Genomic DNA, 43,306 nt, shown 5'->3' with positions numbered 1-43,306 from the left:
AGAAAACTGTCACCCATGCTATCGGTCCATTCTGTTACCTATCTATCCGGTTCGGACAGCCGGACATTTCTCCCCGTTTAGTGACGGGGAGAAAGGGGCTGTCGCAACCTCGGCGCTCGTCCTGCACCGTTGAAAATTGACGAAAGCATCGGTGGTAGCGTCTTTCTCCCCGTCTCTATACGGGGAGAAATGTCCGGCAGGACAATGAGGGGCGGCGCTGCCTCGACCAAGCTCATCACTGCCCCGCCGGGATCAGCCTGAAATCCGGCAGCTCCCGGAGCCCAAGCTCCGGCCCGGCCGGCGAATAAACGACGAACAGCTGCATCGGCTGATCACCAGTGTTGAGTGTCGAGTGGAACCGGCTTTCCGGCACATAGATGGTGCAGCCGGGACCGACTTTCTCGACCACCGGATTGCCCTTCTCGTCCTCGACCATCTGTTCGCCATGGCCGGAGATGACGAAGATGATTTCCTCGGCGCCCGGATGGTTGTGGCGGGTATGGCCCTTGCCCGAGGGCAGGTCGACGACGCCGCCGGAAAAGCGGATCGCGCCATTCACTTCAGGTGCCACCGTCAAAGATAGTTTTCCCCAGTCGAAGCCGAAGGCGCTGACGTCCTTCGGGTAGACAAACACCTTGCTCTTGTCGGCCATCTCTCATCCCTTCGTTTTCTTGGCGGTCTTCTCACCGCCGAGCGTCACCGCCTTGAAATCCGCCGTCTGCCTGGCGATCGCGGCTTCCGCGGGCAGCCGTTCCATCGAGCTCGCGCCATAGAAGCCGTGCAGGCCCTTGGCATGGGAGAGGATGTAGCGCGCATCGTCGGGCATCGAGATCGGGCCGCCATGGCAAAGCAGGATGACGTCCTTGCGCACCGAGCGCGCCGCCTCGGCGATGGCGTCGATGGCAACGACGCAGTCGTCGAGCGACTTGGCCGACGTGGCGCCGATCGAGCCGCCGGTCGTCACGCCCATATGGGCGACGACGATATCGGCTCCGGCTTTGGTCATGGCGCGCGCTTCTTCGGGGTTGAAGACATAGGGCGTGGTCAAGAGGTCGAGCTTGTGCGCCTCGGCGATCATGTCGACCTCGAGGCCGAAGCCCATGCCGGTCTCCTCGAAGCTCTGCCGCATCTGGCCGTCGAACAGGCCGATGGTCGGAAAATTCTGCACGCCGGAAAAGCCCATCGTCTTAAGTTCCGCCAGCAGCAGCGGCATGATGACGAAGGGATCGGTGCCGTTGACGCCGGCCAGCACGGGGGTGTGTCTGACCACCGGCAAGACCTCATAGGCCATCTCCTTGACGATCTCGTTGGCATTGCCATAGGCGAGCAGGCCGGCTGCCGAGCCGCGCCCGGCCATGCGGTAGCGGCCGGAATTGTAGATGATGATGAGGTCGATGCCACCGGCTTCCTCGGCCTTGGCCGACAGGCCGGTGCCGGCGCCGCCGCCGACGATCGGCACGCGCTTGTCGATCATTCCCCGGAATTTCTTCAATATGTCCTTGCGCGGTATGGCTGGCATGTCTGGGTCTCACTGACTGGCGATATCGAGGAAGGCCGCGACCGCGGCCATGGCGAATTCCGGATCGTTGATGTGCAGTGGCAGGCGGGTGATGCGGCGTTTGCCATTCGGCTTGATGGTGTGCTCGATGGCATCGAACAGGACGGCGTCGGCTTCCGGATCGAAGAAAGCGCCGCCTTCGATGTCGAGTGCGGAAACGCCTTTTTCCGGGATCAGGAAATGCACCGGACCTTCGCACTGGGCGAGCCTGGTGCCGATCCATTCGCCGATCGCGCGGCATTCCTGCGTGCTCGTGCGCATCAGCGTGACGTTCGGGTTGTGCTCATAGAACAGCCGGCCGCGATAGCGCTCCGGAATGGTCGATGGCGCCCAGAAGTTGACCATGTCGAGTGCGCCGACCGAGCCGACGTAGGGCAGCTTGGTGCGGGCAATGGCACCGAAACGATCCTGCGTCGCCGGCAACACGCCGCCGCATAGGAGGTCGCAGACCTCAGTCGTGGTGATGTCGAGGATGCCAGAGAGCAGGCCGCTGTCGGCCAATTTCTCCATGCTGCGGCCGCCGGTGCCGGTGGCATGGAAGACCATGCAGTCGTAGATGTCGCGCAATTGATCGGCAATTGCGGTCACGCAAGGCGTGGTGACGCCGAACATGGTGAGGCCGATCGACGCTTTGCCGTCCGCTGCCGGCGCCGGATTGCCTGCCATGCCCGCTATCGCCTGGGCGGCGTTGTGCAGGACGACACGAGACAGCCGGTTGAGGCCGGCCATGTCCGTCACCGATGGCATCATGATGATGTCGGATACATCGACATAGGGAGCGGTGTCGCCGGAGGCCAGCGTCGAGACCATGATCTTGGGCAGGCCGAGCGGCAGCGCACGCATGCCCGCGGTGATGATCGAAGTGCCGCCGCCGCCGCCAATGCCGACCACACCGGCAATGTCATTTCGCGATTGGATGAAACGGGTAAAGGCGACGCCCATGGCGGCGACCGCCGCGCCACGGTCATTGCCGCCGAGTACGGCGGTGCTGCCGCCGGGATGATGCGCGGCGACATCCTTGGCAGCAATGTCGGGAGATATTGTCGCCTCGCGCGTTCCGACATCGACACGGCAAACGATGGCGCCTGTCGCGGCGATGGCATCGGCCAGGAAGCCGAGTTCCTCGCCCTTCGTGTCAGCCGTACCCACCACATAGACGCGCTCCATCAAGGGTCCCCAATACTGGCGGCTGCAATACGTGTGTCTCATGGCCAGGCCTAGCGGAGGGCCATTGCAATTTTTTGAGACGCGCGTATCGTATTGGTATGGATGTCTCGCGTCAACAACCCGCAACGAATGAAGACACCGGTGAGAGAGCCGAGCGCGGACCCCGCGCGCGTACGAAACGGCTGATGCTGGAGACGGCGACAAGGCTGATGCAGGCGGGGTCGACGCCTTCGGTCAGCGAGGTGGCGGAAGCGGCGCAAGTGTCCCGCGCCACCGCCTATCGCTATTTCCCGAGCCAGGCAGCCTTGGTGCAGGCGGTCGTCGACGAGGGGCTCGGGCCGATCCTCACCTGGAAATCCACCGCCGCCGATGCCGAGCGCAGGGTCGCAGAACTGTTCGATACGGCCATGCCGCGCATCGAGGCCTTCGAGGCGACATTCAAGGCAGCGTTGAAGCTGTCGCTCGATCAATGGGCGCGACGCCAGGCGGGTACGCTTGGCGGCGAGCCTGCCTTCACGCGCGGCCATCGCGTCGAATTGCTGAAGGAGGCGCTCGCGCCGCTCAAGGGCCGCTTGGCGCCGCGCGACTTCAAGCGGCTGGCGCAGGCGCTGTCGCTGATCTTCGGCGTCGAGGTGCTGATCGTGCTCAAGGATATATGGGGGCTGGACAGCCGCCGGATGATGTCGGTCGCGCAATGGGCGGCTAGTGCACTGGTGCGCGCGGCGGTGGCGGAGTCGACCGTCGATACGGCTGGGATGACGCTGGCGACGAGATAGAAATAGCGCTTATCTGGTTCTACCAGATCTGCTTACCGACGACTGATAACGCCCATGATGCAAAAGTCTGCACGAGCTCAAGACGTATCAATGAGTAGGAAAATATAGAGAAAACAGTTGGATAAATCTGGAATTCGATGGCTTTGGCTGGCATCATTGCTCAAGAAAGGGCTTGACGGGCATTCATAATTGGTACTACCAGATTGGAAAGAAAAGCGGATCGGAAATGGAGGGCTGAGATACGTTTTCCGGCAGGGCGAGGAGGCTCGGAACCGGAAAAGGTTCGATTACGGGAGGAACTACCAGGGCCGGCTCCGTCGCCGCCTCGCATGACAGGGTAGAACGCGCACAAGGGAGGAAATCATTATGCGCAAGTTAGTGACCAGCGTGCTCGCTGGTATCGGCCTGACGCTTGCCTACGGAACGTCCGTCCACGCGCAGGACAAGGAACTCACCATCTTCTGGGCGGAATGGGATCCGGCGAACTATCTGCAGGAACTCGTCAACGACTATACGGCCGAGACCGGCGTAAAGGTCACGGTACAGACCACGCCGTGGCCTGACTTCCAGACCAAGGCCTTTACCGAATTCAACGCGCATGGCGATGCCTACGACCTGGTGGTCGGCGACTCGCAATGGCTCGGCGCCGGTTCGACGCAGGGCCACTATGTCGACCTCACCGACTTCTTCAATAAGCACAAGCTCAAGGACGTGATGGCGCCCGCGACCATCAAATACTATGCCGAATACCCTGGCGGATCCGGCAAGTACTGGGCGATTCCGCTGGAAGGCGATGCGATCGGCTGGTCCTATCGCAAGGACTGGTTCGAGGACCCGAAGGAGAAGGAAGCCTTCAAGGCGAAATACGGTTACGACCTCGATATTCCGAAGACCTATGCGCAACTGCGCGACATGGCCGAGTTCTTCTATCGTCCCGACCAGAAACGCTACGGCGTCGCCATCTATACCGACAATTCCTATGACGCGATGGCGATGGGCGTCGAAAGCGCCATCTTCAGCTATGGCGGCGATCTCGGCGACTACGCAACCTACAAGGTCGACGGCATCACCAATTCCAAAGAGGCTGCCGCCGGCCTCGACATGTACAAGGAACTCTACAAGTTCACGCCTCCCGGCTGGGGCAAGACTTTCTTCGTGGAAGACAACCAGGCGATCACCGGCGGCCTCGCCGCGATGAGCATGAACTTCTTTGCCTTCTTCCCGCCGCTGGTGAACAAGGCCACCAACCCCTATGCCGACGTCACCGGCTTCTTCGCCAACCCTGCCGGCCCGGACGGCAAGCGCTTCGCCGCTCTCGGCGGCCAGGGTGTTTCGGTTATCTCGTATTCGAAGAACAAGGACGAGGCGATGAAGTTCCTTGAATGGTTCATCAAGGACGAGACCCAGAAGAAGTGGGCCGAGCTCGGCGGCTACACCTGCAGCCAGGCCGTGCTGAAGTCGGAAGCCTTCCAGAATGCCACCCCCTACAACAAGGCGTTCTACGACACAATGTTCATGGTCAAGGACTTCTGGGCGACGCCTGAATACGCCGAAGTGCTCGATCAGCTGAATCAGAACATCTATCCGTTCGTGGTTGGCGGCAAGGGCACCGCCCAGGAGGCGCTCGACAAGACCACCGCCGACTGGAAGGCGACGTTCACCAAGTACAACCGCTACAAGTAAGCATCACAGTCAGAATGCCGGAGGAGGGTTTCCCCTCCGGCATTCCTGTTTTCAGGAGACAACCGTTGGCTTCAGTAGCCCTCACCAATCTTGACCCTGCGTCCAGGGCCGCTGCCCGCGGCTGGTCCGATCTGACCATCCGCAACCTGTTCATCATCCCGACACTGGTCTTTCTGATCGTCTTCAACATCTTTCCGCTGATCTATTCGCTCGGCTATTCCTTCACCAACTTCGCCGCGAACCGCAGCGAGCCCTGGCAGTTCGTCGGCTTGCAGAATTATCGCGAGCTGCTCAGCGACGACCATATCTGGTCGAACTTCGTCATCACGGCGAAATACGTGATCGTTTCGGTGGCCGGACAGATGATCGTCGGCTTCGGCCTTGCGCTTCTGCTCAACCGCAGCTTTCCGATGAAGGGCCTGATCACCACGCTCTTGCTGTTGCCGATGATGATGTCGGCGGCGGTCGTCGGCCTGTTCTGGCAGCTGCTCTACAGCCCGTCCTGGGGTCCGATCAACTATGTCTTCGGCCTGGGCGACTTCGCCTGGCTCTCCAATCCCGACAGCGCGCTCTACGCGGTCGCGATCACCGACATCTGGATGTGGTCCCCCTTCGTCATGCTGCTGTCGCTCGCCGGCCTTTCGGCCGTGCCGCAGCACCTCTACGAGGCCGCCGCGATCGACCGCGCCAGTTGGTGGTACACTTTCACCCGCATCACCTTGCCGCTGGTCTCGCCGATCCTTTTGATCGCGCTGATCTTCCGCACCATGGAAGCCTTCAAGACCTTCGACATCGCCTACACGATGACGACCCAGCCGACAGCCGAGCTGATTGCGATCCGGCTCTACAAGCAGGCCTTCCAGCAATGGGACACAGGCAAGTCCTGCGCGCTGGCCTACATCGTGCTGATCATGGTGCTGGCCATCACCAACCTCTACGTGAAGTACCTCAACAAGGTGAAGGAGCGCTGACATGGCCGCCGTCCGCACTTCTTCCGAGATCGCTTTCAACCGCATCGCCATCGCCGCGGTGCTGATCGCCACGCTGATGTTCCTGGCGCCGATCTACTGGATCGCCTCGACGGCGTTCAAGCCGAAGGAGTTGGCCGTCAGCGTGCCGCCTACCGTGCTGTTCGAGCCTGAGGTGACGCCGTTCATCAGGCTCTTCACCAAGCGCGTGCAGATGCAGAAAGCCGTTGACCCGCAAGTCTACGAGGCCGCGCCCTGGTGGGAAAAGCGCATCTATGATGGCGGCGAGAGGGTGCTGAAGGTCGGCAAGGACGTACAGCTTTCGCAATATCCCGACCGGTTCATGAACAGCCTGATCGTGGCGGTCATCAGTACCGTGCTTGCGGTGGGCATGGGAACCTTCACCGCCTACGGCTTCTCGCGCTTCAAGATCGCCGGCGAGGCGGACCTGCTCTTCTTTATTCTGTCGACACGCATGCTGCCGCCGGTGGTGGTCGCCATCCCTATGTTCCTGATGTACCGGGTGGTCGGCCTCAACGACTCGCATATCGGCCTGATCATCCTCTACGTTGCCTTCAACCTGTCCTTCTCGGTCTGGCTGATGAAGGGCTTCATGGACGAGATCCCGAAGGAGTATGAGGAGGCGGCGCTGGTAGACGGCTACACCCGCATGCAGGCCTTCTTCAAGATCGTGCTGCCGGAAGCGGCAACCGGCATCGCCGCCACCGCCGTGTTCTGCTTCATCACCGCTTGGAACGAATACGCTTTCGCGCTGATCATGACCAATCGCCGCGCGCAGACGGCGCCGCCCTTCATCCCATCGCAGATCGGCTCCGGCCTGCCGGACTGGACCACGATCGCGGCGGGCACTTTCCTGTTCCTGCTGCCGGTCGCGATCTTCACCTTCCTGCTGCGCAACCATCTGCTTCGCGGCGTGACGTTCGGAGCGATCCGCAAATGAGTTTTCGCGCCATCAACGAGAAGTACCTGTTGCCGGCATCGCAGATCCTCATGGTTCTGGGCATCGTTGCGCTCTGCCAGCCATGGAGCCTCAACCTGCATTCCTACGGCGTGACGATCATTCTGGCCGGACTGATCGGCTTCAACATCACATCGAAGATTGCGCCGGAGCGCGGCGAGGAAACTGGCGCCGCGACGTATGAGGGAGCCCGGCAGTGACGCAGATCGAACTTCGTGGCATCGAGAAATTCTTCGGTGCCGTCCAGGTCATCCACAACTTGAACCTCGCCATCGCCGACAACGAGTTTATCGTGCTGCTCGGCCAGTCTGGCTGCGGCAAGACCACGACGCTGCGCGCGATAGCGGGGCTGGAGACGATCGATCAGGGCGACATTCTGATCGACGGCAAGGCGGTGCAGCACCTCAAGGCCGCCGACCGCGACATCGCCATGGTGTTCCAGTCCTTCTCGCTCTACCCGCACATGACAGTGTTCGAGAACATCGCCTTTCCGCTGCGCGCCACGCGCATGAGCAGCGGCGAGGTCGACAAGTCTGTGCGCGAGGTCGCCCGGGTCCTGCGCATCACCGACCTGCTCGACAAGAGGCCGTCTGCGCTCTCCGGCGGCGACATGCAGCGCGTTGCGATCGGCCGAGCGCTGGTGCGGCGCCCGAAGGCAATGCTGATGGACGAGCCGATCGGCGCGCTGGACGCCAAGCTGCGCGAAGAGATGCGCGCCGAGATCAAGCGCCTGCACGTCAAACAGGGGTCGACCACGATCTACGTCACCCACGACCAGATCGAGGCAATGAGCCTGGCCGACCGGATCGTCATCATGCATGAGGGTTTCATCCAGCAAGTCGGTACGCCGGACGATGTCTATTCGCACCCGGCGAACCTGTTCGTGGCGCAATTCGTCGGCAGCCCGGTGATGAACATCGCCGAGGCCAGCGTCACCGAACATGCCAGTGCCGCCGCCGTCACGGTCGGCGGCGCGCCGGCGGGCTTTGAGTTCCCGCGCCAGCTCCTGTCCAAGCTCAACGGGCATTCCAACGGTGGCTTGACGCTCGGCATCCGCCCGGAGGGCGTGCTCGTCCGGCACGATGCAGCGCCAGGCTACATGCCGGTCGAGGCGAACATCATCGAGCCGCTGGGATCGTTCGACGTCGTCGACCTCAAGGTCGGCTCCGAGATGCTGCGCGCGCGCACCAAGGCCGGCTACGTTTCGGGTCCCGGCGAGAAGGTCCATGTCCGCATCGATCCGGAGCAGGCGCATTTCTTCGACACGGCAAGCGGCAAGTCGCTGGGGGTGAGGCTGTAATGGCCCATATCGAACTGAAGAACATCACCAAGAAGTTTGGCAGCCACACCGCGCTGATCGACCTCGACCTCGACATCGCCGATGGCGAGTTCTTCGTGCTGCTCGGCGAGACTGGCGCCGGCAAGACGACGACACTGAGGCTGATCGCCGGTCTCGAAAAGCCGACGGAAGGCCAAGTGTTCATCAACGGCACCGATGTCGCCGACTGGGGCGCGGCCGAGCGCGACGTGGCGCTGGTGCTGCAGCAATACTCGCTCTACCCGCGCTACACGGTGCGCGAGAATCTCGAATTTCCGCTGAAGCCGAAGATCCGCAGGCTGCCGGACGCCGAGATCAAGGACCGCGTCGACCGCGCCGCCCGCACGCTGCGGATCGAGCACCTGCTCGACCGCAAGACCGACCGGCTGTCCGGCGGCGAGATGCAGCGCGTCTCCATCGGCCGCGCCATCGTGCGCAAGCCGCGCGTGTTCCTGATGGACGAGCCGCTGTCGGCGCTCGACGCCAAATTGCGCGAGGCGCTGCGTACCGAGTTGAAGAACCTGCAGATACAGCTCGGCGCCACCTTCCTGTTCGTCACCCACGACCAGATCGAGGCGATGTCGATGGGCGACAAGGTCGGCGTGCTCAACCACGGCCGCATCATCCAGACCGGCACGCCGCACGAGATCTACAACAATCCGCGCGACACCTATGTAGCGAGCTTCGTCGGCTCGCCGCCGATGAACCTCATCGACGGCAGGCTGGTGAACGGCCGCGCGGTGATGGCGCCATTGAATTTCGAACTGCCCTTTGCGGGGGCGGCCAAGACTTTTGCGGGGGCAGGGGCGCGTGCGACGACTGACGGTCGCCCGCTGGTCTTCGGCATCCGTCCGGAGGACGTCTATCTGGAGAGCGGCGCACCGGTCGAGGCGCGCGTCCATGATGTCGAGAACCATGGCGTGGAGAAGATCCTGACGCTCCGCGTCGGCGACACCTTGTTGCGCGCCACGGTGCCGGCCAGGACCGATGTCGCGATCGAGCAACCGGTGCGCTTTGCCTGGAACCCCGACAAGGTGGTGCTGTTCGACAAGGGCAGTGGTGTCAGCTTGCGCCACGCGTCATAGGGCGCGGCTATTTCGGCAGGTAGGTCTCGTATGGCGTGTCGTTGATCAACAGGATCACGCACTCCGTCTGCGAGAGGCAGGCGTCGTCATGCATCTCATTGGCCTTCTGGGTCCAGTAGGATCCAGGTGGCAGTTCGACCTTGGTCGCCTCACCGCCTTCCATCTGCCAATGCGCCCAAAGACCCTGGATGACCACGGCGCGATAGTCGGCGGTGTGCGCGTGAACAGGAGCGCGCCAGTTGCCCGGAACTTTCAGCAATGTTCCGGCAGGGCCCTTGGACCTTTCGCCCCACAGTGGTCCGAGGCGCTGCGGCTGGTCAGGAGCCTCGGCGACGTAAGGGATCTTGCCTGCCGGTAGATAGCTGTCCTCGAGGACAAAGGCGCGTCCGGGAACGACCGACAGGGCGGCAAGCGCGAGCGGTGCGAAATGATTGGCCATGGGATTTCCTCCACGGCCAGACTATCCGCCGGAAGCCGGCCGGCAATGACGCTGCGTCCAAAAGACTTGGCAATTCCTCCAGCCGAGAAGGAGGAGCGATTTGGCTGCCTGACGTCAGGACGGCTCGTCGCCGGCACCAATGTGGCGCAGATGGCTCGGCGCCACACCCATCACCCGCTTGAAGGCGCGGCTGAAGGATGCTTCCGAATCATAGCCCAGTTTCGCCGCCGCCACCGATACCCTCATGCCATCCCGGGCCAACCATTGCCTAGCCTGGTGCATGCGCACGCGCAGCACATACTTGGCGGGCGTCTCTCCGACCACCGTGGCGAAGCGCTGGGCAAAGGCGGAGCGCGAGGCTCCCATCATCCGCGCCAGTGCCTCGACGCTCCAATCGCGATCCGGCTGCAGGTGGATGGTTGCCAGTACCTTGCCGACGTCGGGATTGCGGACAGCGGCGATCCAGCCGGTGGCATCGCCGCAGCCGTTCTCCACCCAGGAGCGGATGATCGTGGCGGCGAGCACATCGGCAAGGCGGGCAAGAATCCCGCCGGAGCCGACCCGGTCCATCGTCACCTCGCCGGCCATCGCGTCGAGCAGATGCTGGATACCCGGCGCGTTCGCCATCAGCTTATGCGCCTGCATCAGGTTGGGCATCATGTCGAGCAGCGGGTGCGAACCATCGAGATTGAAATGCATGCTGCCGCAAAACAGCAAGGTCTTGGGGCCGCCACACTCGTTGGAGACGTCGTAGATATTCTCGCACACCGGTTCGATCGTGTAGCGGCCGATCGGCACCGGGGGCACGCCGGGCGCGCTGGCCAGGACATGCTCGTCGCCGCGCGGGATCAGAAGCGCGTCACCCACGGAGAGTTCGATCCACTCCTTGGCCGGCGAGAACAGCCAGCAACCCTGCTGGCCGATGAAATGAAACCGCGCCGCCTTCTGTGCGGGGAAGGAAACGGCCCAGGGCTCGCCCAGCACGCAGCGGCCATAGTCGACGCCGTCGAGCCGTAGCCCGCGCAGCATGTCGGTCAGCGGATCGCCAGAAGTCGGCAGCGCCATTTTGGACGAATTGTAATTCATTCTGGTGTTTCTAGCATGGAAACTCCAGATCGTCACTCCCATGTTGCATTGCAGCCAAATGCTGCGCTGCAAACAAACCGGCGACTGGCCGCATAGCCAAGCCATGACGGCAAGGCATGTAACGGGTGGAGCCCGGGCCGGTCATCTTCTATGTGGCGCTGCAAACATCGGAGACTGACCATGGCCGAACCCGCGACAGGCGTCGCCGACGCTGCCCTATTGAATCCCGCAGATCGGGAAGAGCAAACCGAACCGGCATGGGGCGCCGTGGTCTCGCTCGCCCTTGGCGTTTTCGGTCTTGTCACCGCCGAATTCCTGCCCGCCAGCCTTTTGACGCCGATGGCGCACGACCTGGGCGTAAGCGAAGGCGTGGCCGGCCAGGCGGTGACGGCAACCGCCATCGTCGGCGCCATCGCCGCTCCCACCATGGCCATCATCACTAAACGCATGGACCGCAGGCTGGTGATGTGGATGCTGACGATGTTCCTCATCCTGTCCAACCTTCTGGCCACCTTTGCCTCGTCGCTGCCCATGCTTCTGCTTGCCCGAGTCGTGCTTGGCGTGGCCCTTGGCGGCTTCTGGGCGATGTCGGCGGCCATGGCGCTGCGGCTGGTGCCGATGCGGCTGATGCCGCGCGCCATGTCGATCATCCTGACAGGCGTATCGCTTGCCACCGTCACCGCGGCTCCGGTCGGCGCCTATGTGGGCGACGTCTGGGGCTGGCGCACGGCATTCATGATCGCGACCATCGTCGCGGCGCTGGCGCTGTTGGTGCAACTGGCCACCATTCCGAAACTGCCGCCGGTGGGCGTCGCGAGCTTCCGCACCTTGCTGGAAGTGCTGGAGCGGCCGTCGATCAGGGTTGCCTTGGTGGTCGTGCTGCTGGTCGCGTCCGGGCACTTTGCCGGCTTCACCTATGTCCGTCCCTTCCTCGAAAAGGTGCCGGTGCTCGACATCGAGACGATCTCTCTGGTGCTGCTGGCCTACGGCATAGGTGGGTTCTTCGGCAATCTTGCCGGTGGCTTCATGGCTGAGCGCAACCTCAAGGCCGCGGTGGCGCTGGCGCCGTTGCTGATTGCTTTGGCGGCCGCCTCGATGCTGATCCTTGGCGCTTCGCCCATGATCGCCGCCGCCGCCGTCGCGGCCTGGGGCTTTGCCTTCGGCGCGGTGCCGGTCGGGCTGCAGAGCTGGCTGGTGCGGGCAGCGCCCGACCAGGCTGAAAGCGCCGGCGGACTGATGGTGGCGACCTTCCAGGTCGCGATTGCCATGGGCGCTGTCTTTGGCGGTCTGCTGGTCGACCATGCCGGCGTCGCCAGCGCCTTCGCCTATTGCGGCATCGCCACGCTGCTGGCTGCCGTCGTGGTGCTCCTGCGCGGCCCGAAGCAGGCCGAATAGCCTCTCCCAACAATCGTCCCTGGCAACGGCCCGAGAACCCTTACGGTTTTCGGGCTGTTTCCGTTGTGATGGCGGCAACGAAGCGGTTGAGACTGGCCTCGACATAGACAGCCACTTCGATCGTCGGATCGAAGCTCCACCATAGCAACGAACCTTGCCAATGCGACGCCATCAGCAGGCCGAGGTCCTGTGGCGGGTCGTCGATTTCAGCGAAGCAGGCCGAAAGAGCGGCGCAAAGGACTGCCTTCCAGGCAGCGCCACGTGCCCTGAGCACGGGATCGCGCAGATCCTCGCGCAAGACGAGCAGGCCTTCGGCATAGGTTTCGATGCCGCCATAGCCCTGCGATAGCGCAACCAGCAATTCGATGGCGCCGGCCGGGGTTCTTGGAACGGCGGCAGCCACAGTCCCGGTCTTGTCGTCAAGACCGTCCCAGGCATGCAGCAAGGTGCGCTGCTTCAACTGCGCCTTGTTTTTGAAGCGCTGCACCAGGGTTGCGCCCGAAAGGCCGCAGGCTTTTGCCAGACGTTCGAAGGTAAGCGCCTCCGGGCCGTGCTCGTAGATCAATCGCAATGCGGCTTCCAGCACCTGCTCGTCGGACCGGGTTTTGGGACGGGTCATCTTGACATCCTGACATAACCGAATGATCATTTATATATGATGCGAGCGGCGAGGGCCAGCTCGGACTTGATCGATGATGCGGTTTTGGGAGAGTTCAATGACGTTGCAAGGGAAGGTTGCTCTGGTTGCCGGCGGCACGCGGGGCGCCGGGCGCGGCATAGCGGTCGAACTCGGTGCCGCCGGTGCCACAGTCTATGTCACCGGGCGGAGCACGCGCGGCCATCCATCCGAGTATGCCCGGCCTGAGACAATCGAGCAGACGGCGGAATTGGTCACCGCGAACGGCGGCAGGGGCATTGCCGTGCGGGTCGATCATCTCATCGCCGATGACGTAAGCAGGCTGGTCGGGCGCATCCGGACCGAACAGGGTCGGCTCGACATACTGGTCAATGACATCTGGGGCGGTGAAAAGCTGTTCGAATGGGACAAGCCGGTCTGGGAGCACAATTTGGAGAACGGTCTGCGCATGCTGCGCCTGGCCATCGACACGCATTTGATCACCGCGCACCATGCCTTGCCGTTGATGATCGAACGGTCGGGCGGGCTGCTTGTTGAAATCACCGACGGCACCGCCGAATACAATGCCGGGCATTATCGGCTTTCGCCTTTCTACGACCTTGCCAAGGTGGCGGTGAATCGAATGGCCTGGGCTCACGCCCAGGACCTTGCGAAACACGGAGCCACGTCGGTCTCGCTGACGCCGGGCTGGATGCGTTCGGAAATGATGCTGGAGATTTATGGCGTCGCCGAAGAAAACTGGCGCGACGCCACGGTAAAAGTGCCGCATTTCGTCATTTCCGAAACGCCACGCTTCGTCGGCCGCGCCGTTGCCGCTTTGGCGTCGGATCCGGATCGGTCGCGCTGGAACGGGCAGTCGCTGTCCAGCGGTGGTCTGGCGCAGATCTACGGTTTCACGGATTTGGATGGTTCGCGGCCCGATGCCTGGCGCTATGTTCCGGAGGTTCAGGATGCCGGCAAACCAGCCGATGCAACAGGCTACCGGTAGAGCAGAACTGATTCAGGCCGAACGCCCGTCGAAGTCGAAGATCGACAAGGTGGACGGGTCGAGATCGGTGACGCAATTGACGTTGATGTAGGCGCTGCGTTCGCCGCTTTCGCTGATGTCTTCAGCAAAGGCATGGATGCCGCAGGTCCGGCAGAAGCGGTGCGCTATTTTCGTCTCGCCGAATGTGTAGCGGCCAAGGTCATCGCCCCAGGCGACGAGGGTAAGCCTGTCATGTGGCACGGCCCATAGCAGCGCTCCCTTGCGGGCGCAGATCGAGCAATTGCAGCGCACGACGCCCTCAAGCTCGCCCTCCACCTCGAACGCAACCTTGCCGCAGTGGCAACTGCCCTTGTACAGCATCAGTATCTTCCTATCGCTGGCAGGTGCAAAGGCACGCTGGCCGGGTTATCCCTTCGGCAGGCTTAGCGGCTGCTTGCCCTAAGGACGCTCTATCCTGGCGGAGTCCGACATCGACATGCAATCAGTCCGCGACCATCTCGAAATCATCCTGTCACGTCTTGCCAATCGTGCGGCCAACGAGAAGGTCTTCACGAAGCTGTATGCCGAAGCGGCTCGGGCCGCGGCCGACGCCAGCGACGCCCGTATACGAGCCGGAGTGACGCTCGGCCCGCTCGACGGCACCATCGTCTCTATCAAGGATCTGTTCGGTGTCGCTGGCGAGCCGACCACGGCTGGTTCGCTGATGCGCAAGACCGCCGCGCCGGCTCAGCGCGACGCCGCCATCGTCGGCCGGTTGCGCCAGGCCGGCGCGGTGATCATCGGCAAGACCAACATGACCGAATTCGCCTTCACCGCGATCGGCGACAACATGCACTACGGCACGCCCGGCAATGCCGTCGATGCCAGCCGCATTCCAGGCGGGTCGTCGTCCGGCGCCGGCGTGTCTGTGGGCGAGGGGACGAGCGAAATCTCGATCGGCTCGGACACCGGCGGGTCGATCCGCATTCCAGCGGCGCTCAATGGCGTCTTCGGCTTCAAGCCGACGGCGCGGCGCGTGCCGCTCTCCGGCGCCTTTCCGCTTTCGGCAACGTTGGACTCAGTCGGGCCGCTCGCCCGAACCGTCTCGCAATGCGCCGCCGCCGACGCTGTGATGGCCGGCGAGGTGCCGAACGAATTGGCGGCCATTGCACTCGCCGGGCTTCGCATCGGCATTCCGCGCGGCGTTCTCTTCGGCGACACGGAAGGCGAGATTGCCGCGGCCTTCGAGCATTGTCTCGGCAAGATAGGGTCGACTGGCGCACGCATTACGGATCTGTCGATCGACGACATGATCGCGGATTTGCGCGCGGCCACCAAGCGCGGTTCGATCGCGGCGATGGAAGGCGCCGAAGTGCATGCCGACTGGCTAGCAACGGGCGCACCGGTGCCGGTCGACCCGCATGTCAGCGGGCCATTGTCGCGGGCGGCGCTGCTGCCGACGCCGGTCTATATCAGGGCGCTCCGCCGCCGTGCCGCGCTGGCCGCCGCCATGGATGAGCGGCTGGCGTCGATCGATGTGCTGGCTTTACCGACCGCGCCGGTGACGGCGCCGACCATCGCTTCCCTGGCTGAGGATGCCGAACTGCGTGATCGTATCGAAGGCCTGCTTTTGCGCAACACGCAGGTCGCCAACCAGTTCGACCTCTGCGCGATCTCGCTGCCGATGCCAGGAACATCGCTGCCAATGGGATTGATGCTGGTGGCGCGCAATGGCCATGATAGGCATCTGTTGCGGATTGCCGCCGAAGTGGAGAGGCTGCTGGGCGGTTGATCGGTAGCGAGCCGTAGATGATGGATCAGTGCGATGAACAGTGCTTGCGTTCGCCATCGGGGCGAAACCGCGATTGCTATATCTCGGGCGCAAACCGCCGCCGGTAATGATCGACCACTTCCGGATTGCGCAGATTGACCGGTAGTTTGCCCGCCAGCACCAGCAGGGCTTCGCCCGCCGCGCCGACGCCCATGCGCATCATCGATTCCTCGGTGATCCCCGCCATATGCGGGGTGATGATGACATTGTCGAAGCCGAAATAGGGATGATTTGGCGGCAGCGGCTGCGTCGAGAAAACGTCGAGCGCGGCCCCCCCGATGCGGCGCTCCCGCAAGGCGTCGGTCAGCGCATCGTCATCGACGACCGGTCCGCGCGACACGTTGATCAGCAATGCGTTGGGCTTCATGCGGGCGATGCGTTCGCGGCTGATCAGGCCGCGCGTCTCCGGCGTCAGCGGGCAGCTGAGCACGACGATGTCGCTCTGCTCGACCAGCGCGTCGATCGAAAGGAAGCCGACTTTTTCCGGCGCCGGCTGCATGCTGCGCGTCGTTGCCACCACTTTCAGGTCGAAGCCGTGCGCGGCGATATGGCCGACGGCCTGTCCGACGGCGCCAAGGCCGACAATGCCGATGGTCTTACCGGCGAGTTCGATGTTGGAGTTCGCATGCTCGCGTCCGGCCAGCCAGCCCTTGGCGCGCAGGTCGCGGTCGACACGGCGGAACTGCCGCAGCAGTGCAAGCGCGGTGAGCATGACATATTCGGCGACCGAACGGGCGTTGACCGCCGGCACGTTGGCCACGAGCACGCCGGCTGCCGCGGCCGCTTCCATCGGGATCATGTCGAGCCCGGCGCCATGGCGGATCGCGGCCCTCAGCTTCCAGGCGCCCTCGAACAATGCCGGCGGCAGTGGCGCGCGCACGATGACGATATCGGCGTCCTTGGCCTCCCTGGTCAAGGTGGCGGCATCGAGCGCGGAGGCGATGACGAGCTGACCAGCGCCCGCCAGCCTGGCCGAGGCGCGCGGGTGCAGCGGATGCGTCGACAGGATCTTTGGCACGGTCTGGGTCACGGTCAGGCCTTTTCGAGCGCCGCGCCCGCGGGCAAAGCCGCCATGCCACCTTCGATCAGGCCTTTCCAGTAGCTTTCCGCGCCTTGCAGATGGGCGCTCATCAGCGCCTGGGCGAGATTGCCGTCGCGGCGCAGCAGCGCCTCGTAGATCTGCACATGCTCGGCATGCGAACGCACGCTGCGTTCGGGATCGTTGAAATAGATCGGCAGGCGCTGCTCGCCCATCAGGTAGTAGACGCTGCAGATGTTGTGGAAGACGCTGTTCTTGGTAGCGCGCACGATTTCGAGGTGGAATTCGCGGTCCTCCTTGGCAAGGCCTTCGCCTGCGGCGATGCGTTCCTCGGAGGCCTTGAGGATCTCGCGCAGGCGCTCGAAATTCTCTTCGGTGGCGCGCGAACAGGCAAGCTCGGCGGCCTTGATCTCATGGATCTTGCGCAACTCGACCGTCTCATAGATCTGCAGGGGATCGAGCGGCAGGCCGGCGCGCGCGAACAGCGCCAGCGCCTCGACGCTCGCCTGTTTGGTGTCGATGTAGATGCCGGATTTGGCGCGGCGCTCGACGATGCGCATGGCTTCGAGGATGGCGAGCGCTTCGCGGATCTGGCCGCGGCTGACGCCGAAATGCTCAGCCAATTCGCGTTCGGAAGGCGTGCGGCCGCTCTCCTTGTCCGAGTGGGAGAACAGATAGGCGGCGAGTTCCGCGAGAAGGTTCTTTTCTTTCATAATCAATTGCGTTGCGCGTGCGCCTCCAGGAATCGCTCAGAAATGGTGAATCCCAATCCGGGCTTTTCCGGGATCGCTATCATACCGTCCTTGGCTTCGACAGTCTCTTCGACCAGATCGTGGATCATCGGGTTGGCGCCGAGCGAATATTCGACCGTGAAACTCGACGGCGAGGCGGCGCAGACATGCAACCCGGCGAAGAAGCATGGCGCGCCGGCCCAAAGATGCGGCGCGAAGCGCAAATTGAAGGCGCTGGCGATGGTGCCGATCTTCATCGCCTCGCTGATGCCGCCGCAGAAGGCCGGGTCCGGCTGGAAGATGTCGGCGGCCTTGAGCACGGCGAGATCGCGGAAGGCATAGCGCGTCGCCTCGCTTTCGCCGGTGGCGATCGGAACCGCGCCGGTGGCTCGCACCTCTGCCATGCCCGGCTTGTCGTCGGCGATCACAGGCTCCTCGAACCAAGCGAGATCGAGATCGCCGACCAGATGGATGAAGCGCTTGGCCTCGGCCACCGTATAGGTGCCGTGGGCATCGACCATCAACTCGACGTCGGGGCCGAGCGCCTGGCGCGCGGCGCGCACGCGGGCGGCGGAGATGTGTGCCGCTCCATCCATGGCGCCGACCCGCATCTTCAGCGCCTTGAAGCCGCCCTTGGCGGCGTAGGATTTCAATTGCTCGCCGATGGCATCGGCCGACGCCCAGCCGCCGGAGGCATAGGCCTGCATGCGATCGGCCTTGCGGCCGCCGAGCAACCGCCAGACCGGCTGTCCCAGCGACTTGCCCAGGATGTCCCAGAGCGCGATGTCGACGGCACTGATGGCGGCGACGCTCATGCCGCGCCTCGCCAATTGCGGCATGGCGTGGCCGGCATGAGCGGCGGTCTCATGGCGTACGCCGTTGTAGAGCATCTCCCAGATGACGCCGATGTCGGCCGGATCTCGGCCGATCAACTGCGGCCCGACCTCGTGGTTCAGCATGTGGACGAGGGCGCCGTAGCTGCCGGCACTGCCGGCTGCGTTCTTGCCTTCTCCCCAGCCGACCAGCCCGTCATCGGTTTCGATGCGCAGGATGGCGGCGTCGAAGGTCGTCACCTGGCCGAAGTCGCTGCGGTGCTGCTTCGCGGCTTCGATCGGGACGCGGACCCACCAGGCCTGGACTGTCTTGATGCGCATATTCTTCCCCAGCCCTGCCGCCGGCCAGGGCGGAAGGGCAAATTCCCAGAGGCAATCGACTACTTGATCAGCGGCAGCAGCGTTTCGGCGGTAATGCGCATCTGATCGGTGTAGAATTTTTCGGTGAGCACGCTGGAGCCATGATCCTGGATGAACTTCAGCTGCTCAGGCGAGATATCGACCGGGTGGCGCTCGACCATTTCGGGATAGGGTGCTGCCGGTGTGCGATCGACGGGGGCGACGAACTCATTGGTCAGCGCGCCGTCATAGCCGACTTCCTTCAGGGTCCCGACGATCCTTGGCCAGTCGATCTGGCCGAGGCCGGCCGCAAAGCGGTTGTTGTCGGCGACATGGAAGTCGAACAGGCGCTTTCCGACCTGCCGGATGGCGTCATGGACGTTAAATTCCTCCATGTGGATATGATACGCGTCAAGGCAGACGCCGCATTCGGGGCTGACCGCATCAGCCAGCGCCAGCGCCTGGGCGCCGCGGTTGAACAGGTAGGTTTCGAAGCGGTTGAGCGGTTCGACGGCAATCTTGACGCCGACCTTCTTGGCGTGGGTGAAACATTCCCGGGTCGCGTCGACCACCCACTTCCACTCCTCTTCCTCGGTGCCGTCCGGCACCACCTTGCCGACGGTTGCCGGAACCAGCGTGATGATCTCGCCGTCGAGTTCGCTGACCATCGTCAGCACGTCCTTGACGTATTGCACGGAGCGCTCGCGCTGGCCCTGGTTCCTGGCGGCGAGGTTGCGTTCACCCAGCATCAAGGTCACCGCGCCCCAGCAGCGGATGCCATGCTCCTTCAGCAGCGCCCGCGTCTCCTTGGTCTTGTACTGCGCGGGCTCGCCGGAAATCTCGATCGACTCATAGCCGAATTTCTTGATGCGCTTGAGCGTCGTCTCGAGGGGTTCCGCGCGCATCCAGTTGTGCGTCGAGAGATGCATGGCCTGTCCTTCCCAGATTCGTCCGTATGGTTTGCCTGCGACATGCATCGCCGAACGACGACGCAAGGGCTCCTCCCCAAGGCATCCCCAGCCTTTTTCTGCGAACTGGTTCGACCAATTGGGCCTGAAAAGAGGTCTACAGCAAATTCTCCGAGACGGCAACAACTGTGGCGGCGCAACTCCCATGGTGGATTAGTTTGTTGATTACATTGCGATATGTGCCGTTATTTTGCGTGTTCGGAGAGCCTTTTCGGCGCATTCCGAGACTTGACCAAATTGCCTTATTTGGTCATACCAGAATGGCAGTGTCGGCAGAGTGTCCGACGCGAAAAGACCAAAGTGACTGGCCCTGCTCCCCTCAGGCGCTATGCTTGGTCGTGACAAAACGAGGAGGATGCCGATGCCGACGACAATGAAGGGCCCTGGACTGTTTCTGGCGCAGTTCGCGGGCGATGCAGCACCGTTCAATTCGCTGGCGTCGATCACCAAATGGGCCGCCGGTCTCGGCTACAAGGGCGTGCAGATCCCGACCTGGGACGCGCGCCTGTTCGACCTCGAGAAGGCGGCGTCTTCCAAGGCCTATTGCGATGAGGTGAAGGGCATCTGCACCGATGCGGGCGTCGAGATCACCGAATTGTCGACGCATCTGCAGGGGCAATTGGTGGCGGTGCATCCGGCCTATGACGCGCAGATGGATGGGTTCGCGCCGCCATCAGTACACAACAACCCGAAGGCGCGGCAGGAATGGGCCGTCGAACAGATGAAGTTCGGTGCCAAGGCGTCGCGGAATCTCGGGCTGAATGCCTCGGTGTCGTTCACCGGCTCGCTGGCTTTCCCTTACCTCTATCCCTTCCCGCAGCGGCCCGCCGGTCTGATCGAGGAAGCCTTCGGCGAACTCGGCAAACGCTGGAAGCCGATCCTCGACGGCTATGAGGACAATGGTGTCGATGTCGGCTACGAAATCCATCCTTCGGAGGACGTGTTCGACGGGGCGACCTTCGAGATGTTCCTCGACGCTGTTGGCGGCCACAAGCGCTGCAACATCAACTACGACCCTTCGCACTTCCTGCTGCAGCAGCTCGACTATCTCGAATTCATCGACATCTATCACGAGCGTATCAAGGCCTTCCACGTCAAGGACGCCGAGTTCAATCCAACCGGACGGCAGGGCGTGTACTCCGGGTACCAGAGCTGGACGAACCGCGCGGGTCGTTTTCGTTCGCTCGGTGATGGGCAAGTGGATTTCGGCGGGATCTTCTCCAAGCTGACGCAGTACAATTACGATTCCTGGGCGGTGCTGGAATGGGAATGCTGCCTGAAGCATCCTGAGGACGGTGCGGCCGAAGGGGCGCCCTTCATCCAGCACCACATCATCCGGGTGACGGAGAAGGCATTCGACGATTTCGCCGCCGGCACCACGGACAAGAAGCTGCTGCGCGCCATGATGGGAATTTGACACGGCTTTCGCTACCCCTCGGGGGAGGGGTATCTCATACGAGGGAGAAAAACATGGTTGGCGCATCGAAGTCGGAAACGGGAGGCGGCCCGATCCGCTACGGCATGGTCGGCGGCGGGCAGGGCGCCTTCATCGGCGCGGTGCACCGGATCGCGGCACGCATGGACAATGATTTCGTGCTGGTCGCGGGCGCCCTGTCGTCCGACCCGGCGCGCGCGAAAGCCTCCGCCGCCGAACTCGGGCTCGATCCCTCACGCAGCTATGCGTCCTACGCCGAAATGGCCAAGGCCGAGGCGAAGCGCCCGGATGGCATCGAGGCGGTGGCTATCGTCACCCCCAACAACGTGCATGTGCCGGCGGCCAAGGCTTTCCTGGAGGCAGGCATCCACGTCATCTGCGACAAGCCGCTGGCGACGACGCTGGCCGAAGCCAAGAAGCTCGCGGCGATAGTCGAGAAGACCGGCAAGGTGTTCGTACTCACCCACAATTACACGGCCTACCCGATGGTGCGGCAGGCCCGCGAAATGGTGGCCAAGGGCGTCCTCGGCGACATCCGCATCGTGCAGTCGGAGTATCCGCAGGACTGGCTGACCGAGGACCTCGCCGCCACCGGCCAGAAGCAGGCTTCATGGCGGGGCGACCCCAAGCAGGCGGGTGCCGGCGGTGCGCTCGGGGATATCGGCACCCATGCTTACAACCTCGCCCGCTTCGTCTGCGGGCTCGAACTCGACTCCCTGTCGGCCGATCTCGATGCCTTCGTGCCGGGCAGGCTGCTCGACGACAACGTCAATGTCATGCTGCGTTTCAAGCCGACGGGAAAAACGCATCCGGCCAAGGGCATGATCTGGGCAAGCCAGGTGGCGCCCGGTCATGAGAACGGCCTGAAGCTGCGCATCTACGGTTCGAAGGGCGGGCTGGAATGGGTGCAGGCCGATCCCAACTATCTCTGGTACACGCCGTTCGGCCAGCCGAAACAATTGATCACCCGCAACGGCGCCGGTGCGCTGCCGGTGGCAGGCCGTGTCAGCCGCGTTCCCTCAGGCCATCCCGAGGGCTATCTCGAAGGTTTCGCCAACATCTATCAAGAAGCAGCACGCGCCATCCGCGCGGCACGCAAGAAGGGCGGCAAGCCGGCAAAGGATGTCGTCTTCCCGACCATCCAGGACGGCGTCGAAGGCATGGCTTTCATCGAAGCCTGTGTGAAGTCTTCGAAGAAGAATGGGGCGTGGACCAAGCTATAAGGGGCGCCTAGCCAGCGGGAATGGGAGGGGTCGATGAAAATCGGCATGTGCATGTTCTTGTGGACGACGGCGGTGTCGAAGAAGCACGAGCCATTGCTTCGCGACATCAAGGCAACCGGCTTTGACGGTGTCGAAATCCCGATCTTCGCCGGCACGCCGGACGACTACAGGAAATTGGGTGAATTGCTCGACCGTATCGGGCTGCAGCGGACCGCCGTGTCAGCGATGGGGGATCCGGCGATGAACCTGATCGCGGCCGATGCGGCAACGCGCAAGGCTGGCGTCGACTACATGAAATGGGCCATCGATTGCGCCGATGCGCTTGGCGCCAGTACGCTGAGCGGACCGCTGCATTCGACGCTTGGCGCCTTTTCCGGAACCGGGCCGACAGCGGCCGAAAAGAAGCGCTCGATCGCCTCGCAGCGCGCCATCGGCGATCATGCCGGCAAGCGCAACGTCACCATCGGGCTCGAGGCGCTGAACCGCTTCGAATGCTATCTCCTCAACACCATGGCCGACCTGTCGGAGCATATCGACGCCATCGACCGGCCGCACATCAAGGCGATGTACGACACGTTCCACGCCAATATCGAGGAAGCCGACCCGATCGGCGCCTATACGAAGCACCGCAGGAATGTCGTGCATATCCACATATCGGAGAACGATCGCGGCGTGCCGGGGCGCGGCAACATTCCGTGGAAAGAGACTTTCGCGGCGATCCGCAAGAGCGGCTATGACGACTGGCTGACGATCGAGGCGTTCGGCCGCTCGCTCAAGGATTTGGCCGCGGCGACCAAGGTGTGGCGCGATTTTTCCGAGACGCCGGAAGCGGTGTACCGGGAGGGGTATAGGCATATCAAGAACGGGTGGAAGAAGGCCGCGTAGGAAGCCGATCACGTTGCGGCGGCGATCCTTCGCGCCCCCCTCTGTCCTGCCGGACATCTCCCCCACGAGGGGGAGATTGGCAGCTTCGCGGCCGTCGCTTTCTTGCAACGCTGGTGATTGGCGAAAGCACGGATGACATCCGATCTCCCCCCTCGTGGGGGAGATGCCCGGTAGGGCGGAGGGGGGCGCTGTCCCGCCGGCCTCTCGTCCGTTTCTATATTACAAAGCTATCCCTGCTTGGCCTGCAGCCTGTTGTAGTCGTGGATTGTGCGGCTCAGCCTGCGGCGCAGGAAGTTGGATATGTTGTCGAAGATGAAGACGACGAGCAGGATCAGCAGCACCATGTAGAAGACATTGGCCCAGTTGGAGTTGGTGCGCATCGCTTCCCACAGTTTCAGGCCGATGCCGCCGGCGCCGACGGCGCCGATGATCGTGGCGCCGCGGGTGTTGGATTCCCACTGGTAGAGCGTCTGGCTGATGAAGACCGGGATCACCTCAGGCATAACGCCGTAGCGCTGCACGAGGAGCCCGTTGGCGCCGGTCGAAAGCACCCCTTCGCGCGGTTTGTCGTCGATGTTCTCCAGACCTTCCGAATAGACTTTGCCGAGGGTGCCGATCTCGGTGAAGAAGATCGCGGCGCTGCCAGCCAGCGGGCCAGGGCCGAAGGCACGGGTGAAGAACAGCGCCCAGATCAGCATATCGACCGAGCGCATGAAGTCGAAGACGCGCTTGAGCACCTGGCCGAGCACGCCGCTCGGCGTGATGTTACGCGCCGCGAAGAATGCCAGCGGGAAGGCGACGATACCACCGAGCAGCGTGCCCAGGAAAGCCATGACGATGGTCTGCAAGAGCTTCGTCCAGACGTCGCCGTGCTGCCATTGGGCGTTGTTCCAGATGTTGTCGCCGGCCAGCGCGAGGTTCGAGGTGCCGGGCTTCAGTTCAGGCCCCGATACGATCAACGAGATCACTTCCCCCGCCGATTTGCCGAAGAAGGGCGAGCGTGTGTCGAAGACGAAGTTCGCCCAGCCGAGAAAGCGCTTGCGCACCTTGACGCGATCGACGGTGACGCGAACCTCGCCGACAAAGCCCATCTTGGCGACGATCTCATCGTCATGAACCGTCATCCAGTCGGGCACCGGGCCCGAGACTACAGGCTTGCCGCTGGTCAGGGCCACCGGCACTGTCTGTCCATGAGCGACAATCGTCGCATAGGTCTTGTCGAAGGTGATGGATTTGGCCTGGCCGTCGATCCGCACGGTGAAGGAACCGTCGGCATTCTTGATCACCCAATCCGGATTTGGATTGTCGCCCAGCGCCGAGAAACGCGGGTATTTGGGCGTAATCTCCGGCTGGTCGAGTCGGAATTCCGGTTGCAGATCGTAGCTGATCCACTGCGTCAGGAAGAGTGGCAGGCGCTCCCAGTGCGACTCGCGCAGCACTTGCGGCAGGCTGAAGAACCACAAGGCATAGACCAGGTAGAGGAGAGTGCCAATGAACAGGAGCAGCGGACCGAAGCGCTTGTAGGCCGGGCGCTGGAACACCTGCGGGTGGCGCGCCTCGATCGACAGAATCTCCTCGGCGGTCATGGTCGCCATGATTTACGCCCCCATCATAAAGGCTTGTTCGCCGACCAGCTTGCGGCGAAGCCAGGCGGAAAACTGGTCGATGATGAAGATGGTGGTGAACAGCAGCAGCACCAGCGCCAGCGTCTTGGCGCCGAAGCCGCGGGAGATGGAGAGCTTGAGTTCTTCGCCGATGCCGCCGCCGCCGACGGCGCCAATGATGGTCGAGGCCCGCACGTTGATCTCCACCCGCAGAAGCGTATAGGACACGAAATTGGGCAACACCTGCGGCAGGTCGGCGAAGCGCACCCGCTCGAACCAGTTGGCGCCGACCGCCGTCAGGCCTTCCTCGGCACGCATGTCGATGTTCTCGTTGATCTCGTAGAACAGCTTGCCGAGCGCGCCGATCGAATGCAGGCCGATGGCGATGATGGCAGCGATCGGACCTGTCGAGACGATGGCCGCGAAGAGGCCGGCGATGACGATCTCGGGAAAGGCGCGCAGCAATTCCATGAAACGCTTGACCACCAGCCGCAGAGCCGGATGGGGCGTCAGGTTGCGCGCCGCGATGAAGGAAAAAGGCACCGCGAGGATGAAGCCGATGAAGGTCGAGACCAGCGCCACGTTCACCGTGGTCAGCATCAGCTCGAAATATTCGGGGACGTAGAAACCGCCCCACACATAGACGCGGCCAAGCGGGAAGTTGAATTCCTGGGTGCCGGTATCATGCGGCGAGGCGATGTCGAACAGCGCCCGCCAGACGTCATTCCAGTCCTTCGGGACCAGCCAACTCAGGAAATCCAGTATGTGCGGCAGCCGGTCGAAGAAATGCCCGGCATTGGCTTCGTCGGCGAACCACATGCTGGAGAGCATCGCGGCAAGCAGCAGTCCGACGCCGAGCACGGTATAGAACCGGCGCAGCGACGTCTGGCGTCGCCATGCATCGGCCGTCTGGTGGGTGGCGCCGGAGGGGGTTGTCACGGAAAGGGTCATGATCGGAGATGCAAAAAGGGGCGGTACTTCGAAGTACCGCCCCTTTGCAATTTCGCCGTTAGCCGCCGATGGCTGCCTTACGGGCTTCGACGATGACCTTGTAGAAGTCCGGCTTCACCGGAACGTAGCCGGTGAAGTCGCCGCCTTCGACGCCTTCGAAGCAAGCCTTGTCCTTCTTGGGCAGATCGGTGAAGAAGGCGGCCAGCTTGGCGGTCATGTCGTCGCCTATCGCGGTGCGCACGACGAGCGGGCCGTTCGGGATCAGGCCCGAGCGCCAGACTTCGACGAAGTCGTTGGGGTCGACGGCGCCCTTGGCGACTTCCTTGTGGAAGGTGCCGGAGGTGTAGCCGTTCTTGAAGTCGCCGGTGCCCGAGGAATCGTCGACCGCGACGTCGACCTTGCCATCACGCACGGCCAGAACGTTGTTTTCGTGGCCGCCGTTGAACTGGGTCGAAGCGAAGAAGGCCTCGTTCGAGGCGCCGGTGGTCTTCGGAATCTGGGTCAGCGGGATCAGGTAGCCGGAGGTCGAATCCGGATCGGCATAGCCGAGCTTCTTGCCCTTGGCCGACTTGATGTCGGTGATCCCGGAGGTCTTCAGCGCCAGGCCGATAGAATAATAGCCGGTGGCGCCGTCGGTCTGCTTGGTGGTGAGGATCGGGGTAACCGCCTTCGGATCCTTGAGATAGACGCTGGCATAGCCGGAAGCGCCGAGTTCGGCGAAGTCGAGCGTGCCGCCGAGCAGGCCCTGGATGACGCCGTCATAGTCGGCGGCGGGGAACAGCGAAACTTTCTCGAAGCCGAACTCGGTCTTCAGATGATCGGCCAGGCACTGGTAGTTGCGCAGCCGGTCGGTTTCGTTTTCGCCACCGAGAATGCCGACGCGAAATTCCTTCATGTCGGCGGCGTGGGCCATACTGGTGGCCATGGCGAGCACCGAAACGGCACCGAAAACCATCTTCCTGAACATTGATATCTCTCCTGTAAGTTCCGGCCCCGCGCCGGCAGCGTTCTTGATCTTGACAAGTGCCCTTGACGCGGGCGGACGATCCAGGCTGCTCGCTATGCCCGTAATGGGCTCAGTATCCCGGAAATGCGGGTTCGAGCGGTCCGGCGGATGCGGCGATCTTCTGCTTGAAGGCTACGCTGGTGGAGGTGATGACCTCCGATATCTCGCCGCCATTGCTGTCGGCGCCGTAGACAAGACGCACGGCGTCGCGGTCGAGCTCTTCGGGCGGCCCGTCGAAGACGACCTTGCCGGCGGCCATGCCGATGACGCGGTTGCAATAGGTACGAGCGGTATCGAGCGTATGCAGGTTGGTGACGACGGTGATGCCTTCGCGCAGATTGATGTCCTGCAGCGAATCCATCACCACCTTGGCGTTGAGCGGGTCGAGCGAGGCGATCGGCTCGTCGGCGAGGATCACCCTGGGCTGCTGCATCATGGCGCGGGCGATGGCGACGCGCTGCTGCTGGCCGCCAGACAAGGTGCCGGCCGGCTGAAGTGCCGTACGGGCGATGTCGAGCCGCTCGAGCGCGGCGACCGCCTCTGCGCACTCGGCGCGCGAGAACATGCCGAGAAGGTTGGACAGGGTCGAGCGGTGGTTCAGTTTGCCGAGCAGCACGTTGGTCAGTACGTCGAGGCGCGGCACCAGGTTGAACTGCTGGAAGATCATGGCGCAATCGCGCTGCCAGCGCCGCAAGGGCGAGCCGCGCAACTGGGAAACCTCCGCCCCGTCAAAAAAAATCGACCCCTGGCTGGGGTCGACAAGACGGTTGATCATGCGAAGAAGCGTCGATTTGCCGGCGCCCGAACGACCGATGACGCCAACCATCTGCCCCTGCGGGATCGAGATGTTGATGTCACTGACGGCGGTGTTCTTGCCAAATCGTCGGCTGACGCCGCGGATTTCGAGCGTGGCAGAGCTTGCTGACATGGGCTGGTTCCAGTCCGGTCCATATTGATCGTCAGGCTCTCGCCTAACGCAGCCACATGAACCTGCCGTGTCGCCGGCATGTCAGTTTTGTTACGCTCCACAGATACGACGGTCGGCGTCCTGCTGGCGATCAGCCAAGCACCAGCAATTCCTCGAAATGTTTCATGTCGCGGAATGCGCAGAAGGCGGGGGCCTTGATCTCGATCACCGGAGCCTGCCGCGCGAAAAGCGCCAGGCAATCGTCGAACAGCGCCTGCCATGCGGCAGCGCTGTCGTCGGCGAGACGCTGGATCTGGTAGGCGAAGGTGATGTGAAAGAGGTAATTGTCGTGGTCGGGGTGCCGGTAGCCGAACGGCACAGTCAGAGCATCGCGCCATGCACGCATGATGCGCATGTCCTCGTCGGTCGCGCCGGCAACGGTGAGGCCGGTCGGCAGAACTTCGACCACCTTGATGTTGAACGGGCCGGCGCCCTGGAAACCCTTCAGGCGTTCCAGATAGAGGCGGGTCATGGCGTCGATGCTGGTGTCGAGCGGCACGTCCCGTGGCCAGTAAGGCAAGCGGCGGCGATATTCGATGACGCCCTGGAACAGCGTCATGTGCAGGCTGGAGACGGGTGTAAAGGCGAGGCGGTCGACGTCCGACATTGCCAGCATCTTCTCGCGCACGGCCAGCACCACCGCTTCGGAGGGCGAGCCGCCGACCAGATGGCTGACGACGGTGTTGCCGGGCTCGAGGAGAAAGTTGCCCGATCCATCGTAGCGCGTGCCAAGATGCGCCGGCGGCGTCGGATTGGAGCCGGCAAAGAATCCGGTGAGCGAGGGTCTGACGGTGTCGAGCATGGCGATCTCCTTGGGAGATGGCGTCCTGTCCGAATCGTATGTCAGGGATATGAACAGGCTCGCCCTATGACGATGATCTGATGCTCTACCCTTCGTATTTCTCCAGGAACGCCTCGGCGGACAGTTCGCGGAAATCGTCGAGCGAGGCACGTAGCCTCGCATGGTCCCAGTCCCACCAGGCCAGCGCCTGGTAGCGCTCGGCGATGCGACGGTCGAAGCGCTCGCGGATCGGCTTGGCCGGCACGCCGGCGACGATGGTGTAAGGGGCGACATCCCTGGAGACCACCGCACCGGCGCCGACTGCCGCACCATCGCCGACGGTGACGCCGGGCAGGACGGTCGAGCCGTGGCCGAGCCAGGTGTCGTGGCCGATGATGACACGCTTGGCGCGACGCTCAGCGAAGAATTCGCTCTCATGCTCGGCGTCGTCCCAATAGTCCGAGGCGCGATAGGTGAAGTGGTGCAGCGTCGGCCGCCAGGTCGGGTGGTTGGTGGCGTTGAGGCGGACGCTTGCCGCGATGTTGGCGAACTTGCCGATCGTCGCGCACCAGACGGCGCAGTCCTGCATCATGTAGGAATAGTCGCCGAGTTCGCTTTCCGAGACCCGGCTGCGGTCGGCGATCTCGGTCCAGCGGCCGAGCGTCGAGCTGTGTACCTCCGCCGTCGGGTGGACCAGCGGCGTTTCCGACAATTTCCTGGTCATGCGGCGAGCTTTCCCGGGGCGAAGGCAGTGACGTCGATGACGCGGTCGGCCACTGCTTCCCGCACATCGTGGTCGTGGAAGATACCGAGCAAGGCGGCGCCTGCCGCCTTCTTGGCTGCGATGAGTTCGATCACCACGTCGCGGTTGGTCGCGTCGAGCGATGCGGTCGGCTCGTCGAGCAGCAGGATCGGATGTTCGGTGATGAAACCGCGCGCGATGTTGACGCGCTGCTGCTCGCCGCCGGAGAAGGTTGCCGGCGGCAGTGCCCATAGTTTTTCCGGCAGGTTGAGTTGCGACAGCAAGGTACGAGCTTTCTCCCGCCCGGTCTCGCGATCCTCGCCGCGTTCGACCAGCGGTTCGGCGACGACATCGAGAGCCGAGACGCGCGGCACGGTGCGCAGGAACTGACTGACATAGCCGATCGTTTGCCGGCGAACGGAAAGCACGGTGCGCGGGCTGGCATGGGCAAGGTCGATCAGTCCGTCCTCGTGCATGACGATGATCTGGCCCTCGTCGACGGCGTAGTTGCCATAGAGCATCTTCAGGATCGAGCTCTTGCCGGCACCGGACGGACCACCGAGCACGGTGCATTCACCCGCCTTGATCGAGAAGGAAACGCCAGCGACGACAGGCAGTTTGATGCCGTCACGCAGATGCATGGTGAAGCTTTTCGCGACGTCGGAGACAACGAGAGGGGTCGGCATCAGAAGGTTCTCCAACCGTCAATCGTCGGCGGGACAGCGCCCCCCTCTGCCTTGCCAGGCATCTCCCCCTCAAGGGGGGAGATCGGCTGTCGCATTCGTCGTCGCCAATCCTCTGCGTTGTAGAATAGGCGGGACATGGAAACTGCCAATCTCCCCCCTTGAGGGGGAGATGTCCGGCAGGACAGAGGGGGGTGTTCAAGCGCCATCGTCAAACCTGCAAAATCGAAGAAACCAGCAATTGCGTGTAGGGCGCGCGCGGGTCGTCGAGCACGCGGTCGGTGAGGCCGCTTTCGACGACGCGGCCGTCCTTCATCACCATCATGCGCTGCGACAGAAGCCGCGCCACGGCGAGGTCGTGGGTGACGACTATGGCCGCAAGGCCAAGATCGGTGACCAGACCGCGCAAGAGATCAAGCAGGCGCGCCTGCACCGAGACATCGAGGCCGCCGGTCGGCTCGTCCATGAACACCAGCCGTGGCCCGGTGACGAGATTGCGGGCGATCTGCAGGCGCTGGCGCATGCCGCCGGAAAAGGCACGGGGTTCGTCGTCGATGCGGTCTTCCTCGACCTCGACGCGAGACAGCCAGTCGACAGCCGTGGCGCGGATCTTGCCGTAATGGCGGTCGCCGACCGCCATCAGACGCTCGCCGACATTGGCGCCGGCCGACACCGTCATGCGCAGGCCATCGGCGGGGTTCTGATGGACAAAGCCCCAGTCGGTGCGCATTAGGAAGCGGCGCTCGGCCTCGCTCATGCGGTAGAGCTCGCGGAACTGACCGTCGCGCATGCGGTAGCTGGCGGTGCCGGAGGAGGGCAGCAGCCGCGTCGACAGGCAGTTGAGCAGCGTCGTCTTGCCGGAGCCGGATTCGCCCACGACCGCCAGAACCTCGCCCGGCCACAGGTCGAAGGAGACGTTGTCGCAGCCGACCCGCGAGCCATAGAATTTGGAGAGCGCGAAGACGCGCAGCAGCGGTTCGTCGGTCATTGTGCCGGCTCCAAATTTTCCGCGGCGAGATCGGTTTCCGGGGCAAGGTGGCCGCGATGGCCTTCTTCACGCCGCTTCTCGCAGTAATCGGTGTCGGAGCAGACGAACATGTGGCCGCCATGGTCGTCGAGGATGACCTCGTCGAGATAGACATTCTCGGCCGCGCACAGCGCGCAGGGCTGGTCGAAAGTCTGCACTTCGAACGGATGATCCTCGAAGTCGAGGCTGACGACATCGGTGAAGGGCGGCACGGCATAGATGCGCTTTTCGCGGCCGGCGCCGAACAGCTGCAAAGCCGGCGAGCGGTGCATCTTGGGGTTGTCGAATTTCGGCGTCGGCGAAGGGTCCATCACATAGCGGCCCTCGACCTTGACCGGATAGGCATAGGTGGTGGCGATGCGGCCGTGCTTGGCGATGTCCTCGTAGAGCTTCACATGCATGAGACCGTATTCCTCCAGCGCATGCATTTTCCGCGTCTCGGTCTCGCGCGGCTCGAGGAAGCGCAGCGGTTCGGGAATCGGCACCTGGTAGACCAGCACCTGGCCAGCCGTCAGCGGCTGTTCAGGGATGCGGTGGCGGGTCTGGATGATGGTGGCAGTGGCGGTATCGGTTGTTACCGCGACATTGGCGACCTTCTTGAAGAAGGCGCGGATCGAGACCGCATTGGTAGTGTCGTCGGCGCCCTGGTCGATGACCTTCAGCACGTCATCGGGGCCGATGATCGAGGCGGTGACCTGGACGCCGCCGGTGCCCCAGCCATAAGGCATCGGCATTTCGCGCGAGGCGAACGGCACCTGGTAGCCGGGGATGGCGATGCCCTTGAGGATCGCGCGACGGATCATCCGCTTGGTCTGCTCGTCGAGATAGGCGAAGTTGTAGGTGGCGATGTCGGCCATGGCGATCACATCCGCTTTGTGCTATTGAATTGACGTCCAGGACGCGGGAAGCAGGGGCGAATTCAGATGACCCAAACCGGTTGGATGCATCTCGGAATTCTGCTGCTGGTGTTTGTCGGCGCGGTTGCCTTTGTCCTTCGACGCATGGTTCTGCCCGCACCGAAAGAAGGCGCGCAAGGTGAGACTGTTGCCGGTAGCAAAGGGTTCAACGAGGCACATAGTGGCCACTACAGTGCTGGTCATAGTGGCGGTGCCGATAGTGGGCATGGCGGCAGCTAGGATCATTCCGCCGCCTCCCTTTTCTCTTCGACCTTCGCTGGATTTTCGCGGGCCTCATACTCGGCGCGCATGCGGCGCACGAGGTCGAGCTCGGCCTGGAAGTCGACATAGTGCGGCAGCTTCAAATGCTCGACGAAGCCGGTCGCCTGGACATTGTCGGAGTGCGAGATGACGAACTCCTCGTCCTGCGCGGCGGCGACGATGTCCTCGCCGAGTTCCGAGGCGCGCAGGGCGCGGTCGCAGAGCGCCATGGCCATCGCCTTACGTTCGCTCTGGCCGAAGACGAGGCCGTAGCCGCGGGTGAATTGCGGCGGCGCCTTGGCCGAGCCCTTGAACTGGTTGACCATCTGGCATTCGGTGACCCGCACCGTGCCGAGCGGCACGGCGAAAGGCAGTTCGGGCACGTCGAGTTCCAGCTCAACCTCGCCGATGCGGATCTCGCCGACGAAGGGATGGTTGCGGGCATAGCCGCGCTGCGTGGAATAGCCGAGCGCCAACAGAAAACCCTCGTCACCGCGCGACAGCGCCTGCAGGCGGATGTCGCGCGCCATCGGGAATTCCAGCGGCTCACGGGTGATGTCGCCGGGAATGTGGTCCTGCGGCATGTCGCCATCGGGCTCGATCAGGCCTTCGCGAGCAAGGATGGCCGAGACACGCGGCATGGGCTCGGCCTCGCCGGCGCGCTGCAACGGTTCGGCGACATCGGCGCCGGCGGCAAGCTCCGGGTCGAGCAGGCGGTGGGTGTAGTCGAAAGTCGGACCAAGCAGCTGGCCGCCAGGCAGGTCCTTGTAGGTCGCCGAGACGCGCCGTTCGACCAGCATCGCGCTGGTGTCGATCGGGCTGGTGTAACCGAAGCGCGGCAGGGTGGTGCGGTAGGCGCGCACCAGGAAGATCGCCTCGATCATGTCGCCGCGGGCCTGGACGATAGCTAGCGCGGCGAGTTCACGGTCATAGAGCGAGCCTTCGCTCATCACCCTGTCGACGCCGAGCGCCAGTTGTTCGACAATCTGGTCAAGGCGCAGCGCCGGCACCGAGCGGTCGCCGCGCCGGCGGTCGGCAAGCAGGCTGTGAGCGTTGGCAATTGCGGCTTCGCCACCTTTGACCGCGACATACATCTTCAAGCCTCCATCGTCTTGATGCGCGTCGTGCGCGGCAGGCAGGTTATGCCGTCCGATGTGGCGAGGATGATGTCGACGCCACGAGGAAAGCGCTTGTTGTTTTGCTTCCACTGCTCGACGAAATGGCGCGGCATCTGGGCCGGTGCGATCGTGGCGCTGGTTTCGATGCCGGGGCCTTCCAGCAACAGCGGGGCCCCTGAAGCGAGGTCGCCGACCTGCAGGATCAGCGTCGTCGATCGGTCGGGATAGTCCTGCGTGCCCTGCGAAAAGCCATCGATCGCCATCATCTCGGCGGGCATGGCAATAAACGCGAAATGCGCGTCGGCTGATGTGTTGGCCAGCGGTGCGCCCGTGTGGAAACCAAGCCAGGAGCTGATCGCCACGGAGGCATGCAGTGCCGGGTCGAGCCAGAGCGGCGTGTCGTTGTCGCACAGCGCCAGGGCAATGGCGCCTGATGTTGCCGAAAGCGGCGCCGGCGGGCGGGCCAGGGCCGGTAATGGCTGGACACTGCCCGGCCGCGCCATGGCATCCATGAGGGCCCGAAACACGGCCTGGGCGTTGAAGACCGGATCGGCGAAACCGCCTTCGATCGATTGCGCAGCGATATCCATCAATCTTCTCCGCGAACCATGGTGAAGAAATCCACCTTCGTTGCCGCCGTCTCGGCGCGGCGTTTTTCGTGGGCAGCGGTCAGAGCCGAGCGCAGGGGCGCAATGAGCCCGGTCTCGACCTCGGTGCGGCGGGTAGGGTCCTGCCAGAGCGCGTCGGCGATGGCTGCAAGCTTCGCCTTCTGCTTGTCGCGGCCAAGCGCGTAGCAATGGCCTACTTGCCCGGATGGCAGCCGGACCGTGGCACGAGTGATGGTCGCTTCGCCGACATTGAAGGGCGCGCCGCCGCCGCCGATGCGGCCGCGCAGCGTGACCAGGCCGGTCTCGGGGCCGCGCAGCAATTCGGCTTTCGAAGGCAGGCCGGCCTCGTTCCAGAGCCGCACGATGTCATCGCCGCTCGATTGCGCCAGCGTCGCCATGGCGGCTTTGCGCTCGGCCTGATCGCGGGCTTCCTGTCCTCGCATCGCCAACTTTCCTCTTCGCTAAATTTGTCTATTGATATAGACAACTATACAAATTATACATATTACCTAACGCGAGTCCATGACGGGTGCGTGACAGGATTGGCCGGGGGGCAAAAACATGATCGGGCAGCAGGTGGCCGACAGCATCGAGCGGCGCAGCGGTGTTTCACTGTGGCGCCAGATCGCCGACAGGATCCTGCAATCGATTGCCAGCGGCGACTTCGCCGAGAATGCCGCGCTGCCGCCCGAGGTCGCGCTGGCCGAGCGCTACGGCGTCAACCGTCACACCGTACGCAGCGCCATATCGGCGCTCGTGCAGGAGGGCGTATTGCGGGCCGAGCAGGGACGCGGCACCTTCGTCTTGTCGCGCAAGCGGCTGTCCTATCCGATCGGCGCGCGGACACGCTTTTCGACTGGCCTGCAGGGGCAGACGTCGGAACGGCACATCGTACTGCTCTCCTCATCGAACGAGCCCGCCAGCCAGCGCGTTGCCGAAGGGCTCGGTTTGGCCCGGGGTGCCGGGGTAATCAGGTTGGAAACGCGCGGCGAGGCCGACGGACGACCGGTGTCGCGCGCCGCCGCCTGGTTCGAGGGGAGGCGCTTTGCCGGCATCGACAAGGCGATGGCGCAGACCGGTTCGATCACCGCGTCGCTCGCCCGTTTCGGTATCGACGATTATCTCAGGCAGTCGACGGTGCTGTCGGCGCGCCACGCGGACGCCGCCGATCTTGCCGACCTCGACCTGCAGCCCGGCGCCATCGTGCTGGTCACGGTGGCGGTCAACGTCACGCCTGACGGCCAGCCGATCCAGTTTTCCGAATCGCGCTTCCCTGCCGAGCGAGTGGAGCTGAAGCTATCGGCGCTGTAAGGCTATCCGATCTCGATCACGGCCTTGATCAGGCCCGACTTTTCGTGCGCCCAGCGTGCGAGATCCCCTGGCGTATCGGCCAGCGTGGTGCGGTGGGTGACGAGCTTGGCTAGCGGCACGGCCCCATTGCGGATCGAGGCGGCGACATGATCGAAGTCGGCGCGCAACGCATTGCGGCTGCCGATCAATGTCATTTCGCGCTTGTGGAACTCAGGGTCGGAAAAGACGATGTCGTCCTTGACGACGCTGACCAGCACCAGCGTGCCGCCATGCGCGACATGGGCGAAGGCCGATTGCACGGACCGGGTGTTGCCGGTGGCATCGAAGACCGCGTCGAAGCCTTCGCCGTCGGTCGCATCACGCACCAGATCTGACACGGGTGCTTGCGAGCCGTCGAGAATCGAAAAGCCGAGCTCACTCGCGGCGAAGGCCAGTCTTTCGCTGCTCATGTCGAGAAGTGTCACGTCGAGCCCGGCAATGCGTGCGAAGATGGCGGTGCCAAGCCCAATCGGACCGGCGCCGATGACCAGCGCGCGTCCACCGGGCTCGGAACGCGCGCGGCGCACGGCATGCGCGCCGATGGCCAGGAATTCGACGGCGGCGGCGTCGGCGAGCGACAGCCCGTTTGTGGGATAAAGGTTCTGCGCCGGCACCAGGATGCGTTCGCACATGGCGCCGTCGCGATGCACGCCGAGCACTTCGATCCTGACACAGCAATTTGGCTTGCCGTGCCGACAGGCGATGCATTGGCCGCAGGAGAGATAGGGGTTGATGATCACCGGTTCGCCGACCGCAAGACCGACTCCTTCGCCGACTTCGACGACGGTGCCGGAGACTTCGTGGCCCATGATGCGGGGGTAAGCGAGGAAAGGATGCTTGCCCTCGAAGATGTGATAGTCGGTGCCGCAGATGCCGACATGGCTGACCGCGACCAGCGCCCAGCCGGGGGGCGGCGAGCCGGGAGCAGGGCGGTCCTCCAGGATAAGCTCGCCTGGCGAGCGGCAGACGACGGCTTTCATGCTTCAATCCACTCTGTCATGAAATCGCCGGCCTGTTTCCGACAGGGCCGGCGATCGATTTTGGTCTGTCGCTACTTGCCGCCGCGGCGGCGCAGGCCATCGAAATAGACGATGACGATGATCAGCACGCCGGTGATGACACGCTGCCAGAAGGCGTTGACGTTGAGCAGGTTGGCGCCGTTGTTGATGGTGGCGAGAATGAAGGCGCCGAGCAGTGGCCCGTGCACCGAGCCGACCGCGCCGAACAGTGAGGTGCCGCCGATCACCGACGAGGCGATCGCCTGCAGTTCCCATCCTTCGGCCTGGGTCGGATTGCCGATGCCGATGCGCGAAGCCAAGAGCACACCGACGAACGCCGCGCAGAGACCCGACAGCGTGTAGGCCATGAAGATGGTGCGCTGGACATTGACGCCGGACAGGCGCGAGGCCTCGGCGTTCGACCCGACCGAGAACAGGTACCGGCCCCAGCGGCTGTGATGCAGGAAGACATAGGCGGGTATGCCGACCAGCAGGACCATCCAGAACAGATTGGGGATGCCGAGGAAGGAGTTGCGCGAGAATTCCTGGAAAGCATCATTGTTGATCGAAATCGAATTGCCGTTGGTCATCAAAAGGCCAATGCCGCGCAGCGACGTCAGGGTCGCCAGCGTGATGATGAAGGGCGGCAGGCCCATCTTGACGATGCCAAAACCATGGAAGAGGCCGATGGCGACGCCGACCAGCAGGGTGAGCAGGATGGCGAGGAAGACCGGGACGCCGGCATTGATCAGCATCGCGGCGATGACGGTTGCGAAGCCGACCACGGCGCCGACGGACAGATCGATGCCGCCGGTGATGATGACGAAGGTCTGGCCGACAGCCAAAATGGCGATCATCGAACCCTGACGCAGCAGATTCGAGATGTTGTTGGCCGACGCGAAGCTCGACGTGGAGAACGACAGAATGACCCACAGCAGCACCAGCAGCGCCAGCAGCGTCAGTCCAAACAGTGCGTTGTAATTGCGCTTCGGTTTTTCGGCAGGAATCGCCTCGGTGCTCATGTCTTTCCTCCCAGCTTTTCTTGTTTCTCGGCGAGCGCCTGTGTGAGAATGTCCTCGTGATCGGCGGTGTGGAACCCGTGCGTGGCCACCAACTTGCCGCGGCGGAACACGTGCAGCGTGTCGGCCAGTTCATAGACTTCCGGCAAATAGGACGAGATCAGGATGATGCCCGCGCCCTTCGACAAGAGCGCGCTGAACAGGCGGTAGATCTCCGCCTTGGTGCCGACGTCTACGCCGACCGTCGGCTCGTCGAAGATGAACAGCTTGGCGCCGTGCGCCAGCCATTTGCCGATGACGATCTTCTGCTGATTGCCGCCCGACAGGCTGGAAGCCAACGCATGGCGCGTCGGCGTCTTGATCCTGAGGCCTGCGATCTGGCGGTCGGCCTCGGCCTTCTCTTTCGCGTTCGAGATCAAAAGATTGCTGGAGATGCGCTTGTAGATCGGCAGGTTGAGGTTGACGCCAACCGGCAAATTGAGACAAAGGCCCTGGTCGCGGCGGCTTTCCGGCGCCAGCGCCATGCCGAGCTTGATCGCGTCATGCTCGGAGTTGATCTGGACATCCTTGCCTTCCCACAGGATCTGGCCGGCCGACTTCTTGTGCCGGCCGTAGAGCGTGGTGACAAATTCGCTGCGTCCAGCGCCGATCAGGCCGTAGAGCCCGACGATCTCGCCGGCACGGACTGTCATCGACACGTTTTCGAAGCCCTTGCCCGAGAGGTTTCTGGCCTCGACGATCGCGGCACCCGGAGTGAAATGCTCCTTGTGGTAGATTTGTTCGATCGAACGGTTGATCATCAGCTTGACGAGTTCGGCGTCATTGGTCTCGCTGATGTTCCTGGTGCCGACCAGCGTGCCATCGCGCAGCACCGAAACACGATCGGCGAGTTCGAACACTTCCTCCATGCGGTGACTGATGTAGATGATCGTCACGCCCTCGGACTTCAGGCGGCGGATCAGAGTGAAGAGCTGGTCGGCCTCCTTGCGGGTCAGGTAAGCGGTCGGCTCGTCGAAGATCAGGAATTTGGTGCCGCGCACGGTGGCGCGGGCGGCGGCGATCAGCTGCTGCTGGCCGATGGTCAGATCGCCCAATGTGACATGCGCCGGCAAGTCGAAGCCGAGATCGTCGATGATCTTCTGCGCCTCCCTGACCATGGCGCGCTGCTGCAGGATGCCGAAGCGCGAATTCTCCTCGCCGAGGAACATGTTGGCGGCGACGGTCAGATGACGACAGAGCACGACCTCCTGGTGGACAGCGTTGATGCCGAGCGCCATCGCCTCATGCGGGGTCGCCAGTGCAGCCGGTTGGCCCTCCCAGATCACTTCTCCGGAGGTGCGCGGCATGACGCCGGTCAAAAGCTTGATGAGCGTGGATTTGCCGGCGCCGTTCTCGCCGACGATGGCGTGGATCTCGCCTGCCTTGAAGGCGAGGTCCACCGGCTTCAAGGCGTGAGTGCCGGGATAGCGCTTTTCCAGCCCGCGCAATTCGAGGATGGTCCCGCCGGGCTCCAGCACGGGAGCCGGATGCAATTCGTGCGCCGTCGGCGTCATGGCGATCCTCCCAGATTGGCCTCGCGGCTGGCACCCGGCGAGGCTGTGATCGTCTTTTCAAACAGCCTAGCCAAAGCCGGCCGATTGCCAAGCCGCTCGTGGCGGCGGATGTTTCCGGGGCGCGAGGCCCCGGAAACGGTTTTGAACACCGGCTGCTTAGAGCTTCGGATTGAGCAGCGCGTCGATCTTGGGGTCCTTCATATTGGCCTTGGTCACCAGATTGGCGCCAGTGTCGACATTTGCCTCCACCTTCTCGCCCTTCGAGGCGGCGAGCGCCGTCTTGATGCCGTCATAGCCCATCCGGTACGGATCCTGAACGACGAGGCCGGAAATGACGCCGTCATTGAGGAACTTGATCAGCTTCTCGTCGCTGTCGAAGCCGATCAACCCGACCTTGCCGGCAAGTTTGTTCTCGGCGATCGCCTGACCGACGCCTTGCGCCATGATCAGGTTTGACGCGAAGATGCCCTTCAGGTCCGGATTGGCGGTGATCAGGTCGGTCGCGATGTTGAGGCCGGTGGTGGCCTGGCCGTCGGCGTATTTGTCGGCGATCAGTTCGAGGCCGGGATACTTGGCCTTGAGCTGTTCCTTGAAGCCTTGCGCGCGCTGTTCGAGCGAGCCGGCGCCGGGGAGCGCGGTGATAAGCGCAACCTTGCCCTCGACCTTGCCGCCGTTGGCGGCGCCGATCGCGGCGGCGAGACCGTCAGCGGCGACGCGGCCGCCCTGCACGTTGTCGGTGGTCAGGAACGATGTGAAGGCCTTGGAGTCGGCACCCGAGTCGATGCCGATGACCTTGACCTTGGTCGCGGCTTCGTCGATCGGCTTGCCGAGCGCCTTGGCTTCGGTCGGTGCGATGACGACGGCGGCCGGGTTGCCGGCGACGGCGTTCTCGAGGATGGAGATCTGGCCGTTGACGTCGGTCTCAGCCTGGGCGCCGAGTTCCGGCACGTTGACGCCGAGGTCCTTGCCGGCCTTGCGGGCGCCGGCCAGAACGATCTGCCAGTAGAAGGACGTGGTATCCTTGACGATGATCGGAATGGTCACGTCCGCCGCCGAAACCGGTGCGCTATGCATGACGCCGGCGAGCATTGAGGCTGCCGCCAGGGCCATGACGGCGCGGCGGTTGAGAATGCTGGTCACGAATTTCATGGGATCCTCCCTAAGTCGCCTGGTGAACGTTACGGAAGCTCGGTTCGGATAGGCGTGGCCCAAACAGAACTTTATCAATAAAAAACAGTTGCACTGTTTTGATAGTGCATCGTTCCGGCCGATGCAAGCGGTGTTTCCAGTCAGTCCTCCCAAAGGCCTGACAACGATTCACCTACCGGCGCGGCTCCTCTCCAGTCTTAGTCAGGCGCTCCCGTTTCCGTTCTACGGAAGCATGGAATATTAATTCCATACAGCAGTCAACATGGAATGTTCATTCTTTTCTGAGGTCGCAACATTGTGAAGCCGACCCGCGACCCTGTGCACATTGCGACGGTGCGCGCTTCAAGACAGTTTCTGCACCACCGTGTAGGGACGATACTTGGCATATTCCGTCTCCGGCACGTCGATATCGAGCAGCTCGAGGTTGCGTGTCAGGTTCGCCAATCTTGCGGTACCGGTCAGCACGGTGGCAACTGCAGGTTCGTGCAAAGGAAACTGAAACGCGGCCGCCGCCAGCGGATAACCGCCTTCACCGGCGATCTTCTCCATGGCGTCGACACGGTCGAGAACGTCGCGGCTGGCGGGTTGGTAGTCGAAATGCGCGCCCTGCACCGGCCCGGTCGCCAATATGCCCGAGTTGAAAACGCCGCCGATGACCAGCGACGTCTGTTGCGCACGGCACAGCGGCAGCAGTTCGGCTTCCGCGCTGCGGTCGAGCAAGGAATAACGGCTGGCGAGCAGGATGCAGTCGAGCGGCGCCCGGCGCATCACGTCGAGGCAGATCTGGACTTCGTTGACGCCGAGCCCGTAGGCCGAAATCGTGCCGGCCCGCTTCAGCTCCTCGAGCGCCTTGAGCCCGCCGTCCATCAACTGGCGAAAGTGCAGTTTGGTCTTCTCGACACCATGCGTGTAAACGCCGATGTCGTGCACATACAGGATGTCTATCCTGTTTAGCCCAAGCCGCGCATAGCTGAAGTCGACCGACCGCATGATGCCGTCATAGGAATAGTCGTAGTCGAGCGCGAAGGGTAGCGGATCGACATAGGAATGGTCCGGCACCTGGTCTTCCGGCACCGGGCGGAACAGGCGGCCGACCTTGGTCGACAGCACGTAGGAATCACGTGGTTTGTAGCGCAGGAAATCGCCGAAGCGACGCTCCGACAGGCCGAAACCGTAGAAGGGCGCGGTGTCGAAATAGCGCAGGCCGGCTTCCCATGCGCCTTGCAGCGTTTCCATCGCCGCTTCGCGCGAACAGGCCCGGTAGAGGCCGCCGATCGCAGCGCCGCCGAAGCTGATCTCGGTGACCTCCAGTGCCGTCTGGCCGATGCGGCGTCTTTTCATGCATAACCTCCCCGTGGCCGACCGTTGTGCGGGTCGGCAAGTTTACCAGACATGCGTCGAAAACTAGAGCGTCGCGCCGAGATGCCAGGGCACGAACTCGTTGTCGCCGTAGCCAAAATCCTCGCTCTTGGTCTTGCGGCCCGAAGCCGTCTCGACGATCAGTTCGAAGATCTCGCGGCCCATGCCGGCAATGGTCTTTTCGCCGGAGGCGATGACGCCGCAATTGACGTCCATGTCCTCTTCCATCTGGTGATACATGGTCGAGTTGGTGGCGACCTTGATCGAGGGTGTCGGCCGGCAGCCGAAGCAGGAACCGCGGCCGGTGGTGAAGACGATGACATTGGCGCCGCCCGCCACCTGACCGGTGGCCGAGACCGGGTCGTAACCGGGCGTGTCCATGAACACCAGCCCGTTGCCGGTGACCTTCTCGGCATAGCCGAACACGCCGTTGAGCGGCGTCTGGCCGCCCTTGGCGACCGCACCGAGCGACTTTTCCAGGATGGTGGTGAGGCCGCCGCGCTTGTTGCCGGGCGACGGGTTGTTGTCGATCGAGGCGCCATGCTTGGCGACGTGATCTTCCCACCATTTCACATAGCCATCGAGTTTCTTGGCGATCTCGGGGCTTGCGGCGCGATAGGCGAGCAGGTGCTCGGCGCCGTAGATTTCTGTCGTCTCGGAAAGGATGCCGATGCCGCCGACGCCGGCCAGGATGTCGACGGCCGCGCCCAGCGCCGGATTGGCCGTGATGCCCGACATGCCGTCGGAGCCGCCGCATTGCAGGCCGACGACGATCTCGCTGACCGGAATCGGCTCGCGCTTCAACTGGCCGACTTCCTCGGCGATCTCGGCCAGCACGCCCATCGCTTTTTCCACCGATTTGCGCGACCCACCGGCATCCTGGATGTTGAAGTGGCGCTTGCCGGCGGCGGCACCCTTCTGGCCGTAGAGGGTAAGCTGGTTGACCTCGCAGCCGAGGCCGACCATCAGCACGCCGCCGAAATTCGGGTGGCGGGCATAGCCGGCCAAGGTCCGGTGCAGCACCATCATGCCGTCGCCTGTGGCGCTCATGCCGCAACCCTGGCCATGGACGATCGGCACGAAGCCATCGATGCCGGGATATTTCGGCAGCAAGGTCCGGTTGGCGGTGTCGGCGATCGAATGGCAGACGGTGGCCGAGCAATTGACGCTGGCGATGATGCCGATGAAGTTGCGCGTGCCGGCGCGGCCATCGGCGCGGCGATAGCCCATGAAGGTGCGGGCGCGGTCGGCTTCGGTTGCGTGCTCGGCCTCGCTCGGCGGCACCACCGGCAGCCGGCCGGCCTCGAAGACCAGATTGTGCGAATGGACATGCTCGCCCGGCGCGATGTCCTGTGTGGCGCGGCCGATCGCCTGGGCGTATTTGACCACGGCTTCACCCGCGGCAATCGGCTTGATCGCCACCTTGTGGCCAGGCTCGATGACGGCGGCAGCGAGCGCGCCGCCCGGCAGCGCGGTGCCGATCTCGATACGGCCATTGGCGACGGCGACGTTGTCGGCGGGAGACAGAAGGATGGTGTTCGAGACGTTCACGGGCGTTTCCTGGGTGATCCTGGGATGCGCGGATTGACACGCGCCTGTTAAGAGTTAATGTCTTTTATCGTGAAAAAACAGTTTTGCGTCAATTGTTTTTTCGCTGCGGTTCCGCCCTGGGCAAGTGGTGGCGCTGGAAACAATGAGCCGGACCCAGAGAAAGAGATTCCTGCTTTTCAGGGTTCTGGGAACGTCATATTGCGCTTCAAGCCGGCCGCTGCAAGCGCCGGCATGAATGGGTCAGGGGATGTCGAAGAGCAACAACGTCTACAAGGACGCCTACAACCGCTGCCTCAGGCTGCTCGACGAGACGCGCAGCCTGCCGTCGGAACCTGAGCTGG

General features: G+C 63.2%; 45 protein-coding genes (1 of these 45 only partly in view). 16 read left to right on the top strand and 29 right to left on the bottom strand.

Features of this window, described 5'->3' with window-relative positions:
- Positions 1-235: 235 nt before the first annotated feature.
- From LB536_RS25450 to LB536_RS25440, 3 genes are read right to left on the bottom strand one after another with little or no spacing between them, the layout of a single operon-like run.
- The gene (locus LB536_RS25450; protein WP_140756457.1) at positions 236-652 is read right to left on the bottom strand and encodes a cupin domain-containing protein; all 417 of its coding nucleotides are present in this window, start codon (positions 650-652) and stop codon (positions 236-238) included.
- Positions 653-655: 3 nt separating this feature from the next.
- The gene (locus tag LB536_RS25445; RefSeq protein ID WP_224597432.1) at positions 656-1,519 is read right to left on the bottom strand and encodes a phosphoenolpyruvate hydrolase family protein; all 864 of its coding nucleotides are present in this window, start codon (positions 1,517-1,519) and stop codon (positions 656-658) included.
- Positions 1,520-1,528: 9 nt separating this feature from the next.
- A complete protein-coding gene (locus LB536_RS25440; protein ID WP_224597430.1) occupies positions 1,529-2,725 on the bottom strand; it encodes a Tm-1-like ATP-binding domain-containing protein in 1,197 nt (398 codons plus the stop codon).
- A 98-nt stretch (positions 2,726-2,823) separates the two neighbouring features.
- Here LB536_RS25440 and LB536_RS25435 point away from each other — a divergent pair, with 98 nt between their 5' ends.
- The 7 genes from LB536_RS25435 to LB536_RS25405 all read left to right on the top strand — a co-directional run bounded on the left by LB536_RS25435 (position 2,824) and on the right by LB536_RS25405 (position 9,534).
- Positions 2,824-3,501: a TetR/AcrR family transcriptional regulator gene (locus tag LB536_RS25435; RefSeq protein WP_224597429.1), complete on the top strand. Its 678-nt coding sequence runs from the start codon at positions 2,824-2,826 to the stop codon at positions 3,499-3,501.
- A gap of 366 nt (positions 3,502-3,867) precedes the next feature.
- On the top strand, positions 3,868-5,184 hold the full coding sequence (locus tag LB536_RS25430) for an ABC transporter substrate-binding protein (protein WP_224597426.1): 1,317 nt from the start codon (positions 3,868-3,870) through the stop codon (positions 5,182-5,184).
- Between the two features lie 65 nt (positions 5,185-5,249).
- The gene (locus LB536_RS25425; RefSeq protein ID WP_140756447.1) at positions 5,250-6,155 is read left to right on the top strand and encodes a carbohydrate ABC transporter permease; all 906 of its coding nucleotides are present in this window, start codon (positions 5,250-5,252) and stop codon (positions 6,153-6,155) included.
- Position 6,156: 1 nt separating this feature from the next.
- Complete coding sequence (locus LB536_RS25420) at positions 6,157-7,113, top strand: carbohydrate ABC transporter permease (RefSeq protein WP_140756445.1); 957 nt, start codon at positions 6,157-6,159, stop codon at positions 7,111-7,113.
- The gene (locus LB536_RS25415; protein ID WP_140756443.1) at positions 7,110-7,331 is read left to right on the top strand and encodes a hypothetical protein; all 222 of its coding nucleotides are present in this window, start codon (positions 7,110-7,112) and stop codon (positions 7,329-7,331) included. The genes LB536_RS25420 and LB536_RS25415 overlap by 4 nt, the downstream gene beginning before the upstream one ends.
- Positions 7,328-8,431 carry an ABC transporter ATP-binding protein gene (locus tag LB536_RS25410; RefSeq protein ID WP_140811620.1) on the top strand — a complete coding sequence of 368 codons (1,104 nt, stop codon included), beginning with the start codon at positions 7,328-7,330 and terminating at the stop codon, positions 8,429-8,431. Before LB536_RS25415 ends, LB536_RS25410 begins: the two co-directional genes overlap by 4 nt.
- Positions 8,431-9,534 carry an ABC transporter ATP-binding protein gene (locus LB536_RS25405; protein ID WP_140811619.1) on the top strand — a complete coding sequence of 368 codons (1,104 nt, stop codon included), beginning with the start codon at positions 8,431-8,433 and terminating at the stop codon, positions 9,532-9,534. The genes LB536_RS25410 and LB536_RS25405 overlap by 1 nt, the downstream gene beginning before the upstream one ends.
- Before the next feature lie 7 nt (positions 9,535-9,541).
- On the opposite strand, the gene LB536_RS25400 is transcribed toward LB536_RS25405, so the two are convergent.
- Both LB536_RS25400 and LB536_RS25395 read right to left on the bottom strand, forming a co-directional pair.
- Positions 9,542-9,973, bottom strand: coding sequence for a DUF4437 domain-containing protein (locus LB536_RS25400; RefSeq protein WP_224597423.1), 432 nt, complete (start codon positions 9,971-9,973; stop codon positions 9,542-9,544).
- 114 nt (positions 9,974-10,087) lie between these two features.
- On the bottom strand, positions 10,088-11,059 hold the full coding sequence (locus tag LB536_RS25395) for an AraC family transcriptional regulator (protein WP_224597422.1): 972 nt from the start codon (positions 11,057-11,059) through the stop codon (positions 10,088-10,090).
- Between the two features lie 180 nt (positions 11,060-11,239).
- Here LB536_RS25395 and LB536_RS25390 point away from each other — a divergent pair, with 180 nt between their 5' ends.
- Positions 11,240-12,454 (top strand): MFS transporter, encoded by a 1,215-nt coding sequence (locus tag LB536_RS25390; RefSeq protein ID WP_224597420.1) that lies wholly within the window; start codon positions 11,240-11,242, stop codon positions 12,452-12,454.
- 40 nt (positions 12,455-12,494) lie between these two features.
- On the opposite strand, the gene LB536_RS25385 is transcribed toward LB536_RS25390, so the two are convergent.
- Positions 12,495-13,073 (bottom strand): TetR/AcrR family transcriptional regulator, encoded by a 579-nt coding sequence (locus LB536_RS25385; protein WP_224597418.1) that lies wholly within the window; start codon positions 13,071-13,073, stop codon positions 12,495-12,497.
- Positions 13,074-13,170: 97 nt separating this feature from the next.
- On the opposite strand from LB536_RS25385, the gene LB536_RS25380 reads away from it, so the two are divergent.
- Positions 13,171-14,079: an SDR family oxidoreductase gene (locus tag LB536_RS25380; RefSeq protein WP_224597417.1), complete on the top strand. Its 909-nt coding sequence runs from the start codon at positions 13,171-13,173 to the stop codon at positions 14,077-14,079.
- A 12-nt stretch (positions 14,080-14,091) separates the two neighbouring features.
- Here LB536_RS25380 and LB536_RS25375 read toward each other — a convergent pair whose 3' ends face one another.
- Positions 14,092-14,439 (bottom strand): GFA family protein, encoded by a 348-nt coding sequence (locus tag LB536_RS25375; protein WP_224597415.1) that lies wholly within the window; start codon positions 14,437-14,439, stop codon positions 14,092-14,094.
- 115 nt (positions 14,440-14,554) lie between these two features.
- On the opposite strand from LB536_RS25375, the gene LB536_RS25370 reads away from it, so the two are divergent.
- Positions 14,555-15,850, top strand: a complete 1,296-nt coding sequence (locus LB536_RS25370; RefSeq protein WP_224597413.1) for an amidase — start codon at positions 14,555-14,557, stop codon at positions 15,848-15,850.
- Between the two features lie 76 nt (positions 15,851-15,926).
- Here LB536_RS25370 and LB536_RS25365 read toward each other — a convergent pair whose 3' ends face one another.
- The 4 genes from LB536_RS25365 to LB536_RS25350 are packed head-to-tail and all read right to left on the bottom strand — an operon-like array spanning position 15,927 to position 19,760.
- The gene (locus tag LB536_RS25365; protein ID WP_411966586.1) at positions 15,927-16,919 is read right to left on the bottom strand and encodes a hydroxyacid dehydrogenase; all 993 of its coding nucleotides are present in this window, start codon (positions 16,917-16,919) and stop codon (positions 15,927-15,929) included.
- 2 nt (positions 16,920-16,921) lie between these two features.
- Entirely contained in the window at positions 16,922-17,641 is a 720-nt protein-coding gene (locus LB536_RS25360) for a FadR/GntR family transcriptional regulator (RefSeq protein ID WP_224597411.1), read from the bottom strand.
- A 2-nt stretch (positions 17,642-17,643) separates the two neighbouring features.
- A complete protein-coding gene (locus LB536_RS25355) occupies positions 17,644-18,813 on the bottom strand; it encodes a mandelate racemase/muconate lactonizing enzyme family protein (RefSeq protein ID WP_140756425.1) in 1,170 nt (389 codons plus the stop codon).
- Between the two features lie 59 nt (positions 18,814-18,872).
- Positions 18,873-19,760, bottom strand: coding sequence for a sugar phosphate isomerase/epimerase family protein (locus LB536_RS25350; RefSeq protein WP_140756423.1), 888 nt, complete (start codon positions 19,758-19,760; stop codon positions 18,873-18,875).
- A gap of 400 nt (positions 19,761-20,160) precedes the next feature.
- On the opposite strand from LB536_RS25350, the gene LB536_RS25345 reads away from it, so the two are divergent.
- Genes LB536_RS25345 through LB536_RS25335 form a run of 3 tightly spaced genes read left to right on the top strand, consistent with a single transcriptional unit; the run spans position 20,161 to position 23,342 of the window.
- Positions 20,161-21,216 carry a sugar phosphate isomerase/epimerase family protein gene (locus tag LB536_RS25345; RefSeq protein ID WP_224597409.1) on the top strand — a complete coding sequence of 352 codons (1,056 nt, stop codon included), beginning with the start codon at positions 20,161-20,163 and terminating at the stop codon, positions 21,214-21,216.
- A 53-nt stretch (positions 21,217-21,269) separates the two neighbouring features.
- Complete coding sequence (locus tag LB536_RS25340; RefSeq protein WP_140756420.1) at positions 21,270-22,457, top strand: Gfo/Idh/MocA family protein; 1,188 nt, start codon at positions 21,270-21,272, stop codon at positions 22,455-22,457.
- A gap of 33 nt (positions 22,458-22,490) precedes the next feature.
- The gene (locus LB536_RS25335) at positions 22,491-23,342 is read left to right on the top strand and encodes a sugar phosphate isomerase/epimerase family protein (protein ID WP_224597407.1); all 852 of its coding nucleotides are present in this window, start codon (positions 22,491-22,493) and stop codon (positions 23,340-23,342) included.
- Between the two features lie 227 nt (positions 23,343-23,569).
- On the opposite strand, the gene phnE (LB536_RS25330) is transcribed toward LB536_RS25335, so the two are convergent.
- The 9 genes from phnE (LB536_RS25330) to LB536_RS25290 form a co-directional block, all read right to left on the bottom strand.
- Entirely contained in the window at positions 23,570-24,937 is a 1,368-nt protein-coding gene (gene phnE / locus LB536_RS25330) for a phosphonate ABC transporter, permease protein PhnE (protein WP_224597404.1), read from the bottom strand.
- A gap of 3 nt (positions 24,938-24,940) precedes the next feature.
- Complete coding sequence (gene phnE, locus LB536_RS25325) at positions 24,941-25,897, bottom strand: phosphonate ABC transporter, permease protein PhnE (protein ID WP_140811607.1); 957 nt, start codon at positions 25,895-25,897, stop codon at positions 24,941-24,943.
- A gap of 58 nt (positions 25,898-25,955) precedes the next feature.
- Positions 25,956-26,864, bottom strand: coding sequence for a phosphonate ABC transporter substrate-binding protein (gene phnD, locus LB536_RS25320; protein ID WP_224597399.1), 909 nt, complete (start codon positions 26,862-26,864; stop codon positions 25,956-25,958).
- Positions 26,865-26,973: 109 nt separating this feature from the next.
- The gene (gene phnC / locus LB536_RS25315) at positions 26,974-27,831 is read right to left on the bottom strand and encodes a phosphonate ABC transporter ATP-binding protein (RefSeq protein WP_224597396.1); all 858 of its coding nucleotides are present in this window, start codon (positions 27,829-27,831) and stop codon (positions 26,974-26,976) included.
- 130 nt (positions 27,832-27,961) lie between these two features.
- Entirely contained in the window at positions 27,962-28,672 is a 711-nt protein-coding gene (locus LB536_RS25310) for a DUF1868 domain-containing protein (protein WP_224597393.1), read from the bottom strand.
- An 85-nt stretch (positions 28,673-28,757) separates the two neighbouring features.
- Positions 28,758-29,375 carry a DapH/DapD/GlmU-related protein gene (locus tag LB536_RS25305; protein ID WP_224597391.1) on the bottom strand — a complete coding sequence of 206 codons (618 nt, stop codon included), beginning with the start codon at positions 29,373-29,375 and terminating at the stop codon, positions 28,758-28,760.
- Positions 29,372-30,079 (bottom strand): phosphonate C-P lyase system protein PhnL, encoded by a 708-nt coding sequence (gene phnL, locus LB536_RS25300; protein ID WP_224597389.1) that lies wholly within the window; start codon positions 30,077-30,079, stop codon positions 29,372-29,374. Before phnL ends, LB536_RS25305 begins: the two co-directional genes overlap by 4 nt.
- A gap of 208 nt (positions 30,080-30,287) precedes the next feature.
- A complete protein-coding gene (gene phnK / locus LB536_RS25295; protein WP_224597386.1) occupies positions 30,288-31,064 on the bottom strand; it encodes a phosphonate C-P lyase system protein PhnK in 777 nt (258 codons plus the stop codon).
- Positions 31,061-31,960 (bottom strand): alpha-D-ribose 1-methylphosphonate 5-phosphate C-P-lyase PhnJ, encoded by a 900-nt coding sequence (locus LB536_RS25290; protein ID WP_224597384.1) that lies wholly within the window; start codon positions 31,958-31,960, stop codon positions 31,061-31,063. The genes phnK and LB536_RS25290 overlap by 4 nt, the downstream gene beginning before the upstream one ends.
- A 66-nt stretch (positions 31,961-32,026) precedes the next feature.
- Between LB536_RS25290 and LB536_RS25285 the strand changes: the two genes are divergently transcribed.
- Positions 32,027-32,239, top strand: a complete 213-nt coding sequence (locus LB536_RS25285) for a hypothetical protein (protein ID WP_224597381.1) — start codon at positions 32,027-32,029, stop codon at positions 32,237-32,239.
- A gap of 2 nt (positions 32,240-32,241) precedes the next feature.
- On the opposite strand, the gene LB536_RS25280 is transcribed toward LB536_RS25285, so the two are convergent.
- The 3 genes from LB536_RS25280 to phnG are packed head-to-tail and all read right to left on the bottom strand — an operon-like array spanning position 32,242 to position 34,429.
- Complete coding sequence (locus LB536_RS25280) at positions 32,242-33,354, bottom strand: carbon-phosphorus lyase complex subunit PhnI (protein WP_224597377.1); 1,113 nt, start codon at positions 33,352-33,354, stop codon at positions 32,242-32,244.
- 2 nt (positions 33,355-33,356) lie between these two features.
- On the bottom strand, positions 33,357-33,968 hold the full coding sequence (gene phnH / locus LB536_RS25275) for a phosphonate C-P lyase system protein PhnH (RefSeq protein ID WP_224597375.1): 612 nt from the start codon (positions 33,966-33,968) through the stop codon (positions 33,357-33,359).
- Positions 33,968-34,429, bottom strand: coding sequence for a phosphonate C-P lyase system protein PhnG (gene phnG / locus LB536_RS25270; RefSeq protein ID WP_224597372.1), 462 nt, complete (start codon positions 34,427-34,429; stop codon positions 33,968-33,970). The genes phnH and phnG overlap by 1 nt, the downstream gene beginning before the upstream one ends.
- A gap of 118 nt (positions 34,430-34,547) precedes the next feature.
- Between phnG and phnF the strand changes: the two genes are divergently transcribed.
- Positions 34,548-35,297 carry a phosphonate metabolism transcriptional regulator PhnF gene (gene phnF, locus LB536_RS25265; protein WP_224597370.1) on the top strand — a complete coding sequence of 250 codons (750 nt, stop codon included), beginning with the start codon at positions 34,548-34,550 and terminating at the stop codon, positions 35,295-35,297.
- A gap of 2 nt (positions 35,298-35,299) precedes the next feature.
- On the opposite strand, the gene LB536_RS25260 is transcribed toward phnF, so the two are convergent.
- From LB536_RS25260 to LB536_RS25235, 6 genes are all read right to left on the bottom strand, one after another.
- Complete coding sequence (locus tag LB536_RS25260; RefSeq protein ID WP_224597367.1) at positions 35,300-36,316, bottom strand: zinc-binding alcohol dehydrogenase family protein; 1,017 nt, start codon at positions 36,314-36,316, stop codon at positions 35,300-35,302.
- Positions 36,317-36,387: 71 nt separating this feature from the next.
- On the bottom strand, positions 36,388-37,356 hold the full coding sequence (locus LB536_RS25255) for an ABC transporter permease (RefSeq protein ID WP_224597364.1): 969 nt from the start codon (positions 37,354-37,356) through the stop codon (positions 36,388-36,390).
- On the bottom strand, positions 37,353-38,906 hold the full coding sequence (locus tag LB536_RS25250; protein ID WP_224597361.1) for a sugar ABC transporter ATP-binding protein: 1,554 nt from the start codon (positions 38,904-38,906) through the stop codon (positions 37,353-37,355). The genes LB536_RS25255 and LB536_RS25250 overlap by 4 nt, the downstream gene beginning before the upstream one ends.
- Before the next feature lie 156 nt (positions 38,907-39,062).
- The gene (locus LB536_RS25245) at positions 39,063-40,055 is read right to left on the bottom strand and encodes an ABC transporter substrate-binding protein (RefSeq protein WP_224597358.1); all 993 of its coding nucleotides are present in this window, start codon (positions 40,053-40,055) and stop codon (positions 39,063-39,065) included.
- A gap of 342 nt (positions 40,056-40,397) precedes the next feature.
- The gene (locus LB536_RS25240) at positions 40,398-41,396 is read right to left on the bottom strand and encodes an aldo/keto reductase (RefSeq protein WP_140811590.1); all 999 of its coding nucleotides are present in this window, start codon (positions 41,394-41,396) and stop codon (positions 40,398-40,400) included.
- A gap of 63 nt (positions 41,397-41,459) precedes the next feature.
- Entirely contained in the window at positions 41,460-42,965 is a 1,506-nt protein-coding gene (locus LB536_RS25235; protein WP_224597356.1) for a UxaA family hydrolase, read from the bottom strand.
- Between the two features lie 247 nt (positions 42,966-43,212).
- Here LB536_RS25235 and LB536_RS25230 point away from each other — a divergent pair, with 247 nt between their 5' ends.
- A protein-coding gene (locus tag LB536_RS25230) for a GntR family transcriptional regulator (RefSeq protein ID WP_224597355.1) crosses the window boundary here: on the top strand, positions 43,213-43,306 show its 5' portion. It continues 824 nt past the right edge of the window; the window shows 94 of its 918 coding nt (coding positions 1-94); it begins with the start codon at positions 43,213-43,215; the stop codon falls past the right edge of the window.

It is taken from the genome of Mesorhizobium sp. ES1-3, assembly GCF_020164795.1.
GTDB lineage: Bacteria > Pseudomonadota > Alphaproteobacteria > Rhizobiales > Rhizobiaceae > Mesorhizobium.
The sequence above is the reverse complement of the archived record's forward strand: the minus strand, read 5'-3'. Positions and strand labels throughout refer to the sequence as shown.

Excerpts from the sequence above, each read along its gene's own strand:
- LB536_RS25255 (WP_224597364.1), bottom strand. The coding sequence starts at position 37,356 with ATGAGCACCGAGGCGATTCCTGCCGAAAAACCGAAGCGCAATTACAAC.
- phnD (WP_224597399.1), bottom strand. The coding sequence starts at position 26,864 with ATGTTCAGGAAGATGGTTTTCGGTGCCGTTTCGGTGCTCGCCATGGCC.
- LB536_RS25360 (WP_224597411.1), bottom strand. The coding sequence starts at position 17,641 with ATGAAAGAAAAGAACCTTCTCGCGGAACTCGCCGCCTATCTGTTCTCC.
- LB536_RS25405 (WP_140811619.1), top strand. The coding sequence starts at position 8,431 with ATGGCCCATATCGAACTGAAGAACATCACCAAGAAGTTTGGCAGCCAC.
- phnE (WP_224597404.1), bottom strand. The coding sequence starts at position 24,937 with ATGGCGACCATGACCGCCGAGGAGATTCTGTCGATCGAGGCGCGCCAC.
- LB536_RS25345 (WP_224597409.1), top strand. The coding sequence starts at position 20,161 with ATGCCGACGACAATGAAGGGCCCTGGACTGTTTCTGGCGCAGTTCGCG.
- LB536_RS25400 (WP_224597423.1), bottom strand. The coding sequence starts at position 9,973 with ATGGCCAATCATTTCGCACCGCTCGCGCTTGCCGCCCTGTCGGTCGTT.
- LB536_RS25350 (WP_140756423.1), bottom strand. The coding sequence starts at position 19,760 with ATGCATCTCTCGACGCACAACTGGATGCGCGCGGAACCCCTCGAGACG.
- LB536_RS25245 (WP_224597358.1), bottom strand. The coding sequence starts at position 40,055 with ATGAAATTCGTGACCAGCATTCTCAACCGCCGCGCCGTCATGGCCCTG.
- LB536_RS25390 (WP_224597420.1), top strand. The coding sequence starts at position 11,240 with ATGGCCGAACCCGCGACAGGCGTCGCCGACGCTGCCCTATTGAATCCC.
- LB536_RS25440 (WP_224597430.1), bottom strand. The coding sequence starts at position 2,725 with ATGGAGCGCGTCTATGTGGTGGGTACGGCTGACACGAAGGGCGAGGAA.
- LB536_RS25310 (WP_224597393.1), bottom strand. The coding sequence starts at position 28,672 with ATGCTCGACACCGTCAGACCCTCGCTCACCGGATTCTTTGCCGGCTCC.
- phnF (WP_224597370.1), top strand. The coding sequence starts at position 34,548 with ATGATCGGGCAGCAGGTGGCCGACAGCATCGAGCGGCGCAGCGGTGTT.
- LB536_RS25290 (WP_224597384.1), bottom strand. The coding sequence starts at position 31,960 with ATGGCCGACATCGCCACCTACAACTTCGCCTATCTCGACGAGCAGACC.
- phnC (WP_224597396.1), bottom strand. The coding sequence starts at position 27,831 with ATGTCAGCAAGCTCTGCCACGCTCGAAATCCGCGGCGTCAGCCGACGA.
- phnK (WP_224597386.1), bottom strand. The coding sequence starts at position 31,064 with ATGACCGACGAACCGCTGCTGCGCGTCTTCGCGCTCTCCAAATTCTAT.
- LB536_RS25280 (WP_224597377.1), bottom strand. The coding sequence starts at position 33,354 with ATGTATGTCGCGGTCAAAGGTGGCGAAGCCGCAATTGCCAACGCTCAC.
- LB536_RS25335 (WP_224597407.1), top strand. The coding sequence starts at position 22,491 with ATGAAAATCGGCATGTGCATGTTCTTGTGGACGACGGCGGTGTCGAAG.
- LB536_RS25375 (WP_224597415.1), bottom strand. The coding sequence starts at position 14,439 with ATGCTGTACAAGGGCAGTTGCCACTGCGGCAAGGTTGCGTTCGAGGTG.
- LB536_RS25240 (WP_140811590.1), bottom strand. The coding sequence starts at position 41,396 with ATGAAAAGACGCCGCATCGGCCAGACGGCACTGGAGGTCACCGAGATC.
- LB536_RS25450 (WP_140756457.1), bottom strand. The coding sequence starts at position 652 with ATGGCCGACAAGAGCAAGGTGTTTGTCTACCCGAAGGACGTCAGCGCC.
- LB536_RS25355 (WP_140756425.1), bottom strand. The coding sequence starts at position 18,813 with ATGCGCATCAAGACAGTCCAGGCCTGGTGGGTCCGCGTCCCGATCGAA.
- phnE (WP_140811607.1), bottom strand. The coding sequence starts at position 25,897 with ATGACCCTTTCCGTGACAACCCCCTCCGGCGCCACCCACCAGACGGCC.
- LB536_RS25420 (WP_140756445.1), top strand. The coding sequence starts at position 6,157 with ATGGCCGCCGTCCGCACTTCTTCCGAGATCGCTTTCAACCGCATCGCC.
- LB536_RS25430 (WP_224597426.1), top strand. The coding sequence starts at position 3,868 with ATGCGCAAGTTAGTGACCAGCGTGCTCGCTGGTATCGGCCTGACGCTT.
- LB536_RS25370 (WP_224597413.1), top strand. The coding sequence starts at position 14,555 with ATGCAATCAGTCCGCGACCATCTCGAAATCATCCTGTCACGTCTTGCC.
- LB536_RS25445 (WP_224597432.1), bottom strand. The coding sequence starts at position 1,519 with ATGCCAGCCATACCGCGCAAGGACATATTGAAGAAATTCCGGGGAATG.
- phnH (WP_224597375.1), bottom strand. The coding sequence starts at position 33,968 with ATGGATATCGCTGCGCAATCGATCGAAGGCGGTTTCGCCGATCCGGTC.
- LB536_RS25260 (WP_224597367.1), bottom strand. The coding sequence starts at position 36,316 with ATGAAAGCCGTCGTCTGCCGCTCGCCAGGCGAGCTTATCCTGGAGGAC.
- LB536_RS25305 (WP_224597391.1), bottom strand. The coding sequence starts at position 29,375 with ATGACCAGGAAATTGTCGGAAACGCCGCTGGTCCACCCGACGGCGGAG.
- LB536_RS25250 (WP_224597361.1), bottom strand. The coding sequence starts at position 38,906 with ATGACGCCGACGGCGCACGAATTGCATCCGGCTCCCGTGCTGGAGCCC.
- phnL (WP_224597389.1), bottom strand. The coding sequence starts at position 30,079 with ATGCCGACCCCTCTCGTTGTCTCCGACGTCGCGAAAAGCTTCACCATG.
- LB536_RS25285 (WP_224597381.1), top strand. The coding sequence starts at position 32,027 with ATGACCCAAACCGGTTGGATGCATCTCGGAATTCTGCTGCTGGTGTTT.
- LB536_RS25385 (WP_224597418.1), bottom strand. The coding sequence starts at position 13,073 with ATGACCCGTCCCAAAACCCGGTCCGACGAGCAGGTGCTGGAAGCCGCA.
- LB536_RS25380 (WP_224597417.1), top strand. The coding sequence starts at position 13,171 with ATGACGTTGCAAGGGAAGGTTGCTCTGGTTGCCGGCGGCACGCGGGGC.
- LB536_RS25415 (WP_140756443.1), top strand. The coding sequence starts at position 7,110 with ATGAGTTTTCGCGCCATCAACGAGAAGTACCTGTTGCCGGCATCGCAG.
- LB536_RS25395 (WP_224597422.1), bottom strand. The coding sequence starts at position 11,059 with ATGAATTACAATTCGTCCAAAATGGCGCTGCCGACTTCTGGCGATCCG.
- LB536_RS25435 (WP_224597429.1), top strand. The coding sequence starts at position 2,824 with ATGGATGTCTCGCGTCAACAACCCGCAACGAATGAAGACACCGGTGAG.
- phnG (WP_224597372.1), bottom strand. The coding sequence starts at position 34,429 with ATGCGAGGACAGGAAGCCCGCGATCAGGCCGAGCGCAAAGCCGCCATG.
- LB536_RS25340 (WP_140756420.1), top strand. The coding sequence starts at position 21,270 with ATGGTTGGCGCATCGAAGTCGGAAACGGGAGGCGGCCCGATCCGCTAC.